Annotated in this window: 43 protein-coding genes and 7 pseudogenes (2 of these 50 running past the window's edge); 12 read left to right on the forward strand and 38 right to left on the reverse strand. The window is 62.8% G+C overall.

Going from position 1 to position 57,671, the window contains the following annotated elements; all coding sequences use genetic code 11:
- The 15 genes and pseudogenes from ACP691_RS10665 to ACP691_RS10735 form a co-directional block, all read right to left on the reverse strand.
- Positions 1–84, reverse strand: partial view of a hypothetical protein gene (locus ACP691_RS10665; protein WP_426149424.1) — the start only. The gene continues 1,323 nt to the left of window position 1, outside the view; 84 of the gene's 1,407 nt are visible here — the first part of the coding sequence; it begins with the start codon at positions 82–84; its stop codon lies beyond the left edge, outside the window.
- Between the two features lie 185 nt (positions 85–269).
- Positions 270–1,187: pseudogene (locus ACP691_RS10670) on the reverse strand (DUF4113 domain-containing protein); the annotation flags it as partial.
- Between the two features lie 58 nt (positions 1,188–1,245).
- A pseudogene (locus tag ACP691_RS10675) lies at positions 1,246–1,404 on the reverse strand (hypothetical protein); the annotation flags it as partial.
- 41 nt (positions 1,405–1,445) lie between these two features.
- The gene (locus tag ACP691_RS10680; RefSeq protein ID WP_426149426.1) at positions 1,446–3,881 is read right to left on the reverse strand and encodes a TonB-dependent siderophore receptor; all 2,436 of its coding nucleotides are present in this window, start codon (positions 3,879–3,881) and stop codon (positions 1,446–1,448) included.
- Positions 3,882–3,982: 101 nt separating this feature from the next.
- Positions 3,983–4,942, reverse strand: coding sequence for a FecR domain-containing protein (locus ACP691_RS10685; protein WP_426149427.1), 960 nt, complete (start codon positions 4,940–4,942; stop codon positions 3,983–3,985).
- The gene (locus ACP691_RS10690) at positions 4,939–5,457 is read right to left on the reverse strand and encodes an RNA polymerase sigma factor (RefSeq protein WP_426149428.1); all 519 of its coding nucleotides are present in this window, start codon (positions 5,455–5,457) and stop codon (positions 4,939–4,941) included. Before ACP691_RS10690 ends, ACP691_RS10685 begins: the two co-directional genes overlap by 4 nt.
- Positions 5,458–5,568: 111 nt before the next feature.
- The gene (locus ACP691_RS10695; RefSeq protein ID WP_426149430.1) at positions 5,569–7,617 is read right to left on the reverse strand and encodes a PAS domain-containing protein; all 2,049 of its coding nucleotides are present in this window, start codon (positions 7,615–7,617) and stop codon (positions 5,569–5,571) included.
- Between the two features lie 171 nt (positions 7,618–7,788).
- Positions 7,789–9,318, reverse strand: a complete 1,530-nt coding sequence (locus ACP691_RS10700; protein WP_426149431.1) for a sensor domain-containing diguanylate cyclase — start codon at positions 9,316–9,318, stop codon at positions 7,789–7,791.
- Positions 9,319–9,454: 136 nt separating this feature from the next.
- Positions 9,455–10,276: an alpha/beta hydrolase gene (locus tag ACP691_RS10705; RefSeq protein WP_426149432.1), complete on the reverse strand. Its 822-nt coding sequence runs from the start codon at positions 10,274–10,276 to the stop codon at positions 9,455–9,457.
- A 170-nt stretch (positions 10,277–10,446) separates the two neighbouring features.
- The gene (locus tag ACP691_RS10710; RefSeq protein WP_426149433.1) at positions 10,447–11,898 is read right to left on the reverse strand and encodes a YncE family protein; all 1,452 of its coding nucleotides are present in this window, start codon (positions 11,896–11,898) and stop codon (positions 10,447–10,449) included.
- A gap of 27 nt (positions 11,899–11,925) precedes the next feature.
- Positions 11,926–12,372: a DUF305 domain-containing protein gene (locus ACP691_RS10715; RefSeq protein WP_426149434.1), complete on the reverse strand. Its 447-nt coding sequence runs from the start codon at positions 12,370–12,372 to the stop codon at positions 11,926–11,928.
- A gap of 215 nt (positions 12,373–12,587) precedes the next feature.
- On the reverse strand, positions 12,588–13,601 hold the full coding sequence (locus tag ACP691_RS10720; RefSeq protein ID WP_426149435.1) for an alpha/beta hydrolase: 1,014 nt from the start codon (positions 13,599–13,601) through the stop codon (positions 12,588–12,590).
- A gap of 55 nt (positions 13,602–13,656) precedes the next feature.
- Positions 13,657–14,403, reverse strand: coding sequence for an SDR family oxidoreductase (locus ACP691_RS10725; protein WP_426149436.1), 747 nt, complete (start codon positions 14,401–14,403; stop codon positions 13,657–13,659).
- 58 nt (positions 14,404–14,461) lie between these two features.
- Entirely contained in the window at positions 14,462–14,983 is a 522-nt protein-coding gene (locus tag ACP691_RS10730; protein ID WP_426149437.1) for a DJ-1/PfpI family protein, read from the reverse strand.
- 680 nt (positions 14,984–15,663) lie between these two features.
- Entirely contained in the window at positions 15,664–16,623 is a 960-nt protein-coding gene (locus tag ACP691_RS10735; protein WP_426149438.1) for a LysR family transcriptional regulator, read from the reverse strand.
- A gap of 97 nt (positions 16,624–16,720) precedes the next feature.
- Between ACP691_RS10735 and ACP691_RS10740 the strand changes: the two genes are divergently transcribed.
- From ACP691_RS10740 to ACP691_RS10755, 4 genes are all read left to right on the forward strand, one after another.
- Positions 16,721–17,473: an SDR family oxidoreductase gene (locus ACP691_RS10740; RefSeq protein ID WP_426149439.1), complete on the forward strand. Its 753-nt coding sequence runs from the start codon at positions 16,721–16,723 to the stop codon at positions 17,471–17,473.
- A gap of 40 nt (positions 17,474–17,513) precedes the next feature.
- Positions 17,514–18,593, forward strand: a complete 1,080-nt coding sequence (locus ACP691_RS10745) for an alkene reductase (protein ID WP_426149440.1) — start codon at positions 17,514–17,516, stop codon at positions 18,591–18,593.
- A gap of 263 nt (positions 18,594–18,856) precedes the next feature.
- Positions 18,857–19,831 (forward strand): LysR family transcriptional regulator, encoded by a 975-nt coding sequence (locus tag ACP691_RS10750; protein WP_426149441.1) that lies wholly within the window; start codon positions 18,857–18,859, stop codon positions 19,829–19,831.
- A complete protein-coding gene (locus tag ACP691_RS10755) occupies positions 19,824–20,615 on the forward strand; it encodes a carbon-nitrogen hydrolase family protein (RefSeq protein ID WP_426149442.1) in 792 nt (263 codons plus the stop codon). Before ACP691_RS10750 ends, ACP691_RS10755 begins: the two co-directional genes overlap by 8 nt.
- A 53-nt stretch (positions 20,616–20,668) precedes the next feature.
- On the opposite strand, the gene ACP691_RS10760 is transcribed toward ACP691_RS10755, so the two are convergent.
- Positions 20,669–21,094 carry a hypothetical protein gene (locus ACP691_RS10760; protein ID WP_426149443.1) on the reverse strand — a complete coding sequence of 142 codons (426 nt, stop codon included), beginning with the start codon at positions 21,092–21,094 and terminating at the stop codon, positions 20,669–20,671.
- A gap of 364 nt (positions 21,095–21,458) precedes the next feature.
- Here ACP691_RS10760 and ACP691_RS10765 point away from each other — a divergent pair.
- From ACP691_RS10765 to ACP691_RS10780, 4 pseudogenes are all read left to right on the forward strand, one after another.
- Positions 21,459–22,445 (forward strand): annotated as a pseudogene (locus ACP691_RS10765) (methyl-accepting chemotaxis protein); the annotation flags it as partial.
- A gap of 306 nt (positions 22,446–22,751) precedes the next feature.
- Positions 22,752–23,300, forward strand: a pseudogene (locus ACP691_RS10770) (methyl-accepting chemotaxis protein); the annotation flags it as partial.
- Between the two features lie 466 nt (positions 23,301–23,766).
- Positions 23,767–24,708: pseudogene (locus ACP691_RS10775) on the forward strand (methyl-accepting chemotaxis protein); the annotation flags it as partial.
- 102 nt (positions 24,709–24,810) lie between these two features.
- Positions 24,811–25,407, forward strand: a pseudogene (locus ACP691_RS10780) (methyl-accepting chemotaxis protein); the annotation flags it as partial.
- A gap of 22 nt (positions 25,408–25,429) precedes the next feature.
- Here the strand turns inward: ACP691_RS10780 and ACP691_RS10785 are convergent.
- From ACP691_RS10785 to ACP691_RS10810, 6 genes and pseudogenes are all read right to left on the reverse strand, one after another.
- Positions 25,430–26,230 (reverse strand): 2OG-Fe(II) oxygenase, encoded by an 801-nt coding sequence (locus ACP691_RS10785; RefSeq protein WP_426149444.1) that lies wholly within the window; start codon positions 26,228–26,230, stop codon positions 25,430–25,432.
- Positions 26,231–26,498: 268 nt separating this feature from the next.
- Positions 26,499–27,410: pseudogene (tynA, locus tag ACP691_RS10790) on the reverse strand (primary-amine oxidase); the annotation flags it as partial.
- 286 nt (positions 27,411–27,696) lie between these two features.
- A complete protein-coding gene (locus tag ACP691_RS10795) occupies positions 27,697–28,044 on the reverse strand; it encodes a type II toxin-antitoxin system ChpB family toxin (protein ID WP_426149445.1) in 348 nt (115 codons plus the stop codon).
- Entirely contained in the window at positions 28,041–28,301 is a 261-nt protein-coding gene (locus ACP691_RS10800; RefSeq protein WP_426149446.1) for an AbrB/MazE/SpoVT family DNA-binding domain-containing protein, read from the reverse strand. Before ACP691_RS10800 ends, ACP691_RS10795 begins: the two co-directional genes overlap by 4 nt.
- Before the next feature lie 240 nt (positions 28,302–28,541).
- Entirely contained in the window at positions 28,542–28,826 is a 285-nt protein-coding gene (locus ACP691_RS10805) for a helix-turn-helix domain-containing protein (protein WP_040260884.1), read from the reverse strand.
- Positions 28,826–30,163, reverse strand: coding sequence for a type II toxin-antitoxin system HipA family toxin (locus tag ACP691_RS10810; protein WP_426149447.1), 1,338 nt, complete (start codon positions 30,161–30,163; stop codon positions 28,826–28,828). The genes ACP691_RS10805 and ACP691_RS10810 overlap by 1 nt, the downstream gene beginning before the upstream one ends.
- A 226-nt stretch (positions 30,164–30,389) precedes the next feature.
- On the opposite strand from ACP691_RS10810, the gene ACP691_RS10815 reads away from it, so the two are divergent.
- Positions 30,390–31,898 carry a xylulokinase gene (locus tag ACP691_RS10815; protein WP_426149448.1) on the forward strand — a complete coding sequence of 503 codons (1,509 nt, stop codon included), beginning with the start codon at positions 30,390–30,392 and terminating at the stop codon, positions 31,896–31,898.
- Positions 31,899–31,992: 94 nt separating this feature from the next.
- Here ACP691_RS10815 and ACP691_RS10820 read toward each other — a convergent pair whose 3' ends face one another.
- From ACP691_RS10820 to ACP691_RS10840, 5 genes are all read right to left on the reverse strand, one after another.
- Entirely contained in the window at positions 31,993–32,976 is a 984-nt protein-coding gene (locus ACP691_RS10820; RefSeq protein ID WP_426149449.1) for a sugar-binding transcriptional regulator, read from the reverse strand.
- Positions 32,977–33,008: 32 nt separating this feature from the next.
- Positions 33,009–33,872, reverse strand: a complete 864-nt coding sequence (locus ACP691_RS10825; protein WP_426149450.1) for a carbohydrate ABC transporter permease — start codon at positions 33,870–33,872, stop codon at positions 33,009–33,011.
- Position 33,873: 1 nt separating this feature from the next.
- A complete protein-coding gene (locus tag ACP691_RS10830) occupies positions 33,874–34,782 on the reverse strand; it encodes a carbohydrate ABC transporter permease (RefSeq protein WP_426149451.1) in 909 nt (302 codons plus the stop codon).
- A gap of 68 nt (positions 34,783–34,850) precedes the next feature.
- Entirely contained in the window at positions 34,851–36,185 is a 1,335-nt protein-coding gene (locus ACP691_RS10835; protein ID WP_426149453.1) for an ABC transporter substrate-binding protein, read from the reverse strand.
- 55 nt (positions 36,186–36,240) lie between these two features.
- Positions 36,241–37,272, reverse strand: coding sequence for a zinc-dependent alcohol dehydrogenase (locus ACP691_RS10840; RefSeq protein ID WP_426149455.1), 1,032 nt, complete (start codon positions 37,270–37,272; stop codon positions 36,241–36,243).
- A gap of 145 nt (positions 37,273–37,417) precedes the next feature.
- Between ACP691_RS10840 and ACP691_RS10845 the strand changes: the two genes are divergently transcribed.
- Complete coding sequence (locus ACP691_RS10845; RefSeq protein WP_426149456.1) at positions 37,418–38,557, forward strand: ABC transporter ATP-binding protein; 1,140 nt, start codon at positions 37,418–37,420, stop codon at positions 38,555–38,557.
- A 183-nt stretch (positions 38,558–38,740) separates the two neighbouring features.
- Here ACP691_RS10845 and ACP691_RS10850 read toward each other — a convergent pair whose 3' ends face one another.
- The 6 genes from ACP691_RS10850 to rutA all read right to left on the reverse strand — a co-directional run bounded on the left by ACP691_RS10850 (position 38,741) and on the right by rutA (position 44,146).
- Positions 38,741–39,988 (reverse strand): ribonucleotide-diphosphate reductase subunit beta, encoded by a 1,248-nt coding sequence (locus ACP691_RS10850; protein WP_040260883.1) that lies wholly within the window; start codon positions 39,986–39,988, stop codon positions 38,741–38,743.
- Between the two features lie 522 nt (positions 39,989–40,510).
- Positions 40,511–41,029: a flavin reductase gene (locus tag ACP691_RS10855; RefSeq protein ID WP_426149458.1), complete on the reverse strand. Its 519-nt coding sequence runs from the start codon at positions 41,027–41,029 to the stop codon at positions 40,511–40,513.
- Positions 41,030–41,042: 13 nt separating this feature from the next.
- On the reverse strand, positions 41,043–41,849 hold the full coding sequence (rutD, locus tag ACP691_RS10860; RefSeq protein ID WP_426149459.1) for a pyrimidine utilization protein D: 807 nt from the start codon (positions 41,847–41,849) through the stop codon (positions 41,043–41,045).
- Positions 41,846–42,238 carry a pyrimidine utilization protein C gene (gene rutC, locus ACP691_RS10865; RefSeq protein ID WP_426149460.1) on the reverse strand — a complete coding sequence of 131 codons (393 nt, stop codon included), beginning with the start codon at positions 42,236–42,238 and terminating at the stop codon, positions 41,846–41,848. Before rutC ends, rutD begins: the two co-directional genes overlap by 4 nt.
- Before the next feature lie 12 nt (positions 42,239–42,250).
- Positions 42,251–43,000: a pyrimidine utilization protein B gene (gene rutB / locus ACP691_RS10870; protein WP_426149461.1), complete on the reverse strand. Its 750-nt coding sequence runs from the start codon at positions 42,998–43,000 to the stop codon at positions 42,251–42,253.
- Between the two features lie 3 nt (positions 43,001–43,003).
- Positions 43,004–44,146, reverse strand: a complete 1,143-nt coding sequence (gene rutA / locus ACP691_RS10875) for a pyrimidine utilization protein A (RefSeq protein WP_426149462.1) — start codon at positions 44,144–44,146, stop codon at positions 43,004–43,006.
- A gap of 263 nt (positions 44,147–44,409) precedes the next feature.
- On the opposite strand from rutA, the gene rutR reads away from it, so the two are divergent.
- Complete coding sequence (gene rutR / locus ACP691_RS10880; protein WP_426149463.1) at positions 44,410–45,099, forward strand: HTH-type transcriptional regulator RutR; 690 nt, start codon at positions 44,410–44,412, stop codon at positions 45,097–45,099.
- A 17-nt stretch (positions 45,100–45,116) separates the two neighbouring features.
- Here rutR and ACP691_RS10885 read toward each other — a convergent pair whose 3' ends face one another.
- The 4 genes from ACP691_RS10885 to ACP691_RS10900 all read right to left on the reverse strand — a co-directional run bounded on the left by ACP691_RS10885 (position 45,117) and on the right by ACP691_RS10900 (position 51,696).
- Positions 45,117–46,436 (reverse strand): solute carrier family 23 protein, encoded by a 1,320-nt coding sequence (locus ACP691_RS10885; RefSeq protein WP_426149464.1) that lies wholly within the window; start codon positions 46,434–46,436, stop codon positions 45,117–45,119.
- A 302-nt stretch (positions 46,437–46,738) separates the two neighbouring features.
- Positions 46,739–49,642, reverse strand: a complete 2,904-nt coding sequence (locus ACP691_RS10890; RefSeq protein WP_426149465.1) for a ribonucleoside-diphosphate reductase subunit alpha — start codon at positions 49,640–49,642, stop codon at positions 46,739–46,741.
- A 462-nt stretch (positions 49,643–50,104) separates the two neighbouring features.
- Positions 50,105–50,824 carry a 4'-phosphopantetheinyl transferase family protein gene (locus ACP691_RS10895; RefSeq protein WP_426149466.1) on the reverse strand — a complete coding sequence of 240 codons (720 nt, stop codon included), beginning with the start codon at positions 50,822–50,824 and terminating at the stop codon, positions 50,105–50,107.
- A gap of 83 nt (positions 50,825–50,907) precedes the next feature.
- Positions 50,908–51,696 carry an outer membrane protein OmpK gene (locus tag ACP691_RS10900; protein ID WP_426149467.1) on the reverse strand — a complete coding sequence of 263 codons (789 nt, stop codon included), beginning with the start codon at positions 51,694–51,696 and terminating at the stop codon, positions 50,908–50,910.
- A gap of 355 nt (positions 51,697–52,051) precedes the next feature.
- Here ACP691_RS10900 and ACP691_RS10905 point away from each other — a divergent pair, with 355 nt between their 5' ends.
- Complete coding sequence (locus ACP691_RS10905; RefSeq protein WP_426149469.1) at positions 52,052–57,094, forward strand: dermonecrotic toxin domain-containing protein; 5,043 nt, start codon at positions 52,052–52,054, stop codon at positions 57,092–57,094.
- Between the two features lies 1 nt (position 57,095).
- Here the strand turns inward: ACP691_RS10905 and ACP691_RS10910 are convergent, their stop codons facing one another.
- A protein-coding gene (locus tag ACP691_RS10910) for a LysE family translocator (protein WP_426149470.1) crosses the window boundary here: on the reverse strand, positions 57,096–57,671 show its 3' portion. Its footprint extends 51 nt past the window's final position; only the last 576 of its 627 coding nucleotides appear in the window; its start codon lies beyond the right edge, outside the window; its stop codon occupies positions 57,096–57,098.

A 57,671-nucleotide genomic window follows, 5' to 3' on the forward strand; every position in this document is an offset into this window, starting at 1 on the left:
ATCTGTATCAACCGAATCCTTTGATTTTGTAAGAATTTGACCTTCAATTCTTTGAACCGCAGTCAAAGTAGCATTGTCAATCAATGCGTATGTCAATTTAATCCCTCAATCCTATATTCTGAGAATTTTAAAGATGATTACTATTCTGAAACATATACATATCATTTGACATGCTTAGCATGAAAAATGGAAGCCATTGAGTGTGATGCTTTTTCAAAGCCGGAGCTAGTATGATAGCCCATTTGTCTCTTCACTCATCTGTCCTCACGTTAGTGCGCCCTTACCGTCCATAATTGGTCAATTTTCGTCGTGTAGCTCTGGCTCATGAACTCACGACGCATGCCCCAGTCTAGCTCTTTCGGTACTGTAGCAGCCCGCAACGTGCTCCGCCCCCAGCGGGCATTGATGTTGTCCAGGGTTTCCATCAGCTGCTGGCATTTTTTCGGCTGTGTCACAGCAAACAGGTCGTCTGTGTATTCACCAGGTTGCCGCAGGTCCAGCAACATCACTTCAGCCTTGCTGTAGCGGTAGCCTGGCCGGTAGATCCGCTCCACAGCCTGGGTGGCCGCGTTGATCATCAGCAACGTGTCGTGGGTAGGGTAGGGCAGTTCGACCATAACGCCGTTCGCATACTTGGCCTCGTCCGGGCTGAAGATGCCCGTGCGCACGCTGACGCGCATTTTCTTACACATCGAACCCTGGGCGCGCAGCTTCTCCGTTGCTCGGGCGGTATAGGTGGCCACCGCTTCCTTGATCGGCGCTAGCTCGGTCAGCCGCTTGCCGAACATCCGGCTGCAACAGATTTCCTGCTTGGGTAGGTCCGGGTCCTCGAGCTCCAGGCACGACACGCCGGCGAGCTCTCGGGCGGTGCGCTCCAGGACCACACTGAATTTAGCGCGCAGGGTCGCCGGATTGGCGTTGGCCAGGTCCATGGCCGACTGAATACCCATGGCCTGCAAATGCGCGGTCAGGCGCCGGCCAACTCCTCAGACCTCGGACACGGCAGTGTTGCGCAGTACCCAGTCACGCTTGAACGGGTCGCAAATGTCTACGACGCCTCCGGTGTGCTGCTGCAAGCGCTTGGCGGTGTGGTTGGCCAGCTTGGCCAGGGTCTTGGTCCGGGCGATCCCGACACCGACTGGGATGCCGGTGCATTTCATCACCCGTTGCCGGATCGAACGGCCAAAGGCTCCTCCCGGACCTGGCCCAGGCGTCCTCATAATCCCCGTCCAGTCGTTCAAGCGAGGCCGACTTGGCGCGCTGCGCGAGTGGGTTGTTGATCGCCCGCCGCAAGCGCAGGACGTATCGTTTCCCCGGAAGTGGTGTAGCTGTTAGGAACGGGAGCGAAGCTCCCGATTGCGGCGTAGCGCTCATGTGCCGCCAGAACTGTATGTCTGGCGGCATTGGCGTTTCATCTGGCCGCTATTGAGGCGGTGCCGAAGCCCTCACCACTTGTAATTGACACTCGCCAGCACGTTACGGCGGTCGCCGTAGTAGCAGTAGAACCCGTCGCAGGTGGAGAGGTATTCCTTGTCGAACAGGTTATTGGCGTTGACCGAGACGCTGGCGCCCTTGAGGCTGGCGTTGAGCTTGCCCAGGTCATAGTGCACGGCGGCATCGTAAAGGGTGTAGTCGCTGGTATGGCCGTCGGATCCATCCCGGACATAAGCCAGGCTGCCAATGGCCACGTTGTCCGTGGCGCCTACGTAGCGCACGCCGAAGCCCAGGCCGAAGCCATCCAACAAGCCCTGGTGCCAGGTGTAGTCAGCCCAGGCCGACGCCTGGTTTTCCGGAGTCAGCGGCAATGGGCGGTTCTTGTCCAAGGTGTTGGTGGTCTTGGTCATCTTGCTGTTGGCGTAGGTGTAGGAGGCCGTCAGCTTGAGGTTTTCATTCACATTGCCAGTGGCTTCCAGCTCGAAGCCACGCACCTTGACTTCGCCCACGGGTGCGCTGATGCCGTTGTTGCTGGTGACCACGATGTTTTCCCGGGTCAGGTCGTAGGCCGCCGCGGTGAACAGCATGTCGCTGCCAGGCGGCTGGTACTTCACCCCGACTTCGTATTGCTTGCCGGTGCTGGGCTTGTAGGCCGCGCCAGCCGCGCCGCCGGCTTCAGGCTGGAAAGACTCGGCATAGGAGAGGTAAGGCGTGATGCCGTTGTCGAACACATAGCTTAAGGCTGCGTTGCCGGTGAAGGCATTGTCTCGACGGGTGTCCTTGGCATTGCCAGCGTTATAGAACACCGAATCGACCCGGGAGAAATCCTCACGTCCACCCAGGGTCAGGCGCCAGTTGTCCAGGGCGATCTGGTCCTGCAGGTACACGCCCACGTCATCGGTTTTCTGGTTGTAATCGTTGTAGGCGGTGTAAACCACATTGCTGAAGTCCTGCCCGTAGACCGGGCGGATGATATTGCTGGTAGGAGCATTGCCATACAGCCACTGGTAGTTATGGTTGATGTGCTGATAGTCCAGCCCCAGCAGCAAGGTATGGTCCAGGTTCGCCGTGCTGAAGTTGCCTTGCAGGTGGTTGTCCACCGCGAACTGGCTGATGTCCTCGTTGACCACGTTGGCGCCTCGGGCCACGGTGCCGTCGTCCTGCACCGCGCCGTAATAACCGCCGGCGGTAATGCTCTGGAACGACAGGTCGCTCTTGGTGTAGCGCAGGTTCTGGCGGAACTGCCAGGTATCATTGAAGCGGTGTTCGAAGGCATAGCCCAGGGCGTAATAGGTCTTGTCGTAGAACTCCCAGTCCGGGTCCCCGAGGTTTTCATGGTACTTGACCGTGCCCGCCGCGCTGGCCAGCTTGGTGCCCTGCAGCGGGAGGAACTGGCTGGTGATGCCGGTATCATCCCTGGTGAACTGGCTAAGGAAGGTCAGCCGGGTGTCCGGGTCGATGTTCCAGGTCAGGCTGGGCGCCAAGTTGTAGCGCTTGTCTTCGATGTGGTCTACCGAGGTATTGGCATCACGCACCACGCCGCTGATCCGGTAGAGGAAGGTCCCTTGCTCGTCGAGCGGGCCGGTACTGTCGAAGCTGACCTGCTTGCGTTCGTAGCTGCCCACCTGCACCTGCACTTCATGGCTGGGGCCTTCCTCAGGTCGCCGGCTGACCATGTCCAGCAATCCGCCGGGTGGGGTCTGCCCATACACGGAGGAGGCGGGGCCGCGCAGCAATGCGACGCGCTCCAGGTCCCAGGTCTCGGCCTTGGGCATCACATAGGCCCCCTTGGGGAGGGGCAGGCCATCGAGGAACTGGGTCGGTTCGAAGCCACGGACTTTCAGCCAGTCAGCCCGAGAGTCGCTGCCATAGCTGCTGGCGATCACCCCAGGCATGTAGCGTACGGCATCGTCCAGGTTCTGCACGGCGCGGTCTGCCATCTGCGCGCGGGTGGCCACGGAGATCGAGCGCGGTACTTCTGCCAGGGCGGTGTCGGTCTTGGTCCCGGCCGCCGTGCGGTTGGCCCGGTAGCCGGACACCGCGCCCCAGGCGCTTTCACTGTCTGCCCTGGAGTTGACCTCGATGGCCGGCAGCGCCAGGGTACCTTCGGGGACCTGAGCCAAGGTATAGGTGCCACTGCCGCTCTGCTGGAGTTGCAGCCCGGTGCCGCTAAGCGCGGCGTCGAGGGCGCCGGTGCCGCTGTATTGGCCGTTCACGGGGGCGGACGTCTTGCCTGCCACCAGTGATGGGCTTACCGCCAGAGTAAGGCCCGCCTGGCTGGCGATCTGGTTGAGCGCGGCGGCCAGGGGAGAGGCAGGCACCTGATAAGTGTGCAAGGCGCTGGCCTGGTCGGCGGCAACCGCCGGGTTGACGGTTGGCGCGAGGGCCATGGCGATGGCGACAGCCACGAGGCTGGGGCGAAGCAGGGCATTGAAGGGGCGGAACATGCGGGCTCTCCGGGAGGAAACGAGGCGTGGTTGCCTGAAAGCCGCATGAGCGCGAAAAAGTGATAGGGCTTGTGAAATATTTTTTTACGCTTGACCGGGCATTAGCCCTCCCGAGGGCCGATCCGCGTCCACCAGGGGCTGTGCTGCGTGAGGGTGATCGGCAGGATAGGCAGCATCGCGCGCAATGCCCGGTCCGTGTCGGTGAGCGGGAAGCTGCCGGTGATGCGCAGGTCGGCGACCTCTGGGGTCACGCTCAGGTAGCCGGGGCGGTAGCGATCAAGTTCGTTGACCAGATCGGCGAGCCGGGTGTTGTCAGCCACCAGCATGCCGTGGGTCCAGGCGTCGGCGCTGGAAGGAAGGGCGCTGACGCTGGTGATACCTTCGCTGTTCATCAGCAGTTGTTGGCCGTGTGACACGACGCGCTCATCCGTGGCTTGCCGGGGCTTGGCCGCCACCGACGCCTGTAGCACGCCCAGCAAGGTTCCCTGGGTAAGGCTTCGCACCATGAAGCGGGTACCCAGCGGGCGTAGCGTACCGTCGCGGGTTTGCACGATGAAGGGACGCGACTCGCCGGGTCGGTGCCCGGTGTCCACGAGGATTTCCCCCTCGCGCAACAGGATCAACCGCTGCCGGGTGTCGAAGCGGATGTCGATGGCGCTGTGGGTATTGAGGTTGATGCGGGTACCGTCCGCCAGTTGAACCAGGCGCTGCTCACCGGTCTGGGTGCGTTCGTCGGCCAGCCAATAGTCCACCGGCAACACTTGCCGGCCAACCACGGCCAGGCCGATGGCCATGGCCACGCCCGCCAGGCCCCGGCCCAAGGTGCGCAGCTGGCGGCGCAGCCCGTCTCGCGGCGTGCGCAGCGCCGCGCGCGCCGGTACGGATGTGGCACTGATCCGCAAGTCGATGAGGTTGAGGCGATGCCAGGCCCGCGCATGTTCTTCATCGGCAGCCAGCCAGCGTTCGAATTCACGCCGCGCCTGCTCGTTGCCCTTGTCTTCGAGGGTAAGCTGCCAGGCAATGGCATCGTCCAGCGCCCGGGAGGAAACCGAAGGGTTCAAGCAGGCTCACCATAGAGGGCCACGTAGCATTGACGCATGCCTTGGGCCAGGTACTGGCGCACCCGCGGCACCGAGACACCCAGGCGCTCGGCGATTTCGGCGTGGCCCAGGCCATCGAGGCGGCTGTGCAGGAAGGCGGCGCGCGCCTTGGCGGAAAGCTTGCCTAGCAGGCGGTCGATCAATTGCAGCTCCTGGAGTATCAACTGCCGCTGTTCCGGCGATGGCTGTTCGCTTTCAGGCATGTCCTTCAATGCGTCCAGGTAGGCCCGTTCCAGGGCCGCCCGGCGGAAATGATCGAACAACAAGCCCTTGGCCACCGTCAGCAGAAATGCCCGAGGCTCGCGCGGTGGGGCCAGGCGTTCACGGCCGAGCAACCGTACGAAGGTATCCTGGCTGAGGTCTTCGGCCCGGTGGTGGCAGGCAATATTACGCCGCAACCAGGTCAATAGCCATGCGCGATGATCACGGTACAGCGCTCCAACGAGCTCGCCGTTTGGGCTGTGGACAGAAGGCAAGGGAATACCCCGAGAGGGCGAATAACGAGAATTATTCGCGATTGTGGCAGAGTCATATCACTGCCGCAATCACCCGGACAGGCTTACCCGATGCGCTGCTCTTTTCTGTGCTCAAGCCTCGAGGAAGTCACGTAGGCACTGCCTCATGGCGTCCAGCGCGAAGGGCTTGGTGAGGATCCGGGCGTTGTGCCCGAGCCGCTCGGGCAAGGTACTGGCCTGGTCCGTATAGCCGGTGATGAACAGTACCTTCAGGCCCTTGCGTTGGTCCTGGCACCGCGAAACCATGTCCAGCCCGTTGCAGCCTCCAGGCAAGCCGATGTCGGTGATCAGCAGGTCGATAGGCACGTCCGACTCCAGGATGCGGGTACCGGCCACGCTATCGCTGGCCTCGATGACGGCGTAGCCCAGGTCCTGGACCACTTCGGTCAGAAGCATTCGGGCCGCGGCGTCGTCTTCCACGATCAGCACGGTCATGTCCTTGCGGCTTGTCAGCAGCGGGCACAGTGTCGCGCTCACGGCCTCGGCGGAGGGCAGTTGGCCTTCGTAGCGCGGCAGATAAAGGGAGACTCGGGTTCCGCGTCCCACTTCGGAGGCGATCTGGACCTGACCTCCGGACTGCCGGGCGAAGCCGTACACCATGGACAGTCCCAGGCCCGTGCCTTCCCCCAAGGGCTTGGTGGTAAAGAAAGGTTCGAATACCTTCTGCAGCAGTTCAGCGCTCATGCCCAGCCCGGTGTCTTTCACGCTGATACGCAGATACTCGGCCGCGGGCAGGTCCAATTGCCTGGCCTGGCCCTCGTCGACCGTCTCGTTGGCCGCTTCCAGCGTAATCCGCCCGCCATTGGGCATTGCGTCCCGGGCATTGATGCACAGGTTCAGCAGCGCGTTCTCGAGCTGGCCGGGGTCGATCAAGGCAGGCCATAGCCCTGAAGCATTGCGGGTTTGCAGCTCTACACTCGGGCCGACGGCGCGGCGCACCAACTCCTCCATCTCGATGATGAGGGCATTGACGTCCGTAGGCTTGGGGGCCAATACCTGCCGCCGGGAAAAGGCCAGCAGCCGATGGGTGAGGGAGGTACCGCGCTGCACCGCGCCCAGGGCCACGGTAAGGTAGCGCTCCAGTTCGTCGAAGCGGCCTTGCTCCATCCGCGCGCGCATCATTTCCAGGCAGCCGGAGATGCCTCCCAACAGGTTGTTGAAATCGTGGGCGATGCCGCCCGTGAGCTGGCCTACTGCTTCCATTTTCTGGGATTGCCGCAAGGCTTCCTGGGCCTGCTCCCGCTCCTGGATCACCTCACGTACCCGCTGTTCCAGGTTGGTATTGAGTTCCAGCACCGCCGCTTCAGCATTCTTGCGGTCCGTCACGTCGATTGAGGAGCCGATCAGGCCGATCACCTGGCCGGCATCGTCGAACAGCGGGGCCTTGGTCGACAACCAGACGCTGACCGTGCCATCAGGCAGGCTGACCTGTTCCTCGATGGTTTCGCCTACCCCGGCGTTCATGATGCGCTGGTCCGTCTCGGTGATGATCCGTGCCTGCTCCGCGTTCTGCAGAAACTCCTTGTCGGTTTTGCCCAGGTATTCTTCCGGCGGTTTGCCGATCAGCGCCGTGGTGCCACGATTGGCCACCAGCATGCGACCTTGACGGTCCTTGGCGTAGACCACGCCGGGAACGGCCTCGGTGAACATACGCAACAGCGCGTTGGCCCGGTCGCGTTCCGTTTCAGCGGCTCGCCTGGCGTCAATGTCCAGCAGGATGCCCGGAAAGCGGACCGGGGTACCGTTGTCGTCCGTCTCCACCCGGCCGGACGCCTCGATCCAGCGGTATTGACCATCGGTGCCGCGGATGCGGTATTCGCATCGGTACAGCCCACGGCTATCCAGGGCCTGCTCGATGGTCTGGAACACTCGAGGCAAGTCTTCGGGATGAATGGAGCGGGTCGTCTGGTCCAATGCCAGCCCGGCCTGGCACAGTTCGGCCGGTATGCCGAAGGAGCGGGAAAAGCGTTCGTCGGCGGTGACCCGGTCGGCCTGGATATCCCAGATCCAGGTGCCGATGATGGCCCCGGCGTCCAAGGCCAGGCGTAGCCTGTCGAAGGCCTCGTTGGTCAATGCGGTCGCCTTGTCTTCAGCGGGCCCCAGGGGCGGGAAACTGCTCATTTACCGTTATCCAGGCGTAAGAAAAGTCCAGCGGAGCTTGCACGGAAACTGGCACAGTGCCGCTGGCCAGGTTCCGACGAGCCGGTGCGCTGGAAGGTACAGGCTGCGGCGGGGTGCGTATAGATACCGTTTAGCAGCTTTCCACGGGTTTTGGGAAGCGGCGGCTTGCCTTCAGCCCACCACCGTCAACGGCGGGTAAGCCTGGTTGCGCCCGGCGCGCTTGGCCTGATACAGCGCCTCGTCGGCGCTGCGCAGGAGCAGGGAGCCGGCGTTGTCCGTAATCGGCATCACCGCCGCCACACCGATGCTCAGAGTAACGCGACCCACGTCCGAGCCGGCATGGGCAATGGCCAAGCCGGCCACCGCTGTCCGGATAGTGGCCGCCATCTGGCAGGCGCCGTCGAGATCGGTGTCTGGCAACAAGGCCACGAATTCCTCGCCGCCGTAGCGGAAGGCAGCGTCCGCCGGCCGTTTCAGGCAGGAGGCAATGGCCTGGGCGACGTCCCTGAGGCAGAGGTCACCGGCCTGATGTCCGTAATGGTCGTTATATTTCTTGAAGTGATCGATGTCCATCATCAGCACTGCCACGGCGGTGCGCTGGCGCCGCGCCCTGGCGGTTTCCCGGTATAGGAGCGCATCCAGCTGGCGTCGGTTGGGCAGGCCGGTCAGAGCATCTTCCATGGCCAACCGCTCGAGCACGGCCTGGGTTTCCCTCAGTTCCTGCTCGATGCTGATGCCGAAGCGCAGCTGTCGCAGCAAGGCACAGCTCAGGAAAAGAATCACCGATACAATGGCCAGTACAAAAAGGGCGGAGCGGAACACCTCTTCCCGCCAGGGTTTGAGAATGGACTCCACCGATAGCCCCGCCTGGACCACCAGCGAGTAACGTTCCAGTTGCCGGTAGCTGTTGATGCGCTCCACGCCATCGACGATGGAAGTGACGCGAGCGGTACCGATAGGCGCGTACGGCAGGTATTTGGTGTAGATCTCGCCCTTGGCCAGGCTGGAGCCGATGACTTGCTCATTGAAGGGCCGGCGGGCCAGCACGGTACCGTCGCGCAGGGCGACGACGAAAATGCCGTTGTGGTCCAGGTGGAAACCGGCATAGAAATCGTTGAAATACTCGACGAAGATCGTAACCAGGAACACCCCCGCGAAGCTGCCGTCAGGATTGTTCAGCCGGCGGGAAAGGGGTATCACCCAATCGCCGGTGCTGCGGCTGCGTACGGCTGGCCCCAGGTGCATGCCAGTGTCGTCAGGATGCTGGCGATGCCAGGCAAAATACTCTCGGTCAGCATTGTTCAAGTTGGCCGGGTAGTTGTCCTTGTCGGTAAGCAGCCAGTCGCCATTCTGGTCGTAGACGAACACCCCGTGGATCTGCCGCATCACCGCGCGCTGGTTTTTGAATATCTTGCGCAGGCGTTCTTTGTTGGCTCCGGCGATACCGTCGTGCTGCACCCGCTCGACCATCCCGGCGGAAAAGGCGTCCAGTTCCTTGATAGCATCATCGGCGTGCTGCGCAGCGGCTCGTGCCAGGTTGGCCGAGTTGATCTCGCCGCGATGCAGGTGTTCGAAATAGCCCTGGGTATTCTCTACCACGGCCATGCCCACGATGGCAGCGATCACCAGCACCACCAATAGCGAAGCGAGGCGGTGGATGAACTGATACTGGATCCTGGGCTTGTTGGTCGGGTTGGCCATGGCAGGCTTCAAATGGAAAAAAGTATTCCAGGCCATCGACCGCGGCGGGGGATTCTTGAGGCGTCATGGAAGGTGAAAAGCGGGTGCACGGCGTATTTTGCCTGCGTCTGGCTTAATGTCGGGCGTACCAGACCGTTCAATCGGAACCTTGCAGGAAGCTTAGTGCCGACGCTATCGCCAAGTCACTCCTTAATATCCTTCGATGGCCGACTTCATGAATCTCGCAAAGCCTCCCCGCCTCCCAGCGCGCCAAGAGCGCATGAGCATCGGCGATCGGGATTTCCTTGTCTTCTGGATCATGCAGAAGCAGGGCGGGGTGGTCGAATCCCACGCTGAGCGCGTCCAGCTCCATGCTGTCCAGAGGGGCCTGGGCCTTGGCTTCGAAAGCGGCCTTCAGGCCAGCCAGGTCTTCAACGGACAAGCCGGCGAGCGCGGCGGCGCTCTCGATCACTCCGACCAGCGACGCGGGCCCGGCGATGTGGACACTAGTGGTGGCCCGTAATCCATGGGCAAAGGCATAGAGGCTTGCGGCAGACCCCATGGAATGGCCGATCACGCTGTGCAGCGGGCCCAGCTGACGGCCTATCTCAAGCACGGCCCGCCCGGCCTGGACCACGGTGGTCGAATGGCCGCCTGAACGGCCATGGGCGGGAAGGTCCATGGCGGTGACCCGGTAGCCAGCCTGCAGCAAGGCATCGATCCAGCGATGCCAATGCCCGCTTTGGCTTTCCCAGCCATGGACGAGCAGTACCTGAGGGCCGCTAGCGTCCCATTGGTAAGTCATCAAATGGCTGCCTTCGAAAGCGCGCGCCAGAGGCCGCGCGCGCTCCAGCACTGGAGCGGCCGGCTCCTCTGTAGGCGCAGACCTGGGCAAGGTCAAGGCGCGAAACACCGAGTGCCACGGCTCATCGGCGGGCCAACTGGCCTTTTCCGGGCTCTGGAAGCAAGTTTCAGCCATTAATGAACCCCTACACATGGAATGAAGCCAGGGCGCCTGAAACCGCACTGAAACTGGCCTGGGTCGAATCATTGTATTACGGATGTAATTCAAAGCAAGCGCCCAGCGCATCCCTTTGCCGTGTCCGGCTTGAGCGGTAGCCAAGCGCCCATTTCTTGCCACAAAGGAGCTCAATCGGCCTGCGCCTGCTGTAGGGTGCCCAAGGCATCCGGCGTTCCGCCGAGAATCACCAGGTAGCGCCGCAAGGCTGGGGCCTCGTTCTGGACGATCTGGCGTAGCGGCCCGACGGCATTGACAATGGCCGACCCCGCCGGATTGGTCACGAATCCGGCGAGAGGCAGCACCGCACCGCTGCCGTCGGGCTGATCAGCCAGCGCCAGGGTATACGGCTGTTTAGGCGCCAGGCCGGTCACCGCGGCTTGAAGCACCTGGGTCAAGCCCTGGCTGAACAGAGTGACACTGGTCGCTGGCTGCGATGCGCCAGCAGCCTTTAGGGCCAGGTGGCTAGCTTGCCCGGCAATCCCAAGGGGTTTCAGGTTGGCGGTGCCGTCGCCCTCGGCCACCGCCTGCGGTACATAGGCCACCGCCTGGGGCGCCTGGCCGATCGGAACAGTGGCGATCACGGCATTGGTCAGCGTGTCGATCACGGCGAAGGCATCGGCGTTCTCCAGGCCCACATATACTCGGCTGCCGTCACCGGAAGGCCATATGCCATGAGGCAGCTTGCCTACCGCGATGGTGGCGACCTGCTCGAAGGTGTCAGTGCGGTAGACCTTCACTTCATTGGTGCCGCCTACGGTAATGTATGCGAACAGGCCATGTGCGTTATGCACCAGGTTCACATGGTTGGCGATAGGCCCGACGTCCAGGGTTTTCAGCAGCTTGAACGGTGGAGTTGCCTCGAACACCTGCGCCTTGCCCACGTCCTTGAGGGTGAACCAGACCTGTTTGCCGTCCGGGGACGCCGCGATGTTGGGGCAGAAAGGGCTGGCCTGCGGCACATGCCCGACAACCTTGTGGGTGGCTACCGAGACCACCACGGTCTCGGGGTTGAAGGAAGAGCAGATGTAGCCGTACTGGCCATCGGGCGAGAAGATCTGCATGCCTGGGCCGCCTGGGGTCTTGATCCGCAGCTTCTCGGCAAAGGTAGCGGCATCGATCACCGACACATAATCCTCACCTCGCACGGTGACCCACACTTCCTTGCCGTCGGGTGTGTAGAAGGCTTCATGGGGTGCGCGGCCAACGTAGGTCTTGTGCCTGATGGTATTGCTCTGGGTGTCGATGAAGGACACCGAGTTGGTACCGATGGAGACCACGGCCAGGGTCTTGTGGTCCGGGGAGAAACCCATGCCGTGTACCAGCACTTCGCCCTTGTACAGTGGGCTGAGGTTACCCGGCTGCGGGTCGCCCAGGGGAATGATACCCAGCAGGCGGTTGTCGACCGGATCCGTTACCGACACCGTGTTGGAGAACTGTTCAGCAGCGTAGACCCGGTCTTGATGGGTAATGGGAATATCGGGCGCTGAAAGCTTGCCCGGGATTTGCCCGGCCCAGCCGGCTACGGATGCGCCCAGGGTAGCCAAGGCCAGCGCTACCCTTGCCACGTAAGTGCTCTTCATGGGATTTCCTCGATACATAGGGAAGTGTCAGTCGCGCGATTCCTGGATCTGCGTCGGTACCTCGGTGGACGGCGGCAGCGGTTGGCCCAAGGCAAGACGCATGGCGGCGATCTCCTGTTGCTGGTCCACGATGATTTCCTGGGCGATGCGCTTGAGCTGTTCGTCGTGACCGTACTTGAGCATGGCCACCGCCATGTCGATCGCGCCCTGATGATGCGCGGTCATGGCCTGGACAAAGTCCTGGTCAACCTTGCCCGTGGAAGGCGCTTCCATGCCTTGCATCATCCTGTCCATGGCCGCGGCGTTGTCATGGGTGTAAGCCGCGAGGGAGGCGGACGAGGCGGCCTCCGCCGCTGGCGCCGGGCGGTGCCGGGCGGCCATGCCGGTATCGGCCAGGACGGGGCCCAACCAGGCCATGGTGATCGCCAAGACCAGTGTTCGCACCTTGGGTGAAGCGTAACCTTTGCTCGCCATTGTGAAAGATCCTAAAGCGTGGGCACCTGAGGCAGACGCGTTGCAGCGGCGCTTATTCCCGGTCAGCCAGGAAGTGGCGCGGGGCTAGGGTCTGCGACTAGTGGCGAGGCCCAGGACCGCTCGCGTCCTCGAGCGCCTGGCCTGGCCTTTCGCAAGTTCGCCAGAACAGGCGCCTGGCGGTCAGTGATGCGGCCTCTCGAAGAGCCCGCATCCCGTCAGTTGAGGTGCGCTCGGAGTTCCGCTCCCGCTTGACGCATGGCAGCCTGGACCTCGGGCACCCGCGCCAGCGGGTTGAGCAGGCCGTAGTCATGGATCATGCCGTTGTAGCGCACGGCGGTGACCGGTACCCCCGCCGCGTCGAGTTTCCGAGCGTAGGCTTCTCCTTCGTCACGCAGTACATCCAGGCCCGCGGTTTGTACGAGCGCAGGGGGCAGGCCCTTGAGCTGCTCGGTGCCGGCTCTGAGGGGGGAGGCGTATACCTGCGCCCGCTCGGCCGGATTGGTGGTGTAGTTGTCCCAGAACCAGGTCATCATGTTTCGGGTAAGGAAGTGGCCTTCGGCGTATTGCTTGTAGGAATCGGTATCGAAACTGGCGTCGGTGACGGGCCACAGCAGGAGTTGGAAGCGGAGCCTGGGTGCTGCCTTTTCCTTTGCCATCAGGCTGACTACAGCGGCCATGTTGCCGCCAACGCTGTTCCCCGCCACAGCGAGCCTTTGACCATCGACATTGATCTCCTGGCCATGTTCGGCCACCCATTGAGTGGCCGCGTACGCCTGGTTGATGGCCGTGGGGTAATGCGCTTCAGGCGAGGGGGTGTAGTCCACGTACACGGCTACGGCGCCAGAGGCTACCACCAGGTCACGGATCAGACGCGCATGGGTGGGGTAATCGCCCAGCACCCAACCGCCGCCGTGGAAAAACATGAAGGCCGGCAGTTCTCCCTTGGCCTTTTCCGGTCGCACCACCGTCAGCTTGAGAGGGTTGCCCTCGACAGAGATGGTCCTGTGGCTCACTTCGATACCTGACATATCGACCTGGACCGACGTCTGGGCTGCCGCCAATACCGCACGCGCCTCGCGTGGGCTCAGTTGCTCCAAGGGCTTGCCGCCCCCAGCGGCGAGGGCATCGAGGAACGCCTGGGTCTGATGTTCAGGCATGGGGCTGCTTGCCATGGCAGAGCCTACGGAGAGCGCGATCATCGTTGGCACCGCCTTGATTACTGTGGTCATCTTCATTCCTTGCAGGTGATGTAGAGGTGTCATGAACGCTGGACGTACCCGGCGCTCACACCAGTCGCGAGCCGCCGTCCACATTGAGGGTGGCGCCATTCATGAAGCCATTGCTCATCAGGAACACCACTCCCGCGCCCACTTCTTCGGGGCGGGCGAGGCGATGCAGCGGTAGCTTCTGTTCGAGGGCGGCGACATAGCCGTCCCGGTCTTTGCCCAAGGTCTTGACCAGAATCGGGGTATTGGTCGGGCCGGGGGAAAGCGCATTGACCCTGATGGGCGCCAATTCCAAGGCCAGGCCCCGAGCCAGGGCCTCCATGGCCGCCGAGGCCGCCGCCAGTACCGAGGTTCCAAACGCGTTGGGCCTGTCAGCCAGGGCACCGGAGATCAAAGTCACCGAGCCCTCGGTGGACAGGCGGTTGCCAAGCGCCCTGAGGGCATGGATAGCGCCCCAGACGCGTTCATCGAACGCACGTTGCAGATGGGCAAGGTCCGCTTCGAGGGTTTTACCAGCGACGAAGGTGCCTGCCAAAAGCACCAGGTGATCGACCCGCTCCAACTCTTCCAAAGCAGCGTGCACCGACTCGCTTTTGGTGATGTCAGCCGCGCGCCAACCTGCAAAGCCCTGCTCGGCGGCAACCTGTTCAGCCCGGGCCGCTTCATAACCGACGACAATGACCTGGCCGCCGGCCTGTTTTGCCTGGATCGCCGCGGCCAGGCCAATGCCGGAAGTTCCACCAACGATAACTATTGTCTTGCCTTCCAATGTATGCTCGATATTAGATATTGATGTAATGTTCATGGTTTTCCTCATTATTGTGGCGGGATGAACGAGCGTGCTCTGTATGGAATTCATGTGACTAATGTTCAGGCGGGTCGCGCAGCCATTCGTTAACGGCTATCGCGAAAGTGTCCACGTCGGCGCCGGACCCGGTAATGATCCACTTCAGGGCTACAACGTCTTCGGGAACGAAGATCACACCAAAGCCCTTGAGACGCGGATGCAAATAGTCGGCATCTTTGGTTGCCGCCTTCTTGCCCAGCAATAACCCGGCGCGCGCAAGTGCCAGGTTCCCCAGGCCTATGCCTGATATAAGTTTGCGGGCCGCATCGAATGTTTGAAGGGTGGCGATGACATCAGCGTTTTCACCTAAAAGGTCTATGCTTCCGTTACCGTCCATGACCGCGACCGCGTCGAAGCAATGGCTGTCCAGGGCGCTCAATTGCTCGATACTGCTCGTTTCACCGCTCGCGGTAGCCTCCAGGCAAGGGCCTACGGAATAGACGCTTAGTTTCAGTTCTTCCCGCCATATCCGCATGCAGGACGATAGCGTGGCGGCGTTCAATCGCCGTGGCGGTATGATGATCGCCAGATTCTTCATAAATATGTCCTGGCCGCGTCGCCTGTTTCGGGCAGCGCTGATGAAAGAAGTAAATCCCGCCATTCATTGCCTGCAGGGTTTGAAACAGCATTGACGAGTACTTGCAGCAGATACAGCCCGCACGGGAATTAGCACCTGAACAGCAGCGATTTAAATGGCCCGAAGCCGCGCAGGCAGCGGCCTGAAGGTATTTACGCTCCATTTGTTCAGCTCTTGCGCTCTGCGGGTGCTTTTCTTCATCCAAGGATGGAAATAGGATCTGCGCTGGATGAGCATCGATGTGTAGGCCTGCCAGGCTAGTCGATGCTCAAGCCCACAACGCGTTGCGAAGAAAAGCCAAAGGCGTTACGTGAGGTAATATATGAACAGGGCAGTGAACAGCATCGGGCAGCACGCCAGTTATAGTCAGATAGACGTTCGCTTTCGTACCGAGCCGCCGTTAGTGTGCGAGGAAGTGAAGGGTATTCTTGAGCAGCTGGCATCGATGCCAGGATGTTCGGACTATGCGCTTACATCTATCGCTCATGGCGCTTTCCATTGGTCCGCGCTCGGCCTCTGGACCGACGAAGAAGCGCGCGCGCGCCATTATGCTAGCGAGGCGCTACAGAGCCTTTTCGCCTGTCTTGTTCAGCGCCATGCGAGTTTTATCCTGTGTTCTGAAGGAGCCTGTCCAGCCACGCCTACAGCGACGTGGGCGCCGCGGCGGTCGCCACGATTTCATCCCAGGGCGTGACCGCGGGAAACACCTCCTGCAGGAATTCCAGAAACGCCTTCACATTCGGGCTGCCTCGCCGGCTTTCGGGCCAAAGGGCGGTGATGACGAACCGGTCCACGGCATATTCGGGGAATACCGGCACCAATTCCCCTCGCTCTACATAGGGCGCGGCCACATAGGTGGGCGAAATGCCGATACCGCCGCCAGCGGCCAATACGGCCGCGACCGCGTCACTGACGTCTATGGTCATGCTGGCATTGGGCGTGATCTCCACCAGGCGATGACCCACCTGGAAGGGCCAGCGCAGCGCTTGTCCCGTGCTCTGGTAGCGGAAATTGATGCAGTCGTGCTTGGCGAGGTCCTCAAGGGTTTCCGGCCTGCCCCTGCGGGCCAGGTAGTCGGGTGAGGCGAACGTACAGATTCGGTGGGGCGCCAGGGGCCTGGAAACCAGGCGGGAATCGGCGAGGTTGCCAACGCGAACGGCTACGTCTATCCCTTGCTCGATGATGTCCGAAAATTGGTCTCCCAGGCGCAGATCCACCGTCAGCTTGGGGTAGCGTTGCCGGAAAACAGGCAAGGCCTTCGCCAGGATATTCACCCCGATGGGCAAGGGGGCCGTCACTTTCAGAATACCTGAAGGCTCCCCGCGCGAGGCCACGGCGGCTTGCTCGATTTCCTCCACCTCCCGGATCACCCGCAACGCCCGTTCGTAGATTTCCCGGCCTTCGGGCGTGAGCGTCAGAGAACGCGTGGTTCGGCTGAACAGACGCAAGCCGAAGTGTTCTTCCAGGCGCTGCACGCTTTTACTGACCGCTGAAGGCGATACAGACAGGTCCCGGGCGGCGGCGGTATAGCTGCCGAGGGAGGCGGTACGCGCGAAAGCAATGAGGCCCGTGAGCCGTTCCAGTCCAATTTGTTCTTTCATGGCACAAGAGTAACCACCCAGGGCCCTATTATCAACCTGCGGTTGTAGTCGTAGTCTGTTCCCAACCCAGCCGCTTCGGCCAATCAAGGAAACGACCATGAGCCAGCTTTCGCAAACTTCGCAGCAGCCCCTGTCCTCGCTACAAGGCACCACCACCGTCGTGATCGGCGGTACCTCGGGAATCGGCCTGTCCGCGGCCATACAGGCCAAGGCCGCGGGCTCTCGGGTGATCGTCGTCGGCTCGAACGCGGACCGGGCACGGCAGGCAGCGGCAACCCATGGTCTCGATGGCTGGCGCGCGGCGGATGTCACCAAGCCCGCCGAGCTCCATGGCGCCCTGGAAGACATCCCTCAGGTGGATCACCTGGTACTGCTGGCCGGCACCTTCGTCGCGGGAAAAACCCTCGAAGCTGACCTTGGCTACCTCGCCCGGGCCTTCGATGAGCGCATCTGGGCGTCCATCCATGCGCTCAGGGCCCTGGGGAACAGGCTGTCCAGGGCCGGCTCGGTGACCTTCATCTCGGGTTCGCTGGCAGACCGGCCCAATGCATACGGCACGGCGGTACTGGCCGCCGCCTCGGCGGCGATGGAAGCCCTCGCTCGCGGCCTGGCCCTGGAGCTGGCGCCCGTTCGGGTCAACACCTTGTCCCCGGGGCCGGTCGATACGCCCATCCTGGCCAAGGCGTTGGGTGACGCCAAAGACAGCTTCGTCGCCTCCCTCGAGGCCTCGCTTCCCCTGCATCGACTCGGCACGGCCGAGCAGGCCGGCGCCGCGGTGGTGTTCCTGATGAGCAACGGTTTCATGAATGGCGCCACCCTCAACCTAGACGGCGGCGCCCGCCTTGTATAACCCCCTCTCGGTTCGGACTCATTTCAAAGGAGCGCAAGACATGGCAACGCTGTTCGACTCACTGCAACTCGGCAACCTGACGCTGCCCAACCGTATCCTGATGGCGCCGATGACCCGCGCCAGGGGCACCCGCGAGCACGTGCCAACGCCCATGATGGCGCAGTACTACGCCCAGCGGGCCTCGGCCGGCCTGATCATCAGCGAGGCCATTGGCATCACCCAGCAGGGGCTAGGATGGGCCTATGCGACCGGATTGTGGTCCGCGCAACAGATCCGCGGATGGAAGCAGGTCACCGATGCGGTGCATGCCGCGGGCGGGCGCATCATTGCTCAGCTATGGCACATGGGGCGTGTGGTGCATCCAAGCTTTCTCGATGGCGCCCAGCCTATCGGGCCTTCGGTCACCACCGCCCCCGGCCTGGCGCATACCTATGCCGGCAAGCAACCCTATTCCCAGGCGCGCGCCCTGCCTATCGAGGAAATCCCGGCGTTGCTGGCGGATTTCGGGCAGGCGGCCCGCAACGCTCTGGAAGCCGGCTTCGATGGCGTGCAGGTTCATGCCGCCAATGGCTATCTGATTGACCAGTTTCTTCGCGACAGCGGCAATTTCCGCACCGACGCCTACGGGGGTTCCATCGAAAACCGGGTGCGGCTGTTGCGCGAAGTCACCGAAACCGTGGCCTCGGTGGTCGGCAAGGAGCGGGTAGGGGTCAGGCTGACGCCAAGCAGCCATGACCAAGGCGTGCGTGACAGTGATCCGATACCCCTGTTCACCCACGCCGCCGAGGCATTGTCGCGGATCGGCATCGCTCATCTGGAGCTGCGCGAGCCACCGGCCGATGGCACCTTTGGCGTCTCGGAGTATCCCCCTAGCGCTGCGCTTATTCGCGAAGCGTTCAAGGGCGTGCTGATTCTCAACTCCGACTATGATCTTGCCCGAGCCGAGGCGGCCCTGGCCAGCGGGCTGGCCGATGCCATTGCCTTTGGCCGGCCCTTTATCGCCAACCCTCAATTGCCCGCGGCGCTGCAACGGGGCTTGCCGCTACGGCCCGAAGACAGAGCCACCTGGTTTACCCAGGGCGCGGAGGGCTACATCGATTACCCTGGGCTGTCTGCCTGAAGCTTGTACCCCAACTGCCCTGGCTCGTAGCCTGCCAAATAGGGGCTCGCTGGCTAAGCTCGATTCATGCCATGCTGGCAGCAGTGTTTTTCCATTGGGCTATGTTTCGGCGGTCGGGGTTACACCCTAAGGTGGCGCTGCACGATCGCCGAAGGCCTCGACACCGGGCCGTTTCAGGGGCAGGAATAAAAAGCGTCCTCTGCCGTTTTACATGGGCTGCTGCGTACAACCTTCGTGGATACCATGCAAAGGGTGCTTGGTGGATGATCAGAATCAACGACCTGGATATTTTTGTGCGCGTCGCCACTGTCGACAGCTTTTCTACCGTGGCACGCGAGTTGGATCTGTTCCCGGCCCAGATCAGCGCCGCGATCAAGCGGTTGGAATGCGAGCTGGATACTCGTTTGTTCGCCCGCTCCACCAGGAGTCTGAGGCTGACCGCCGAAGGCGAGCACTACCTGCCTTACGCCCGGGACGTGCTGAACACCCTCAATGAGGGCAAGGCAGGCTTGCAGGCCAGCGACCCGACCCTGCGCGGGGTGCTGCAGGTCGCAAGCGCGTCCGACTTCGGCCGCAACGTTTTGCTTCCCTGGCTGATCGATTTCCGGCGCACGAACCCCGGCGTTACGCTCAGGGTCTCGCTTTCCGATCATGTTTCCGACATCTTCAAGGCGCCGGTGGACGTGGCGGTGCGCTATGGCACCGTCCAGAACGCCGACTTCGTTTCCTTGCCGCTGGTGCCGCACAACCGGCGTGTGCTGGCGGCTTCGCCTGCCTATCTGGAGCAGCGTGGGCGGCCCACGTGCGTCAAGGAGCTCTCCTTCCATGCCTGCCTGCGCTTCCACCTCAACGGAAAACTTTATGATCGGTGGCTGTTTCCCACTGACAAGGAGCCGGACTCTGTGATCGTGGACGGGCCAGTGCTCAGCGATGACGCCGACGTGATCCGGCGCTGTGCGATCGCGGGCGAGGGCATACTGTACAAATCCTGGCTCGATGTGTGCCAGGACGTACGCGCGGGCCACTTGGAGGTGATATTGCCGGAGGTGGCCGGCGAGCCGTACCCACTGAACTTCGTATGCCCCCATCGCAAGCAGTTCACCCCGGCGATACGCTCGCTGTACAGCTATCTGAAGGTTCGCTGCGAGACCTTGCTGGCTGCGGACGCGGCTCAGGTACAGGCCTGCGCGGCTCATCGCGCCAGCCGCGCAACCGAAACTGGAGAGCGTGATGTCTGAACTCAAAGTGGCTGTGGCGCAATGGCCCGATGGATTGTGCCCCGGCGACAGCGTCTGGAAAAGCATCGTCGCCGAAGTGGCTGCCCTAGCTCCGGACGTGCTGGTCACCAACGAAATGCCCTTTGGGCACTGGCTGGCTGAAGCCGAGCGCTATGACCCTGAGCTTGCCCAGGCCTGCGTGTCTTTGCATGAGGAAGGCCTGGCGGCCTTGGCCGGGCTGGGTGTGCCCGTGGTGTTCTCATCCAGGCCGGTATCGGGCAGGCTCACTTTGGCAAACGAGGCGTTCGCTCTGGTCAAGGGGCGCTATCAAAGCCTCCATCAGAAGCATTATTTTCCCCAAGAGCCGGGCTTTTACGAGCAAGCCTGGTTCGAAGCGCAAGTGCCCGGGTTCGAGGTGGCCGAGGTCGCGGGCATGAAGGTTGGGGTGCTGTTGTGCACGGAGCTGATGTTCAACCGGCACGCGCTCGACTATGGGCGTGCGGGCGCTCAGTTGATCATCTCGCCCAGGGCGTCGGGCATGGACCATCGGAACTGGGAAGTAGCCTGCGCCATGGCGGCCATCGTATCCGGCGCTTACCTGGTCACCGCGAACCGCACGGGCATGGCTCCGCGTGGGCAGGCATTCGGCGGCCGGGGCATGGTGTTTTCACCCCAAGGCCATGAGCTGGCTCCAGCGACTGCGCGCGATGGCCTGATTCTTGGCTATACCTTGGACCTGGCCGCCAGCGAAGCGGCCAAGGCAGCTTACCCCTGTTACGTCGAGATTCCGGCAGGCTTGAAATAGCAAGGAAGTTAAAGGTAGGGCTGTGACGCCTTACCGGTTTCACTTCCAAGCGTTCAGGACCGGCAATAGCCTTCCCCGGGCTGAACGATCAGGCAGGTTTTCTTGTCGGCCAACCATTTCAAGCCTGTGGCTTGGCCATCCCCTGCGCGCAAGGCATGCGGCCCATCCTCGCGGTTGAACACGATGCCTTCAGGGCTTGCCTGCCCTTTGAATGTGCCAGCCTGGGCGGTGTCCAGACCGTATTGCATGTGAAGGATATAGTGGCCGGGCCCCGAGGCTGGATCGGCGCTGATGGTCAGATTCAACCCCTCGACACCGGTCCATTTCCCGAGCCACTGGTCCGTAACCCTGGAATCGACGGGTTGGAAGGCAGTCTCGACTTTCGGTACCGGCGTATGAGGCGCCTTGGGGGCCTGTTCCTTGTCGCAACCAGCGAGCAGGGTGGCTGCGGTGGCGAGTACAGCGAGCGCTTTATTCATGGTTCATCAGAGTGGCAGTGCTGGTTTAGGTTCATTTACGCCAGGAGCCGCATTCAAGCAAGAGGAACCGAAGCGTCCCTGATGCTGGCTATTTACTACCGACAGCTTGCCAATCCACTCTGTTTTCGAAGTCAAACCCCGCTCGGCAGGTGACGGCAGCGCTGTAACGGAAGGTTTGACGCGCCCTTCGTCGCTGTAGTCAGGAAAACATTGGAGTTAGCGGCGGCCAGGCCGATAGAGCGTGCATTCCATTACTGTCTCACGCGCCACCCGAGGTAAGCTGATGAATCCTTCCCCTTCATTACGCCTGCGCGACTTGTCCATCGCCAAGAAACTTGGCCTGGGCTTTGCCTTTGTCCTAGGCATGGTCGTCCTGGTGTCCATCCTGGGCTACCTTACGGCCAATACCTTTATCGGCCGAGTGAACAAGACAGCCTACAGCGGTAGCCTGCAGGCCGCGCTTATCGAACTTCGCCTCGGTGAAAGCGAATACATGCGCAGCCCCAGCTCGCAGGAAAGCGCCGAGCAGAACACCCGCCTGGCCAACCTGGACCGGGACCTGGAGAAGGGCCTGGCTCTGTTGTCCAAGCCTCGGAACGTGGTCAAGCTCAAGGAAATTCAGCAAGAGCTGCGCGTGCACAAAGCAGGCTTCGATACCCTGGTCAAGGCGAATGAAACCAGCGCTACCACTCAGGGCCAGTTGAGCGCCGTATCGGACAGGGTCAGCAAGACCTTCGAAAAAATGTTCGAGACCGCCTTCAGCGACGGTGACCTGTCGGCTGCGCAGCTTAAGGCCGTAGCTGAACTGCGTGCCCAGATGGTCGCGGCGCGCCTGGCCAACCGGCGTTACCTGGGGCAGCCCGACGAAGAAAAGGGCGCCGCGGCCTTGAAGGCCATCGACAGCCTGACTCAGATGCTGCAAGCAAGCCAACCCCATGAAGATGCCGAAATCGCGGCCCAGATGACCGGCGCCGCCCAAGATGTGGTCCAGTACCGCAACTTCTTCCAGGGCATCATCGAGCAAACCCGCGCCGCCCAGGACGCTGAGGCCAAGCTGGCCCAGCACAGCCAGAAGCTGGCGCAGCTGGTGAACGACCTGATCGAAGCGCAGGCTGTCACCGCCCTGGAGGAACGCAGCAGTGTGATGGTCCAACTGTTGATAGCCGTGGCGTTCGCCCTCCTGATCGGCATCGCGGCCGCCGTCGTCATCACCCGCCAGGTTACGGTACCGCTGCGTGAAACCAGCGCCATCGTCAAGCGTGTAGCCAGTGGTGACCTGCAGGTGGAGGTCAAGGTCGATCGCCAGGATGAAATGGGCGAACTACAGGCCACCATGCAGCACATGGTCGGCAACCTGCGACAGCTGGTAGGCGGTGTGTCCAATGGCATCACCCAGATCGCCACGGCGGCTGAAGAACTTTCCGCCGTAAGCGAGCAGACCAGCGCGGGCGTGAACGCGCAGCGCGCCGAGATCGACCAGGTTGCTACCGCCCTCAACGAGATGGCGGCCACCGTGCAGGACGTGGCCCGCAATACCGCCACGGCCTCCGGTTCGGCGAGCCTGGCCGAGAGCAAGGCCCAGCATGGCAGCGAAACCGTCAAGCGCGCCGCCGCCGAAATCACCCTGGCGGCCAGCGAAGTGGATGCACTGGGTGAAGCCATGGAGCGCCTTGGCCAGTCCAGTACTCAGATTGGCAGCGTCATTGACGTGATCAAGGCGATCGCCGAGCAAACCAACCTGCTGGCCCTCAACGCAGCGATTGAAGCGGCGCGCGCCGGGGAACAAGGCCGCGGCTTCGCGGTGGTCGCCGACGAGGTGCGCTCGTTGGCTCAGCGCACTCAGGAATCGACCAAGGAAATCAGCGCGCTGATCACGGCATTGCAGGAAGGCACCCGCACCGCCAGCGACATGATGACGTCCAGCCGGGAACGCACCCTGGGTACGGTACGCCTGGCGCAGGAAGCGGAAACGGCCCTGGACGCCATCTACCAGGCCGTTGCCGACATTCAGCAGCTCAACCAGCAGATCGCTACCGCGGTGGAAGAGCAAAGCGCGGTGACCGACGAGGTGAACCGCAGCATCGTCAACGTGCGGGACGTGGCTGAGCAGTCCGCCTCAGCCTCCGAAGAGGCGTCCGCCTCCACGGCGGAGCTGGCCCGCCTGGGTAACGACCTGCAACGTACCATCGCCTCGTTCAGAGTATGAGGCAGCCGGGCGTGGGAGATCTCCTCTTCTACGCCACGCTTCCCTGGGCAGCACTGCCAAGCGGCAGCGCTGCCATAAGGTAGCGGCCTTCGGTTCGATCAGGGCGCCCTCAGCGGACCTTGCAACTGAAGCTGATCATCGCCAGCGGCTAGCCTGCTGTCCGGCCTCAGTCCTTTCCGGTGCCACGGAGTGCGGTTCGGTTGCTGCCCTTCGAGGGACCTGGATTGGCCGGCGCTTCGTCGATGGCGCCGTCCTTTTTGCCGGCTTGAACCATACTGGACGAATGGGCCGTAGAACCCTGGACAGGGTGTTCGAATTCGACGATAGCCATCGATCTTGCAGTCCAGTGGCCCTGAGCGCTGGTAGCCCGCTCGAATCCCGCGGTGCTGCGGACAGCTTCACGCCTGGACTGACCCGTGCCGCCACTGGGTAAGCAGGCCAACCTGAGCATGCGGACCTTACCGATATGAGTATTCTGCGCGATACCCGGCTATCCCAACGGTTGCTGATGGCGTTTCTGGCCTGCGCTCTGATAACCCTGGCCGTGGGCCTCACTGGATGGTCAGGCATGGGTACCCTGGGTCGCAACCTGGACGCCATCGTCTCCAACAACGTTGTGTCCATCTATAAGGCCAGCAACGCGCGCGCCAATAGCGTGGCGCATTACCGCGACCTGCACCGCGCCCTCCTGTTCAAGTACATGGCGACAAGCGCCAACGGGTATAGCGAGGCGGTGGCCTCCATGAAAGACAACCAGGCGGAGGTAGAGCAGTTATTCAAAGAATATCTGCAAACGCCGCAAGCCGATGATGAGCGCCTGGCCAGCGAACAGTTCGAGAAGGCTTGGCCTGTCTATATACGACTGGCGAATGAGGTAATCGCTAAGGTCGAAGCCGGCGACCTGAGCGGCGCCACCCGGTTGTTCGAACAGGAAGTAGCCCAAGCGTACAAAGCCGTCAACGATGCGCTCAAGATCATAGTGGCGTCCAATAACCGGCAAAGTGGTGAAGCGGCTCAAGGCGCGGGCGCGGATTCGTTCAACGCCAACCTGACCCTTATCTGCGGAGTGGTTATCGCATTCCTTGCCGCCATCGGACTGGGCCTGATCATTACCCGCTCGATCACCCGGCCGCTCGCCAGGGCGGTGGAGAGTGCCAACCGGGTGGCTGCCGGTGACCTTTCCCGGCCAATGGAAAGCGGTGGGAAGGATGAAATCGGTTCGTTGCTCAAGGCCATGGATGTCATGCAGGGTAACCTCAAGACCACGGTGCGGAACATTGCCCAGGCGGCTGACCAGCTGGCGTCTGCTTCCGAAGAGCTCAACGCAGTGACCGAGGAAAGCTCGCGGGCACTGGTGAGACAGAATGACGAGATCCAACAGGCTGCCACAGCGGTCAATGAGATGACCTCGGCCGTGGAGGAAGTGGCGCGTAATGCCGCCAGCACCTCGCAAGCCTCCGAGCAAACCAGCCGTAGCGCCGCCCAGGGCCGTGATCAGGTACGCAATGCGGTGGCCTCCGTAAGCGCCATGGCCGACGAGATCACCCAGTCCACCGACAAGGTGGAAGTGCTCGCGTCCAGGGTCGAGGACATCACCAAAACCCTTGAAGTGATCCGCGCGATTGCGGAGCAGACCAACCTGTTGGCCCTCAATGCCGCCATCGAGGCCGCGCGGGCCGGCGAGCAGGGGCGGGGCTTTGCCGTGGTGGCCGACGAAGTCAGAGCCCTTGCCCACCGCACCCAGGCCTCCACCGCCGAGATCGAAAACATGATGAACCTGATGCGCGCCGGCGCCGAGGAAGCCGTCACCGCGATGACCAGGAGTAGGAACCTGGCCTCCACGACTCGGGTGCAGGCCGTCCAGGCGGAGGAAGCCCTGGATGAAATCACCGAGGGGGTATCGGTCATCAATGAAAAGAACCTGGTGATCGCCTCGGCCGCCGAGGAACAGGCTCAGGTGACCCGTGAAGTGGACCGTAATCTGTCCACCATCCAGGAGCTTTCCTCACAGACCGCAACCGGCGCCCATCAGACCAGCGCCTCCAGTGCGGAGCTATCGAAGCTGGCGGCGTCTTTCAATGTTCTCGTGGCCAGGTTCAAGGTATGAACGGATCGGCGAGCGAGCGGCTTCAGTTTTTCTTGCGCAACAGCTTGTTCAGGTGGTAATTCAGGCTCAGCAAGTCCTTGGGCCGCGGCTTGTAGTGCGTCTTGTTTCGTTGCGAAGGGTCTGCCACGGTCATGCCCGAGGTGTAGTAATAGAGCGCGATAGACCTGCGGGTCACATGCTCGGGCGTGGTCAGGGGCTCCGGGTGCCCATGGTTGCTGTCTTTGTCGGTATTGAAGATGACGCAGCGGTTGTAGATCGGCAGGATCTTCTTCAGGCAGGTTTTCATGTCGGGGCTCCACAATTCCAGGTTGCCGCCGTATTCCTCCCGCCAGTCTTGATTGAGGTAGATGATGATGTTGATCCTGCGCTCGATCTTCAGCTTCTTGTTCAGCCTGAAATCCGAGTGCACGCCGAGGAAGCCCCCGCTTTTGGTTTCATGCAGCCCACCGCCAGTGAAATAGGGGTCCGGGATCAACCCCTGGATGCCGGTGAGGCTTTCCAGGAAAAGCAGCATGGGGGCCGAATTGAACGCATTGAACACCGCTTTCAAATGGGCATCGCATTCCAGCGGGCTGATCTGCCGCTTGCTTTGCCCTTTGTAGCCGCGCTCATAGAGCATCTCGTTGTGGGTGGGCTCTACCGGGAAGTGCGCACAGAGGCTGGCGATCAGATCCTCGTGCAGGAAGTTGTCCAGCACGATATGTGGAAAGGGCGTTGCCTCGTTGTAGCGCGAGTTCAATGATTGGCCCCAGGCGGTGGCGGCGTTGTGATCGAAATCAAGCGCTGGGAGCGTAAGCGGTAAGGCTTGTTCGGTAGGCTGCATCGGGGCTCCGGTAGGGCGGACTGAACGCCAACGGAGGAGGGCCGCCGTTGGGCCGTGGGGTGAGCAGGCGATTCTAGCGGTTGGCGTGAGCTGGGCTCAAGGCATGGCTTTGGCGGCCCCGGCCAGTTCGAGGCGGCCAGGCGTCGAAGGCTGGTGCCCAGCCCTCCTCGGTGCCCTGGCGATGATATGCCTTCGCAGCGCTCCGGCTTCTGATCCCTGGCTGTCGCCGTTGTGGCGCCTACCACAACGGCTCCCGGAACCGGTCGTCTCAGGGTTTGGCGTTCAAGCCCAGGGTTGAGGTTTCATTGAAGAAGTTCCAGGGCTTGAGGAGCACGTGCACCCATTCCGTCGGCATGACGGGCCACTCCTCGGCACGCGCGACATGGGTAGTGCCAGTGGTCAGCCATACGACGTCATCAGTGTTTTCGATCGACTGATTGTCAGCCGTGTACAGACCCAGCCCTGCGTCCTTGGCCGAGCGGTTCGGGTATTGGCCTTCAGGGTAGCGCTCCTTGGGACTGTAGCGGGTCACCGAGATCTGTTTGTCCATGAAGTTGAGGCGGTGATACAGCCACTCATCGCTACCGAAGTTCGCTCCCTTGGCCACTGGATGGGTGCCCCCGGCATAGGGAATCAGTTGGTAGGAAACCGGATAGCCCATCTTGTTTTCCTTGCCTGGGTTGCTGAGCAACCGAATGGTCGAGGGGTCGAATTTCTGCGCGGCCTGGCGTTCGGTGCTCACGACCTGCTGATCGATCTGCATGGTGCTGGTACGGGGGCCTTCACGGTCGTTCTTGGCCACTATCGAGTTGAGTTCAACCAGCGAGTTGTTTTCACCGTCCACGTCCAGGCGGAAGTTGTAGATGTGTTGGTGGGTGGTGCCGACGATGTTGTGGTCGATCAGCGTGCCATAGCGGGTATCCTCCTTGGCGGTAGCATCGTGAATGGTCGTGGACTTAACGCCCTTGACCGCTTCGATTCCGGTGGCGCCGGCATCGATGCCGATCACACCGTTTTCCTGGAAGACCCAGTCGAAGATGTAGTCATAGTTGCCTACCGTGCTGATCCAGCGCACCACCAGTTCCCGGCGCTCGGTGCTGATGTTGGGGCGGCCCATTTCCTGATGCTTGTATTCAGGCCCAGCGTAGCGCTCGAAGATGGCCATGGCGCGAGGAATTGTCGGTGTCCGGTTTTGTAGGCGGCCAGTCCACTTTGCTTCGACAGCGCGATAGTCCGTACATACCAGCGCCCCGTCACGCACCTTCTCTTCGCCGCATCCAAAGCACGTACCAAAGGTGCCGGACTCGCTGATGGGGACAACACGCACACCTTCAATGAACATTGGCTGTCGTCTTTCATCACTTTGACTCCCTCTGTTGTTGCCTGTGGAGCTGATGGTGGACAGGGTGACCGTCGCCCTGGTTAACAGCAGCCCCAAAGCCCAAGAGCGCGGTAGCCGCTTTTCGTCACTCAATCAGCACTTGAATACGGGCTAGCACATCGTCCATCACAACCTCGGGGACCGACTCCACGCGCTTGGCGCCTCGGGCCTCAAGGTCAACAGTGCGGATTTGATTGCACAGCACGACGCCTTGCGTCTCGGTGCCTGAACCGTTCAACGGCACAGCAAATCCTGCATAGCGGGCAAAATCGCCGCCTTGGGTGATAGGCGCAGTCAGGACCAAGCCTGAAACGTTGAAGGCCACAGGGGAAATAATCAGGGCGGGGCGAAAATCACCCTGCTGCTCACGGCCAGCGGTAGGGTTCAAGTTCAGGCGTACAATATCGCCCCGGTTGAATTTGGCCCGCCTCACACTTCACGTCCGACTGCTGGCATTGAGTTCCACGTGGCCAATTCGGCAGGCTCCGGCGCGTTCAAATCGCACTGTGCCATCAAGTCAGCCAAATGGTAGCGCGGCTTAGCCTTCACAGGCTTGAGCGTCATGGCTTCGGCAGCCGAATCTACATTGAGCAGCAGCACGTCACCGCTGACCAGACTCATCTGCTTGAGCACGGTAGACGGCAGGCGGATGGCCGCGCTGTTGCCCCATTGCTGAATTTTGACTTCCATAAACACCTCCAAAGCGTTTACACATTGTAGATACATGGTGCGGAGAGAACAAGCGTTTGTATAAACATAGTATCTACTCTCCACCTCAAAAGCCTGCCGTATAGTGCCTTGATCTACATAAGTACGGCTTCGATTAATCTAACTCGGCATGGCCCAAGAATTTCCGAAACCCTCCTTGACGGGCCGGGGCGACTGAGCTCTCCGGATAGCGCATGAAGGCGACCTCCCTTCTTCCGATAACTAAACTCGGGCACCGCGGTGTTTCTTTGGGGCGGGTACGATACCGACCTGCATGCCAAACGGTTTGAATACGCTATTCAACGTCTGAAGCGTAGGGTTGGCCTGGTCGTGTTCAAGCTTGCGCAGTGCCCTGGTCGAAAGCTTGCACAGGCTGGCGAACCTCTCCTGGTCCAGGCCCGTGAACTCCTTGCGGAGTTTCTGGATGGCCTTTCCAATCGTCAGTTCGCCTGTCGCCAATTTTTCCTGCACTTCGGTGAGGAGCTTCGCGCGCTCTGCCATTTCCATCAGTTCAGGCCCCGGGCACTGAGCCATTGCGGAAGGTTTCGCAAGGCTATCATTGGATGATTCAGCGTGACCTCGGGCACACCGAAGCCGCTCAACAGATCAGGTAGCGCCAGGAATCGCTGAGCGTTTGCCTTGAGCCGTTCGAACTGATCGCCGGGATTCGTCCAGTCGGCCAGGGCCCGGCAGGCCTGCAGCCAGTCCACCTGGCCCAGGTGTTCGATAGGCGCAGCCCACTTCGTGGAGCGGGTAACGCCCTCGCTGTCCATGACCATGGGCGCCAGGTCATAGATAGGGGCGAGCTTGACCCCGGCGGGTGTACGCAGGATCGACATGTTTCGACAATGATTATCCGAATTACCCAGAATCTGGTTCAAAAGATCTCTCATCAGGTATTCGGCGATCAGATCATCCACCTGATCTGCCTGGCCGACGCTCTGCCACAATTCAACCAGGCACCTGATCACCTCGGTGTGTTCCATGTAGGCGCCGGGCTCGATAATACCGGCCAGGGAGTAGATGGACTCCACCGCAGTGCGCTCGATACCGGCGTCTGTCACCGCACGGTCGAATCGCTGCATCCACAAGCTGGGTTTCGCCCCGGCTTCGAGTGCCAGACCCTCGACAGGAACAGTGTCGAGCCCGATGGCATGAGCAGCACGGTAGTAGCAGAACTCGCTGGTGAGTACGTCAAGATCACGCTGGAGGCCCTGATTGCGCGCGAACTTTACGAACCAGTGTCGGGCGACGTTGTGATCTGGTAGTACCGCATCAGGGAATATACGGCCAGCCTGATCTTCGACCAGCAACAGCTTGGGCGCTTCGCCACCTGCGCCTGTAGCCCCGCCAATGGCAGCACCTTGTTCGTAGGCATACTCCAGAAAGCCAGCCTCTCGGGCAATGACCTCATCCCGTGTGAAACCTACGACCGGCACGCCTTCGAGGTAGCCCAGGGCCTCCTTGACGCGCAGGTTTCCCACGGGTGCCAGGCCGCACCGGCCCAGCAGGAAAAGGTCCCGGTCCAGGCCCTGGGTATTCTCATGCAGCAGACGTCGCGCCAGAAATTTTCCCGCGGCGCCCGAGGGGACGATGTCCAGCAAAAAGGCAGGCGCGCTTTGTTCGAACCAGAGATCGAAGCCAAGTGGCAGGCGTGCGCTGACCGCGCAATCCAGTGGGCTATACAGATGATTGGCGTGGCTGATCACATACCCAGGTAGATAGGAATAGTTAGTCGGGCCAGCGAAGCCCACCTTGGGCAAGGTAAAGTCCAGTGCCATGGCGTCTTCCCAGGCGCCGGCCCGGTACGCCTGGATGGTCAGTCGATGTGGCGGGTAATGCATGCGGGAAACCCCAGTGGAAGTGTCCAAGAGGCATTTTAATGCCGAAAACTTGGGAAGATCCATGAATTATAGGCACTTTAATGCCGTTAAGCCCCCCGTTGGCGGGATAGATCGGCAGTAAAATGCCGAATAGACCGGAGCCAGCCTTGCTCGACCTGTGCCCCCATCAACCCCGCGTCTTTGGGCTAGGCTCAATGCAACAATCAGCGCAACGGCGGGCGGGTCCATGGGCGAAGTGGTCATCGGCATCGATTTGAGTACCACAACCTGCAAGGCCATTGCCTGGGACGGCGCGGGCAATCTCGTAGCCCAGGCCCGGGCGCCGCTGTCGCTCCAGCAACCCCTGCCGCGGGCCTATGAACAGAACCCGCACCAATGGTGGGAGGCGGCTCAGGCAGCGCTTCAAAACCTCATGGGGCAACTGGGCGAGAAGCGAGTGGCAGCGCTGGCGGTGGTCAATCAGCGTGAGACCCTGGCGGTGACCGATGCCGACGACCGCCTGCTGCGCCCGGCGCTGTTATGGCTCGACGAACGTCGCCAGGATGAGGTGGCGAGCGTCGCCGAGCGGGTAGGGCGCGCCCGGCTGCATGCCCTGACGGGCAAGCCCTATGACTGGTCTCCGGCCATCTATAGCCTGGCGTGGATGGCCAGGGCTGAACCGGAACTGTTCGCCAGGATTGCCCATGTCTATGACCCCCACGCCTGGCTAGTGCGCCAGCTCACTGGTGAATTCGCCACCAGTTGGGCCAGTGCCGACCCCTTCGGCGCATTCGACATCAGCGCGCACCGCTGGGCGCCGGAGGTGCTCGATGCGCTACCGGTTAAAGTAGCGACGCAAGCCTTCGCCCAGGCCATCGCGCCGGGGGAGGTCCTCGGTGCGGTGAGCACTGCCGCGGCGGCGGCCACTGGCCTGCCGGCCGGTACGCCGGTGGTGGCCGGCGGTGGCGATGGCCAGGCGGGTGGGCTAGGGGTTGGCATGGTGCGGCCGGGCATGGCCTACCTCAACCTCGGTACCGCCGTGGTGTCCGGACTGTACAGCGAAACACCGGCGGTAGACCCGGCCTTTCGAACGATGTGCGCCATCGATCTTCAGGGCTATGTACTGGAAACCTCTTTGCGCGCCGGCACCCTGTTAGTGAACACCTTGGTGCGGCAACTCTTCGGGCTCGACCCGGCCAATTGCCTGCCGATGTTGGAAGCGGAGGCCGCGAAGGTTGCTCCGGGCAGTGGCGGCTTGCTGTTGCTGCCGTACTGGAACGCTGTAATGAATCCCTGGTGGGATGCTCACGCGCGAGGCTGCCTGCTTGGCCTTGGACCGGAACACGGGCGCGGCGAGATCTACCGCGCGCTGCTCGAAGGCATCGCGCTGGAGCAGGCGGTGGCGACCCGGGCGGTATTGCGAGCCACCGGCGGTGCGGTTGAGCGGTTCGTGGCCATCGGCGGCGGCGCGGCCAGCCGGCTGTGGTGCCAGATCGTCGCTGACCTCTGCGACCGCCCCGTGGTGCGTGCCGCCACTCAGGAAGCCTCCAGCCTTGGCGCCGGCATCGCCGCCGCCGTGGGCGCGGGGTGGTATGAAAGCTTCGCCACCGCCGCGGCGGCGATGACCCGAGGCGGCGATATCGTGCTGCCCAACGCGGCCGAGCGGGCATTCCATGGCGAACTGCTGGCGGTGTATAGCGACCTGTACCCCACGCTACGGCCGTTGTATCCCCGCTTGGCGGCGCTGCGCAGGTAAACCGCCAGCGCCCGTTACACGACGCTCACGTTCGGCCAGTCCAGGTAGGCGGGCGTAGCCGAAGGCGCAGCTCGCGAAGCGGGGGCTGCGTCCTTCACGTTGGCTCGGGCATTTGTAACAACGCCTGCGCCGCCGCTTCGTCGATCACCAGTTCATGCACCAGGCCACGCCTGAGCACGGCACGGATGATGTCAGCCTTGTAAGGCCCGCCGGAGACCAGTACCACGTGTTTGACGCGCCGCAGATCTTCCAGGTCGATGGACACCGCGCGGCGGTTGAGGGGGTGATCCACTTCCTGGCCGTCCGCGTCCAGCCAGCGGCCAAGCAAGTCGCCCACCGCCCCGGCGGCCCTGAGGCTGTGGCCGTCCTCCGGGCTCACCAGCCCCAGCTCGAGCATCAGCGAACGCTCGCTGAGGTCGCCCACCGTGAGCAGCGCCAGGTCGGCCTGTTTCGCTTTGCCCAGCACGGCCTGCACTGACGCCTCGGCGAGAATCATGTCGCGATAATGCTCCGAAGGTGCGAACACCGGCGCCGCCAGGTAGTAATACTCGCCCGCGAACAGCCCGGCCAGGCTGGAGGCGATTTCCACCGTGTTGTTCGCCGAACCGTAGTGAAGACCGCCCAGCAGCGACAACACGGTGACCCCTGGCAGGGCGCGCCCTTGCAATTCACGCACAGCCTCGCGCAGGGTGCGGCCCCAACCTACGGCAATGATGCTGCCTTCGCCTATATGGTCCTGGACCCGCGGCGCCACGCCCACGCCCAGCACACGGAAAATCATGCGCGGGTCATCCGGCGTCGGCACCACCACGGCCCGTTGCAGGCCATAGCGAGCCTGCAACTGGTGCTCCAGCGCCACGCAACTGGCCAGCGGTGAATTGATGCGAATCTGCACCACGCCGTTTTCACGGCTGGCGGCCAGGGCCTTGTTGACCCTGGCTCGGGTGATGCCGAAACGGTCGGCGATCTGCTGCTGGGTCATGTCGGTGACGTAGTAGTACCAGGCGATGCGGATGTTCAGCTGGTCTTCGGCATTGACCGTGTCGGCGTCGGCGAAATCAGGAGGACGAATGTGCACGGTGTGTTCCCTTGGCCCTTGATGCGTGCGCGCTATTTCACCGCGCCCATGGTCAGCCCTTGTACCAGATGCCGTGAAACCATCAATGCGAAAATCACCACCGGGAATACGATCAGCGTGCCGGTGGCGGTGATCTCGCCCCACGGCAGGTCGTAGCCGCTCATGAAGCTGGTGGCGCTCACGGGCGCGGTGCGAGCGTTGGTACGGGTGAGGACCAAGGCATACAGCAACTCGTTCCAGGAAAAAATGAACGAGAAGATCGCCGACACCGCCACGCCGGGCATGGCCAGGGGCAGCGCGATGCGCCAGAAGATCGCCCAGCGCGACGCGCCAGACAGCCGCGCCGCTTCGTCCAGGTCCTTGGGCACGCCACGGAATTGATCGGTGCAGATCCACACCACGATCGGCAGGTTGAACGTCAGGTACACCAGAATCAACACCAGGTGGGTGTCGATCAGATTGAGGGTACGCGCCATCAAGTACACCGGCAGGGCCACGACGATCGGGCTGAGCATGCGGTTGGTGATGAACCAGAACCACAAATCCCGCTTGCCGCGAAACTCGAAGCGCGCCAGCGCATACGCCGCCGGAGTGCCCAGCCCCACCGCCAGCGCCGTGGTGCTCAGGGCCACGATCAAGGAGTTGCCCAGGCTGCTCAACACGTCACGCTGAAACAGCACCTGAACGTAGTTATCCAGCCGCGGCGTGAATAGCCAGACCGGTGGCGAGGCCAGGGCTTGGGCCTGGGTTTTCATACTGGTGGCGACCATCCAGTAGAAGGGGAACACCGCGAACAGCACGATGGCCAGCAGCCCCACCAGGTGCCACGCGTGGAGGCGCACGCGGGGATGGGCTAGTACAGGGGCCGCGCCAGCGGGGGTAGTCAAAGCGCTCATGTCAAACCTCCCGGTAAACGAAGCGGATATACAGCCGCGCCAGCACGATGGTGACGATCAACAGCAGAATCGCCTGGGCCGACGCCACCCCCTGATCGAACACGCGAAAGCCCACCCGCTGGATGTACACGCTGACCAGCTCGGTGGCCGCGCCCGGCCCGCCCCGGGTCATGGTGAACACGGTGTCGAACATCTTCAGCACGTCTGCGGTGCGCAGGATCAGGATCACGGTCACGCTCGGCAGCAGAAACGGCAACTGCACATGGCGCAGCACCTGCCAGCGGCTGCGAGTTTCCAGCCTTGCGGCTTCTTCCACTTCGGTGGGCACCATGGTCAGGCCCGCCAGCAGCACCAGCGCGCAGAAGGGCGTCCACTGCCAGATGTCCATCAAGGCCACGGCAAGGAAGGCATGCAGGGGGTCGCCCAGCCATTCCACCGGGCCGGCGCCCGCCATGCCCAGCAAGGCATTGGCGACGCCGAAATCGCGATTGAAGATCAGCCGGCCGATCAACCCCGCCACCGCTGGCGCGGTTGCCAGGGGAATCACCAGGCTCATTCGGGCGAGCAGCTTGAAGCCGCTCAAACCAGGCTTGTGCAGCAAGAGCGCGATGAGCAGCCCCAGCGCCAGTTGGATGGGCACCACGGTCAGCAGGAAGCTGAACGTGCGGCCCAATGCTGACCAGAAGGAGGGGTCTTGCAGCACGCTCAGGTAATTGTCCAGGCCAATGAAGGGGGTGGGGTCTTTTGGCCGCGCCAGGTTGTATTGGCGAAACGAGTTCACCAGCGCGAATACCGTCGGGAAAATCCCGATCAGTGCCAGCGCCACGGTGGCCGGCGCCAGAAACCCCAGCGCCGCGCGGGTGTTGTTCCATAGGGCAGGGCCCAGTTCGCGTACAGCTTTGCCCGGCATGCCGGTGTCCTCCGCAAGGGTGAGCTACCGAGGCGCCACGGCCCGAAAGCCAATGGCGCCGGGTCAGGTCATTTACGCAGGGGCTTGTCGCCCTTGTAGTAACCGGCCTTGCCCAGGATGTCCTCCACGCGGGCGCCGATGGTCTTGGCGCTGTCGCTCACGCTGGCCTTGCCCAGCATCATGGCGGTGCCGTACTCGCCGATTACCTCGGACACCTGCGGCCACTCCGGGAAGCGTGGGCGATAGTCAGGCACGCCGCCTTCCCATGAGGTCACCATGGGCTGAACGAAGGGGTAGCGTTTCTGAACGTCGGCGTCCTGATACACACTGCTGCGTCCACTCACGCCGCCGGCCTCCAGGTAAGGCTTGGCCATGGCTTCGGAGGTGGTCCATTGAATGAACAGCCAGGCGGCGGCCTTTTTCTCGTCCGAGCTGTTAGCGTTCACGCCCAAGGAGAAGCCCCCGAGCGCAGGCTTCAGCCCGGCAGGGCCCTTGGGTTCGGTAGCCACCGCCAGGCAGTCGGTGATCTTCGATTTGTTCGGGTCGGCCAAGGTGCTGTAGAACGCGGACCACTCGGTGATCATCGCCACCTTGCCCTGGGCCAGGGCGTTCACCGCCTCGTTGTGGTCATAGTCGACGATGCCCGGCGGCATGAACTTCATCAGGTCCTGGCGAAATTGCAGGCCGGCCTGGGATTCCTTGGAGTTGAGGTTGGATTTGAAGTTGGCGTCCAGCAGCGAGCCGCCGAATGGCCAGAGCATGCGCATGAAACTGTCCGCCGACTGGGTTTCCCCTCGCCGTGATTGCAGCGCGTAGGCGTATTGCCCCTTGCCGGCATCGGTGAGCTTGGGCGCGTAGGTGTGCAGCAGCTCGTCCCAGGTGGCCGGTGGCTTGTCGAAGCCGGCGTCCTTGAGCAGGCATTTGTTGTAGAACAGCAGTCCGGAGTAGTTATCGAACGGCAGGCCATAGAGCTCGTCTCCCCAACCGCCGAAGGATTTGAGCAGGATCGGGAAGAAGCCTTCCAGCTTGAGTTCCGGGTCGGCCAGGGCCTTGTCGTCGGTGAAGGTCGTGATCGGCTCCAGCCAGCCATTGCCGGCGAATTCGCCGATCCACACCACGTCGGTGAGCACCACGTCCAGTTCATCGCCGGAGGTGAAGCTTAGGACCTCCCGCTCGCGGCTGTTCTCATAGGGTACGGTTTCGTAGCTGACCTTGATGCCGGTGGCCTTTTCGAAGGCCGGCAACAGCTTGATGGCGGCTGCGTAACCGGGGCGGTCAAGGAAAATCGCCTTGATGGTGGTGCCCTTGTAGGGCTTGGCGGCCTCTTCTAAAGTCCAGGCATGGGCGCCGACGCTGCCCAGGGCAAGGCTCAGGGCCAACGCCCGGCAAACAGGCTTGTTCATGTACGCAACCTCTCTTTTATTGTTGTGGGTGAACGTAGCGTGATGATGGGTTGCCCTAGGCGGGATTGGGCAGGATGACGGTCTTGAGCGCGCCATCGATGAATTCGGCCGGGTACTGGAAAGCATCGGCCGCATGGCCCAGCTCGAAGCGATGGGTGACCAGGCAGTCCACGTCCACCCGACCCTCGGCCACCAGCTTGATCGCGCGGTCGTACACATGCCCCATGCGCCGGGACATGCGCACGTCCAGCCCCTTGCGCCGAAGCACCGACGCGCTCAGGGGTGTGTACTGGTCACCGTCGGGAATGCCGACCAACACCACTCGGCCACCGATGCGCGCGGCGTCGGCGGCGATCTGGAAGCCTTCGGGTGAGTTGGTCGCCTCCAGTACCAGGTCCACGCCGCGGCCGTCGGTCCACTCGGCGATGGCGCTATGGTGCGCCGCCACCTTTGTCGCCCCGAGCTGAGCCGCCTTGGCGGTGCGGTAGCCGATAGGGTCAATGGCATAGATGGCGTCCTTGCAGCTCAAGCGGGCAAGCTGCAGCAGGCACAGCCCGATGGGCCCGCAACCGATGACCGCGACCGTTTCCAGCACGCGCTTGGTCTTGGCCAGGTCCATGGCGTGGATGGCCACGCCCAGGGGTTCGAGCATGGCCGCCTGCACGCTGGTGAAGTTGGGCGGCACCGGGTAGATCTGGCTCGGCGAGACGACGATGTACTCAGTCATGGCGCCGTGCAGGTTCGGGGGTGAACCGAGGAACTGTACGTGGGGGCAAAGGTTCACGTGGCCGCGGTGGCACCATTCGCAACGGCCACAAGGCTTGGCCGGGTCCACGGCCACCAATTGCCCCGCCGCGAGGTTGTGCTCGGGATGATCGCCCACGACATGGCCGGCGAACTCATGGCCGCAGATGAATGGCTGGGTGATGCGCGCATGACCGATGGCCGCTTCCTTGTAGTAATGCAGGTCGCTGCCGCAGATGCCCACTGCGCTGACCCTGATGAGCACTTCGCCGGGGCCGGGTACAGGTTGAGGCCGTTCGGCGATGCGGACGTCTCGCACCCCGTGGATGTAGGCTGCGCGCATGCTTGCTCCTTGACATTTGTATTTTTGGAATTACAAATGATCGTAGAGCGAATCGCTTGCCTGTCAAGCCGCTGATCGCGGCTTCGTTACACACCGCCGACGAGGCGGGCATTGCCCATCCAGAACAACAACAGGGGTAACGATCTTGACCGAGCTCAGCCTGCGCGGCGTTGAAAAGGCCTACGGCGACATCAAGGTGTTGCATGACATCGAACTCAGCATCGCCAGCGGCGAGTTCGTGGTGTTCGTGGGGCCTTCCGGCTGCGGCAAGTCCACCTTGCTGCGCAGTATCGCCGGCCTGGAAAACATCACCGCGGGCCGCATTCACATTGGCAGTCGAGACGTGACCGACCTGGAGCCGGCTGACCGGGGCGTGGCGATGGTGTTTCAATCCTATGCGCTGTACCCGCACATGACCGTCTACGACAACATTGCCTTCGGCCTGAAGATGCAGAACGTGGACAAGGCGCGGATCGACGAGAAGGTGCGCAACGCGGCCCGCATCCTGCAACTGGAGCCACTGCTGCAGCGCAAGCCCAAGGCCTTGTCCGGCGGGCAGCGCCAGCGCGTGGCCATTGGCCGGGCCATCGTCCATGAGCCCCAGGTGTTCCTCCTCGACGAGCCGCTGTCAAACCTAGATGCTTCGCTGCGGGTGCAGATGCGCCTCGAAATCGCCAAGCTGCATGCCCAGCTGCAAGCCACCATGATCTACGTGACCCACGACCAGGTCGAGGCCATGACCCTGGCTGACAAGATCGTGGTACTGAACAAGGGCGCCATCGAGCAAGTAGGTTCGCCCCTGGAGTTGTACCACCACCCGCGCAATCGTTTCGTGGCGGGTTTCATCGGTTCGCCGCAGATGCGTTTTCTTCAGGTGCCGGTGCTGGCCGTCGGTGCCGAAGGCGTGCATGTGAGCCTGCCCGGCGGGGAACGGCTGCTGGTGCCGGTGCGCGCTGACGGTGTGCAGCCTGGCGCCAGCCTTACCCTGGGCCTGCGCCCGGAACATTTGTATGCCACGGGCCTGGGCGATGCGCGTATCGCCGCCCAGGCGCTGGTGGTCGAACATCTGGGCGGCGAAACCTTCACCCATGCGGTGGCCGCCGACGGCCAGGAATTCACCGTAAAGGGGGAGGGACACCTGGCCGTCACGGCCGGCCAGGCCCTGGCCGTTGGCGTGACCGGCAGCCGCTGTCACCTGTTCAGCGAAGACGGCGCCGCGTTGCCGCATTTGCAGCATTACAGCCAGGGGGCAGTGGCAGCCGGGCCGGCGGTGGCCGTCGGCTAAGGAATGGACGGGGCGCGAGCACGGTAGGGCTGGCGCTTGCCGGTATCGATCCTGTTCACACTGGTCGTGTCTTGAGCGTTTGGTCGGTCAGGCCGCCATACGCTCAAATGAACTTCGTGCAGGGCGGGTTTGCAGCAGGCCTGAAGAGCATCGGTGGCCGCCGGCAACCCGCCGGTCACTCACTCAATCCCAGCTCAACGCCCCACCGGTCTGATACTCGATCACACGGGTTTCGAAGAAGTTCTTCTCTTTCTTCAAGTCCATGATCTCGCTCATCCATGGGAAGGGGTTGCTGGTGCCTGGGTATTCTTCCTTGAGGCCGATCTGGGACAGGCGACGGTTGGCGATGAACTTGAGGTAGTCCTCCATCATGGCCGCGTTCATGCCCAGCACGCCGCGCGGCATGGTGTCGCGCGCGTATTCGATTTCCAGCTGGGTGCCCTGGAGAATCATCTGGGTGGCTTCTTCCTTGAGTTCGGCATCCCACAGGTGCGGGTTTTCGATCTTGATCTGGTTGATCACGTCGATGCCGAAGTTCAGGTGCATGGACTCGTCGCGCAGGATGTACTGGAACTGCTCGGCCACGCCGGTCATCTTGTTGCGGCGCCCCATGGAGAGGATCTGGGTGAAGCCGCAGTAGAAGAAGATGCCTTCGAGCACGCAGTAGTAGGCGATCAGGTTGCGCAGCAGTTCCTTGTCCGTTTCCGGGGTGCCGGTGTTGAACTGCGGGTCGGAGATGGCGCGGGTGTACTTCAGGCCCCAGGCGGCTTTCTTCGCCACCGATGGGATCTCGTGGTACATGTTGAAGATCTCGCCTTCGTCCATGCCCAGGGATTCGATGCAGTACTGGTAGGCGTGGGTGTGGATCGCTTCCTCGAAGGCCTGGCGCAGGATGTACTGGCGGCACTCCGGGTTGGTGATCAGGCGGTACACGGCCAGGGCCAGGTTGTTCGCCACCAGCGAGTCGGCGGTGGAGAAGAAGCCCAGGTTGCGCATCACGATGCGGCGCTCGTCGTCGGTCAGGCCTTCAGGGCTTTTCCAGAGGGCGATGTCCGCGGTCATGTTGACCTCTTGCGGCATCCAGTGGTTGGCGCAGCCGTCCAGGTATTTCTGCCAGGCCCAGTCGTACTTGAACGGTACCAGCTGGTTGAGGTCGGCGCGGCAGTTGATCATGCGCTTCTCATCGACTTTCACCCGGGCGGCGGAGCCTTCCAGCTCGGCCAGGCCCTCGGCGATGTCCAGGCTGTTGAGCGCGGCCTTGGCCCGGGCCACCGCCGCGCTGTCGTTGGCGCTCACTTCGCGGGCTTCATGGGCGGCGGCGTCACCGGCGCTGTCGAGTTTGTCCAGCGCGCTGGCGGTAGCGGTGGCAGTGCCGGCAGCCTGTGGCGCGTTGGCGTCGTCGTCTTTGTCGAATTCGTCCCAGCTCAGCATGGGGAAGGCTCCTGTTCAAGGCCGCGCGAAGCGGCGGTTGAAGTTGATAAAGCGGCAAGCCAGGCGTTGGGCCTGGCTCGCGGAATGGGTATGTCTGCCACGGTGGGCTATAGAACGCCTTCAGCCGGTGTGGTTAACCGCTGTCTCGGTGCGCATGGTCAGCTCGTTGGGAGCCGGGAGTATACGGAAATGCATTCCCGAATGCGCGGCCCGAAAGCAGATTCGTGCGCTCGTCCAGCCCGACGGAGGCGAACTATACACCCAATATCTAGTGCCAGGTATTGAGGTATAGCACAGTATGATGTGTTTTTTGGCGGGCTGACGGGTGGCCCTCACTGCGATGAGGTTGTCGGCATAGGCCCAAGGGGGCCTTGGGCGCGAGCCGCTCGTCGAATCTCCCCTTGAGCCAGGGCTGAGCCCAAGTCCTGCGTGACCAGCCCTAGCTGGGAGCTGTTCGACAGCTGGCGCTGCCTCCCACAGGGTGAACTGAACCCCTGACGTTCAATGCCAGCTTCTGCAGGCCTAGAGCGTGACGGCCAGCTCATGATACGCCCGGTTGAAATAGATCAGGCTGCCCGCCGTGGCGCTGAGATGAATGGCCTGCACCTCGCAGAACATCACATCATGGGTGCCTATTTCGGTGCGTTGCCGCAGCCGGCATTCGAAGGAAACACTGGCCCCTTCCAGCACCGGGCAGCCTGAGCTGCCCGCCGTCCAGTTCACCGCGGCGAACCGCTCGGCCATTGGAATCTTGCCACCGAAACAGTTGGAGACGTGCTGGTGCCCGGCCCCCAGCACGTTGACGCAAAGTACGGCGTTGTCCCGGAAAGCCCCGTACACGGACGCGCCCCGGTTAAGACATACCAGCAGGGTAGGGGGTTCGTCGGTCACGCTGCATACCGCTGAGGCCGTGAAGCCTGCCAGGCCGCCGGGCCCGTCGGTGGTGACCACGTTCACCGCAGCCCCGAGCAGGGCCATGGCATTGCGAAACTCAGCCTTGTCGACCGTACAGGTCACAGGCTCGCTGATGGATGCACACATTGGCTTTTTCCTTTCAAGACTGGCTTTGGCGGGTCAGGAACCCCAGCAGCGCCTCGTTGAAGGCTTCAGGCGCAGTGACGTTATGGGCATGGCCGCCGTGGGGCTGGACGTGTAGGAGGCTGCCCGCAATGGCCTGGGCCAGCCGTTCGGAACAGGTCGCCGGCACCAGTACGTCGTCGAGCGCGCTGGATACCCATACCGGCAAGTTTATTTCGGCCAGGCGCTCGCTGACATCGAAGCGACGCAGTGCGCCGATGCGCGCCTTCATGATGTCGGCGCCGGGGAAGTGTTCCAGTGCATGCTCGACTTCCTTCTGAACGCGCTGGGCCTGGGCGGCTGCCCAGCTGGCCGGGTAGAGGAAGATTGGCTGCGCCTCCACGTAGGCGCGTGGACCGGCGTGGTCCAGCAAGGCCAGGCGCGCGTCGAAACAGCGGGCCGAGTGCGGGTTGGGCGCCGCCCAGGCATTGACCAGCGAAAGGCTGATCAAGCGCCCCGGCTGATCCAGCGCCAGTTGCAGCCCCACCAGCCCGCCGAGGGCATGGCCGACGAAGTGGCATCGGCTGACGTCCTCTGTCCGCAAAATCTCGAGCACATCCTCGACCATGTGCTCGATGCGATAATCGGCGGGCAACGGCTGGCGGCTGCGGCCGGTGCCCCGCTGGTCATAGGTGATTACCCGGTAGCCCGCTTCCAGCAGCGCGGGCAGCTGGGCGCCCCAGTAGCCGGCCGAGCCACCCAGGCCTGAGCAGAGCAACACCACTTCGGCGCCCGGCTGGCTCTCGGGCTTGACCTGAACCTGGGTGTGCAGCGCGGCCGTCATGGCTGTTTGCCCGTATGGGCGATACTGGCGATTTCCACCAGGGCCTCGGGTTTCACCAGCCCCACCTGCACGCAGTAGCGTGCCGGTTTTTCCCCCGGGAAATATTCGGCATAGACAGCGTTGATAGCCGCGTAGTCTTCCCAGCGCGTAAGGAACACGTGATTGAAGGTAACATCCTCCAGGGTGCCCCCGGCAGCTTCGATCACACCCTTGATGGTTTCCAGTACATGACGGGTTTGCGCCCCCGCGTCACCCACATGCACCACGTTATTGTCACTGTCGAAGGGCAGCGTGCCGGCGACATAGACAATGCCGTCAGCCTGGGTGCCGGGTACGAATGGGCCGATAGGCGTGGCGGTACCTGGCGGGATGATGACTTGTTTTGGCATGGGGACCCCTTCTTAACGTTGAGTGCTCAGGAGGTTGACGAAGGCTTCGACATTGGAGACCCAGCCGAAGAAGGTTTCGATGTTGTAGACCGCCGCGGCCTGTATCGCTGGGCCGCCCAGCTCGTGGGTGGCGTCTTCGAGCAGCACGCCGAAATACTCCAAATGGAAGGCATCGCGCAGGGTGGACTCGACACACACATTGGTGGCGATGCCGGTGAATACCAGGTTGCGAATGCCGCGGGCACGCAGGGTGCTGTCCAGGGTGCTGTTGAAAAAGCCGCTATAGCGGGTTTTCGGTACCAAGATGTCCCCGGGCTGGGGCGCCAGTGCCTCGACCAGCGCATAATCCCAGCCGCCCTTGGCCAGGAAGCGCCCTTGCAGTTCAGGAAACTTGCGCATGGTCTTGAGCGCGTTGGATTTATGCCAGTTGGGCGAACCCGGCCCGCCGGCTTCCACGTACTGGCTATCCCAGCCGTTCTGCAGGTACACCACCGTCACGCCGGCGGCACGGGCCGCCTCGATGGCGCTGGCGATACGGGCGATCACGCCCTGGGCCCCGGAAATATCGAAGCCGGCCGAATCCACGTAGCCGCCCACCGAGGCGTAGGCATTCTGCATGTCCACCACCACGAGCGCCGTGTTCGAAGGGTGCAGGTACAGCGGCTCGGGTCGCGCCGGCAATGCCCAGGCAGCCTGGCCGTTCACCGCGGGGAGGCCGGCCGGCGTGGTGGCGCTGAGGGTAACCTTCTGTCCAACTTCCATACGTCAGGCCTCCAGCGCTTCAGGGGTGTCGCTGGCCACCGCGCCGCGGCGCGGACCTGCCTGGGAGGGAACGGGGGAGGCTACCTCGATGCGGCTGTTCATCAGCGGCTGGATTCGCGTGCCGAAGGCTTCCACGCCTTCCACGAAATGATCGAAGGTCAGCAGCACGCCTTCGGTGCCTTCCACCTCGGCCACTTCATCGAGCATGCGAGCGATGGAAGCGTACGAGCCCACCAGCGTGCCCATGTTGATATTCACCGCCGAGGTGGGGTCGGCCATCTGTCGCACGTTGGTGTCTGCCCCTGAGGTCTTGTCCGCCCCGCCTTGTACGCCCAGCCAGGCCACCGCTTCCTCGTCGACCCCCGCCTTGTAGTGTTCCCACTTGGCCCAGGCGGCTTCGTCCGTTTCATCGGCGATGACCATCATCAGCACGTAGGTACTGACGTTGCGCCCGGTGACTCGCGTTGCTTCGATCAGCTTTTGCGAAGCCGGGGCGAACGCCTTGGGGGTGTTCACGCCCTTGCCGAAGCAGAAGTTGTAGTCGGCATACTGGGCCGAGAACGTCATGCCGGCGTCGCTCTGGCCGGCGCAGATGACTTTCATGTCGGCGCTGGGCATTGGGCTCATGCGACAGTCGTCCATGGTGAAATGCTCGCCCTTGAAATCCGACTGGCCTCGTTCCCAGAGGTCGCGCAGCACCTGGATGTATTCGGACAGGTAGGCGTAGCGGGTACTGAAGAATTCATCACCGGGCCACAGGCCCATCTGGGAATACTCGGGACGCTGCCAGCCCGTCACCAGGTTCACCCCGAAGCGGCCATTGGAAATGGAGTCGATGGTGGAGGCCATGCGCGCCACTATGGCAGGCGGCAAGGCCAGGGATGGCGCGGTGGCGAAGAGCTTGATCTTGCTGGTCACCGCGGCCAGACCCGCCATAAGGGTGAAGGATTCCAGGTTATGGTCCCAGAACTCGGTTTTGCCACCGAAGCCCCTCAGCTTGATCATCGACAGTAGAAAGTCCAGCCCATAGGTTTCGGCCCGTTGGGCGATCTGCTTGTTCAGCTCGAAGCTCGGCTTGTACTGGGGAGCGTTTTCCGAAATCAACCAGCCGTTGTTACCGATGGGGATAAAGATACCGACTTTCATGGGCGCCTCCGGTTGAATCGTCGGCCTGGGTGGCGACGTCGGAAAAGCTTGAGCACGAGCTGTGCCAGCTTTCTTTTCTCCTGTCTTATCAATGGTCTACGTCCATGCCCGCATTTCCAGTAGACCAAATGGTCCGAAAAAGACCGTTTGGATGGATCGCCGGCGCACAGCGATGAAGCGGCACGGGCCGTTTCAGTGCACGGCTGCTACGACATCCGTAGTGGCTGTTACAATGCAGGCCCCATTCCAGCTCGGAAAGCTCCGTGAACGATAAGACGTCAGAGGTTAGTTCTTCCACAGGGCGACGCCCTGGACGCACGATCAGCGAGAAGGCCCGAAACCGGCGTTCGTTGATGGTGGAGAACAAGCGTGCCTCGATCATCCAGGCCGCGCTCGGGCTGTTTTCCCAATACGGGCTGCACGGCACCAGCCTCGACCAGGTAGCCAGTAGCGCAGACGTTTCCAAGACCAACCTGCTGTATTACTTCGGCAGCAAGGAAGACCTCTACGTGAGCGTGCTCGAGCAGGTACTCGATACCTGGCTGGCGCCGCTTCGGGGGTTCAGCGCGGATCAGGACCCTTTGCAGGCCATTGGCCAATACCTGCGGGCGAAGCTGGAATTGTCTCGGGACCACAGCGCCGAGTCGAAGCTGTTCTGCATGGAAATCATGCAGGGCGCACCCTTGATCGGCGGCCAGCTCAGTCAGGCCTTGCGCGAGCTGGTGGCGAGCAAGGTCGAGGTGATAGGGCAGTGGGTAGAGGCCGGCAGGTTGGCGCCGGTCGACCCCTACCATCTGATCTTCAGCTTGTGGAGCACTACTCAGCATTACGCCGATTTTGGTGCCCAGGTACGCGCCATCGCCGGCAAGGACCTGTCCGATCCGGCCTTCTTCGAGGCCACCCTGGCCAGCCTTCAGGCGTTGTTGCTCGATGGCCTCAGGCCCAGGCCCTGACCAGGGCGGCAGCGACGCTACCTCGGGGCTGCTTCCACGCTTAGCGCTGCGGGCTGGCCCACCCTGCGCCGGTTGAGTAGCTGATTAAGCAGGATGGCGCCGAAGGTGGCGGTCCCCAGCCCGCCCAGTGCAAAGCCGCCAAGATGCAGGGTGAAGTCACCCGTACCCAGCACGAGGGGAATGGCAGCGACCAACAGGTTGCGGCTATCGGAGAAATCCACCCGGTTCTCTACCCAGATGCGCGCGCCGGCGATGGCGATCAGGCCGAACACCACGATGGATACACCGCCCATCACCGGTACCGGAATGCAATGCACGATAGCGCCGAATTTCGGTGAAAGCTCAAGCAGTATCGCCGCCACCCCCGCCACTATGAAGAGCGCAGTCGAATACACCTTGGTGGCCGCCATTACGCCGATGTTTTCCGCGTAGGTCGTCATCCCGGTGCCGCCCACACTGCCGCTGAGCACTGTGGCAATGCCATCGCCGATGAAGGCGCGACCGATGGACTGGTCAAGGTTCTGTCCGGTGATCGAGGCGATCGCCTTGATGTGCCCAAGGTTCTCGGCGATCAGGATCACCACCACCGGAACGATCAGCAACGCCGCCGACACCGTGAACACCGGCGCCTGGAAGGCCGGCATGCCGAACCAGGGCGCGGCCGCGATGGGGCTTGGATCGATGGCCTTGCCCAACCCAAGCAGGTTGGCCAGCACGAAATAGATGACAGTCGCGGCAATCAGCCCCACCAGAAGCAACATGCGCCGCAACAGCCCGCCGGTGTAGACCGCGATACACGCAATGCAAACGAAGGTGACCAGTTGCATCCAGGTATCGAAACCGGAGGATGCCATGGTCTTGATAGGGACGCTGGCCAGGTTGAGGCCGATCACCGCTACCACGGTACCGGTGACTACCGGCGGCGTGATGCGCTCTATCCAGCCCACTCCCGCGGCCTGCACCACGATGCCGATGGCGACGTATACCAGCCCGCACAGCACCACTCCGCCCAGGGCCAAGGGGATGTTCAGGTTGGGGCCGCTTCCCGCATAGGCGGTGGCGGCGCTGACCGCGCCTATGAAGGCGAAGCTGGAACCGAGAAAACTGGGGATCTTCCCGCGCGTGACCAGGAAGAAGATCAGCGTCCCCAGGCCGCTCATCATGATCGCCACATTCGGATCGAAACCCATGAGCAAGGGCGCCAGCAAGGTTGCGCCGAACATGGCGAACACATGCTGTATGCCCAGGGCAAGTGTCTGCGGCCAGGGCAGGCGTTCATGAGGGGCGATGATATCGCCCAGATCGGCTTTTACAGACCAGGAAAACGGGTTGTTCATAGAGTCCGCCCTTCGTTGGTGGGAGTGTCCCGGTAGCTCGCCCCTGCATTCGCTTGATCATGAGGCGGTAGCGGGTCAGCGGAGCAGAATGCATGCCAGCGGGAAAATCCTGAGCGCCGAGAAGGCTTTAGGAAAAGCGAGAGGTGAATCCGGACCTTTTGGTCCACTTCGGAGCACTCGCTCAGTGCAAGGCTGGTCGGTACTGGTGCAGGCTGGCGGCGCGGAGACGAAAAAGCCCCCGCCTTTCAGGGCGGGGGCTTTTGTGGCCTGCGGCCTGGCGGCTACAGGCAGGGGCGGGGGCCTTACTGGCAGGCTTCGCAATCCGGCTCGTCAATCGCGCAAGCCTTAGGCACCGGGGCCGGGCCGGCCGCTGCCGACTCGGCAGCCTGGGGCGCGGCGTGCAGGGCACCGTCGCCACCGCTGGACACCGCATTGAGCTTGCCAGTGTTGATGGTGGACTTCTCGGTGCTGGTGGCGGCCAGGGCGCGGAGATAGTAGGTGGTCTTCAGGCCACGGAACCACGCCATGCGGTAGGTCACGTCCAGCTTCTTGCCCGAGGCGCCGGCGATGTACAGGTTCAGGGACTGTGCCTGGTCGATCCACTTCTGGCGACGGCTGGCCGCTTCCACGATCCACTTGGTGTCCACTTCGAAGGCCGTGGCGTAGAGATCCTTGAGCTCCTGAGGGATGCGCTCGATCTGCTGCACCGAACCGTCATAGTACTTGAGGTCGTTGATCATGACCGCGTCCCACAGGCCGCGTGCCTTGAGGTCGCGCACCAGGTAGGGGTTGATCACGGTGAACTCGCCCGACAGGTTCGATTTCACGTACAGGTTCTGGTAGGTCGGCTCGATGGACTGCGACACGCCGGTGATGTTTGCGATGGTCGCGGTCGGTGCGATGGCCATGATGTTCGAGTTGCGAATGCCTTTCTGAACCCGCGCGCGCACTGGCGCCCAGTCCAGGGTCTCGCTACGGTCGACTTCGATGTACTTGGCGCCACGCTGCTCGATCAGGGTTTCCAGCGAGTCCAGCGGTAGCACGCCCTTGGACCAGAGCGAGCCCTGGAAGGTCTCGTAGGCGCCACGCTCGTCGGCCAGGTCGCACGACGCCTGGATGGCGTAGTAGCTCACCGCTTCCATGGACAGGTCGGCGAACTTGACCGCCTCGTCCGAACCATAAGGGATGTGCTGCAGGTAAAGCGCATCCTGGAAGCCCATGATGCCCAGGCCCACCGGGCGGTGCTTGAGGTTGGAGTTGCGCGCCTGAGGCACCGAGTAGTAGTTGATGTCGATCACGTTGTCGAGCATGCGCACGGCGGTCTTGATGGTGCGCGACAGCTTCTCGGTGTCCAGCTTGCCATCGACGATGTGATTCGGCAGGTTGATCGAGCCCAGGTTGCAGACGGCGATCTCATCCTTGTTGGTGTTCAGGGTGATCTCGGTGCACAGGTTCGAGCTATGGACCACGCCCACGTGCTGCTGCGGGCTGCGCAGGTTGCATGGGTCCTTGAAGGTCAGCCAGGGGTGGCCGGTCTCGAACAGCATCGAGAGCATCTTGCGCCACAGGTCCTTGGCTTGCAGGGTCTTGTAGACCTTGATCTTGCCGTATTCGATCAGGGCTTCGTAGTACTCGTAGCGTTCCTCGAAGGCCTTGCCGGTGAGGTCGTGCAGGTCCGGGGTTTCGGACGGGGAGAACAGGGTCCACTTGCCGTCTTCGAATACCCGCTTCATGAACAGGTCCGGAATCCAGTTGGCGGTGTTCATGTCGTGGGTGCGGCGACGGTCGTCACCGGTGTTCTTGCGCAGCTCGAGGAATTCCTCGATGTCCAGGTGCCAGGTTTCCAGGTAGGCGCAGACCGCGCCCTTGCGCTTGCCGCCCTGGTTGACCGCCACGGCGGTGTCGTTGACCACCTTCAGGAAGGGAACGACCCCCTGGGACTTGCCATTGGTGCCCTTGATGTACGAGCCCAGCGCCCGAACCGGCGTCCAGTCGTTGCCCAGGCCGCCCGCGAACTTGGACAGCATGGCGTTATCGTGGATGGCGCCGTAGATGCCGGAAAGGTCGTCCGGCACGGTGGTCAGGTAGCACGAGCTCAACTGCGGGCGCAGGGTGCCGGCGTTGAACAGGGTGGGGGTGGAGGCCATGTAGTCGAACGACGACAGCAGGCGGTAGAACTCGATGGCGCGCTCGTCACGGTTCTTCTCTTCGATGGCCAGGCCCATGGCCACGCGCATGAAGAACACCTGGGGCAGCTCGAAGCGCACGCCATCCTTGTGGATGAAGTAGCGGTCGTACAGGGTTTGCAGGCCCAGGTAGGTGAACTGCTGGTCGCGCTCGTGATCGATGGCCGCGCCCAGCTTGGCCAAGTCGAAGCGGGCCAGTTCCGGATTGAGCAGTTCGAATTCCACGCCCTTGGCCACGTAGGCCGGCAGGGCCTTGGCGTACAGCTCGGCCATCTCGTGGTGGGTGGCGCTTTCGGCGACGCCCAGGAACCCCAGGCCTTCGGCGCGCAGGGTGTCCATCAGCAGGCGGGCGGTGACGAAGGAATAATTCGGCTCACGCTCCACCAGGGTACGGGCGGTCATCACCAGGGCGGTGTTCACGTCCTTCAGGGCCACGCCGTCGTACAGGTTCTTCAGGGTTTCGCGCTGGATCAGCCCACCGTCCACTTCCGCCAGCCCTTCGCAGGCTTCGGAAATGATGGTGTTCAGGCGACCCATGTCCAGTGGTTCGAGGGTACCGTCGGCGCGGGCCACGCGGATGCTCGGATGGGGCTGCGCGGGCTGGCTGGCGTCGTTACGGCTGGCGCGCTCCTTGGCCCGCTGGTCACGGTAGATCACGTAGTCGCGGGCAACCTTGTGCTCGCCGGCGCGCATCAGGGCCAGTTCGACCTGGTCCTGGATCTCCTCGATATGGATGGTGCCACCCGACGGCATGCGCCGACGGAAGGTGGCCGACACTTGCTCGGTCAGGCGCGCGACTGTGTCGTGGATGCGCGAGGACGCGGCGGCGCTGCCGCCTTCCACTGCGAGGAACGCCTTGGTGATGGCCACGGTGATCTTGTCGTCGGTATAGGGAACGACAGTACCGTTACGCTTGATCACGCGCAGTTGGCCGGGTGCGGTGGCGCTCAGCTCCTGGTTGGAGCCCGCGCCCTGAGGCGCCTGGCCTGTCGGGTTCTCGCGAGTGGTGTCGGTGTGCATGGGAGTCTCCACGATCTCTATGTTTAGTTGGGCGCGGCAGGGGTGACTGCCGTTCCATGTGAAGCACGACAACCGACGAGGCGACCAGGCCCCATGAGGCACTGGCCAGCTCCGCCGGTATACAGCGACTTCTTGATCAAATAAGGGGGCGCTTTTGACGCCTCCCTGGCAAAACGAAGCTTGCAGGCCCAGACAGCCTGGCAAGCATGCCAGCAGGCCTGTACCGCAACCGAAAAATCAGCCTTCAGGGGCTTGAATTCTTTTATAGCGTAGTGTTGACGCAGGACACCAAAACCCAATATGTAGTGGTCTGGCGTGAAGGGGATACAAGATAATGCGCTTGGGTAGCCTTTGCAACATCAGGAAATGTGGATAACTTGTGGGAAAAATGTGGGATAGCTGCTGCGCGCCCTTTGCCCCAAGGGCTGTAGGAAAACGCGACGAAAAACGCCATTCGTCACGTCATGCCGGGACGCAAACGAGGCTGAGCAATCGCCCGTCGCGCAGGTTGAATTGGCCCGCCAGTTGCACGCCGGCGCGCCAGTCCGGGCTTAGGTCGGTGAGCAGGCTCAGGCGCGCCTGCCCGTCCTCGGACCAGTCCAGAAGTGACGCCGCCTCGAAATAGAACCGTTGGCCGACGAGCGGGTAAAGCGCCTTGAACAGGCTTTCCTTGAGAGAGAAGGTCAGGGTCACGACCAGCGCGGCCTGTTGCGGATCTTCAGGCAGGCGCTCCAGCTCCGCCGCCGTAAGGATTTCGGCCGCCAGGCGCCGCGCGCGTTCCGGGGCCAGCAGGCTTTCCACGTCCAGGCCAAGCCCGCGGCAGCGATCGGTCGGGGCCGCGATGGCCGCCGCCCAACCGTCGCCATGAGTGATGGCACCACAGAATCCCGTAGGCCAGCCTGGGGCACGGTCTTCCCCGATGGGCAGGTCACAGCCTGGCAGGCCGAGCCGACCCAGTGCCGCTCGCGCGCACAGGCGCCCGGCCAGGAACTCGGCCTGGCGCTTGGCGACCGAGCGTTCGATGGACGGCGGGCGAACGATGCCGGCGCGCTGGAAGTCATCAGCCGCCAGATGCGACGGCTGGAAACCGCAGCTGGCGAACACCGCGCCCGCCGGCACGGGCAATGGGCAATCCCAGATCACAGGCGAACAGCAGGCGGGCAGGGGAGCGGTCATGTTCATAAGCCAGATTGTGCCCCCTATCGTTTGAAGGTGCCAGCGGCGGGCCCGATGGCCAAGAACGCCGGCGACCATGGGCTTCGCTCTTAGAAGAACACCTTTACAAGCAGGCTGGCGGTGTTCTGGTCGGTATCGAAGTAAGCGGTGTCCTTGATGCCGTACTTGTCCTTCCAGTAATCGTATTCGATACCTACATACAGCTGTCGCTCGGTCAGGCTCAGGGCCTTGCCCAGGTCGTACTTGATCTGCGGGTTGAAGTGCAGGTTGGCATGGTAGTCGCCGCGGTTGTTGCTGTCGTTACCGACCACCCAGTCAATGAAGCCGTCGATCAATACATCGGATTTGCCTACCGGAATCGTATAGGACCATACCGGCGTGATCTGCCACACGTTATCGCCGGCGCGCGGGCCGTCAGTGACCCGTTTGTAGAAGTTGAGCTGGAAATAGTCGAAGCCGGGCACGTCAAGATCGAAGCCTGGACCGAACAGGTAGGACTCGTTATCGCCCTCGCCGAACTCGTAGGTCAGGGCCAGCAGCACGTCCTTGACCGGGCCGAAGGCCACCGGCTGGCCGAGGATCTTGCCAGCGGAGAGCCGTGGGCTGAACTCACCATACAGAGTGCTATTGCCAGCGCTGGAGGAAGCCTTGCCGTTGTAGAAGATCTTGTCGACGAACAGGAAGTTATCGCCGTATTTCCAGGAGTCAGCGTGTTCGAAGGTAAAGGTTTGCTGGATCTGCGGGTCGACCGTGAAGTCCCGCCCGTTGAGGTAGGTCAGGCTGTTGCTCTGCCACTGCAGCCACTCGCCCGCGGCCTGGGCGTCACTGGCAGCCAAGGCGGTGCCAGCCAGCACTAGGCTGGAAAGAGTACGATTCATTGAAAGCTCCTTGGTGATAACGGCGGCGCTGCATTGGCGCCGCCTCGATAAGAGTCGTCTAGCCGGCCTGTTTCGTCGCCATACACCCCTTGCAAGCGTCTTGCCAGGCCATGGCCTTCTGCCGAAGCGGACTCGGCAGGGCGGTCAGGCTTGCGGGGGCATTGCTCAAGGAGCGGCGCAAGAGGGCGCGCCGGCTAAAGGGCGCGCAGCATAATGAGGCATATTCTGAAAGGCAATCACCGGCGATGACCCGTGGTCCTGCCCCCGGCTCGGCTGCGGCGCCGGCGTAAGTATCTACTGCGTCACCACAGGTCCGTCTGCTCAGACTGCTGCTTTTCGCTCAGGAGATGCAGTCGTGAATCCCCTTGACAGCTTACTGGAGACCCCGGCCCAACCCTTGTTCCCATCAGTGGCAAGCCAGCAACGGGACCGAGCCCGAGGCATCCTGGCCGCTGGGCAGTTACTGGCTGACGCGCCGGTCGACTGGCTACATCGCGTCGCCGATGCCTTGGCCGCCAAGGCCGCCGGCCAGGCTGACTGGTCCTCCAGCCTGCCGCAAGACCTGCGGCCCATGGCCTCGAGCATGGCCGAAGAACCAGCGGCCGAGGCCTGGCAGGTGGCGGTGGACGAAGCCCTCAGGCAACAGGCAGACGCCTTTGCCTATCTGCTGGAGCTTGGGAGCCAGCCGGCCGATTATCCGCGCCATCTCAACAAAAGCCGCCAAGCGGCGCACCGGGCCCGCCTGTTGGCCCGCTTCGGCGAGGAAGCCCCCGCCCTTGCGGACCTGTCGGCCTATCAGGCTGCGTTTCAAGCCCGCCATCAGGCCCAGGCGAAGTCCGCGGCGATCATGGGAACGGCCGCGGCGTTTTCCGCGCCGAACGACTTGAGCGCCGACCTGAGCCAATTGCTGGAGCAGGCCATTGTCGCCGAGTTGCGTCTGCGGGCCGAGGAAGGAGCACTGGAACCCGGTATTGCGGCGATGCTCGATGTGCCTGACGGCCCCGGCGGTTGGCAGTGGCTGGCGGTCACCTGGAACGGCGCCACCCTGGCGGGAGCCTGGGTACTGACGCTGCCGCAGGCCTGGGGCTCGCGCGTCACTGGCCTGCCTTTGCTGCTATGGGTGCAAGGGGAAAGCGGGGGGCTCGCTCATTTCGAGGACCAGGCCTCTTTGTACCAGGCCATCGCCGCGGACATTCAGGCCCCGTTGCCCACCGCCCTGGCCAGGCAGGCGCAGGACGCGCCAGCGCAAGGAGATGGAGCTGCCCTGGTGCCGCTGGCAGCAGGCGGGGCCACGGCCATCCAGGCATTGCTACAACCCTGGGTGCAACGGTTCGCCGCCTTGGCGGAAGGGAACTGGCCCTGGCCCGAGCTCGATCAGGCGCTTGCCCGGGAGCGGATCCTGGATGAAGCTCGCAGCGCCCTGGCGATTCCGATGGATAGCCAGCGCCGCCTGGCATTGACTGAGGTCGAACGTCAGTGGCAGGCCGACGCGCTGCTGGAGCACTTGCCCACCTGGTTGCTCAGCCGGCCCCTGGACCAGCGGGAGGGCTTCGCCCAGCGACTGTTGGCCTACCATGAGGCCGCCAGCCAGCTGGAAGCCTGGCTCAGCGAGCAGGTGCCCGACTTCGCCGTGTTCGCCGGGCGCTTGCTGGCCGAGCGCATCGAGCAGGACCTGGGCCTTCGAATCGAGCCCGAGACAGTGGTGGCGAGCCGTCCGACCCACATGACCTTTGAATGGTTCGGTAAGGGGACGAGCCTTGAACCACCCCCGGAGGGTCTGTTTCCACGCCCTCCGCTCAGTGAGCATGGCCCCGGCGGCCTTCGCTGGGTCCCCAGCGATACATGGGAACAGGTGACATTGGCCGAACTGGCGATGGAAAACCTCGATGCCGACGAGGCGGCCGAAACTGAACGGCTCAAGGCCGCGCACTGGCAAGTCCCCGGTCTCACGGCCGGTTACCTGATAGAAATCCTGCCCGTACTGGACCCGCTGAAGCAGTACGACGCCCATGTGCGTCGTAGCCTGGACCCGGCTCGGGCGCTGATGCCTGAACGGCTGCGCCGACCGTTCGAGCTGGAACTCCAACTCTTGGCCCAGGTGATGCACTGGTCGCGTCGGCTAAGCACTCGCGGCCAGACAATGCTGCAAGCGGCCGCCACGGAACAGGATGCTGCTCGCCTGGCTGAGCGCGGGCTACGGCTCCACTGGCTGGTGATCCACATGGACCAGGAGCTGGGCCAGACGGTTCAAGGCTGTTGCGCGCTGGTCCAGGGGGAGGGTGGTCATACCTTGCTGCACCTGCCCGGGGCGCCTGACGGATTCGAGCTGATCGAACATCGAAGCCTGAGCCGCGCTTTGGATACGCTCCGACGGGGTATCGCCAGTCAATCAACGCTGGCCGAATACCTAGCGCAGCGCCTGGGCGGCGACCCGAAGGTATCGCTGGCTTACTTCCGGCAGGCCGCGCTACATCACTACGACGATTATCTTCGCGCCCCGGCATCCCTGGACCAGACCCTTGTCTCTCTACAGCTGGACGATCGCTGTTTCTGGCTACGAGCCAGAGCCGTGGCACAAGGGCGAAGCCAGCGCGGCATCCATGTGGCCCGCCACTTGGCGCTTCAGGAGCGTTACCTGGGTTACCTGCGCGCGGCCATGGCCATGATGCCCGGCGTGGGTACCCTGGTTGGCCTGCAGACCCTCTATGAAAGCGCCTCGATGGTGCGCTCCGGATGGCGTCAGCAGGACCCCGACCTGGTCGGCGTGGGCGTGGTTGGGGTTCTGGGCGGGATTCTGGACGTGCTGCTCAGCAGCCTGCCCGTGGCTTCCAGCCTGGCCAGTGTGCGCCAGGCGGTGAGGGCACAGGCTGTTCTGAGACAGGCGCGGCAGCCCTTGGCGGGCTACGAGGCCCGGCTCCGGCTACCCGGCGCCACGGCGCTCGCGGGAGCAGACGCCGGTACCTGGCTGCACGACGGTCAACGCTATATCTGCCAGGATGGACGAGCCTATGCGGTCTACCGTCGCCCCGGTGAAACGACCCTGAGCTTGCGCGCCACGGCAACGCGCCGATATGAGGCGCCTGTTCGGCGTGAGGGCGAGCGCTGGGTCACCCATGCCGATGTGGGGCTGCGTGGTGGCGGGGGCAAGTTGACCCTGGCCGAGAATGTCTTCGCCACCTGGGGGCCTGGTAGCCGTCATGAACCCTTTACCGGCGCCACGCGGACAAGGGCGTTGGCCCAAGGCCGACGGCTATTGAATCAATACAGATTTCCAAGCGCGACCCTGGAGGCAGAATTCGCCTTTGCCTACCTGGCCGACGGAACCCCGCCAGCCTGGGCGCTGCGCTATCGGACAGGTCCAGGCGCCGCGGTTGTGGTCGCGCCAGTGACCGATGCGTGGCAGGCCGTGCGCTGGACCCCGACGGGCAGTGATGACTTCACTCCTAGCGGCCGCGGGGGCCTGGTTCATCTTGCCCCGCGCGGTCAAGGCCAGCCGACGGAAATGGTAAGGTTGCAAGGCCATTATTATCCGCTGCTGAGGGGCGGCGGCCAAGAAGCGGAGCGCTTCATCGCCCCGGCGGGCCCGGCGCCTGCCAGCCTGGCGGAACTCGACGAGCTGATTCTTCAAGGGCTTGGCCCGGTGCGAGTGCGTCTGGGGGCCACGCCTGCTGACGCACCGACCCTCATCGGGCCTTATACACAAACATTCGCCGAACGTCTGGCCGAGCGCTTCCCTCACCTGGCTCCCGCTGCGCGACGGGCCTGGGCGGAGATAGTCTACCGCAGGGCATCGCAATCCCCGCTGGGGCTGACCCAGCAACGTTTGCGTGCTATCGAACGCCTGATCGCGGACGATACCGCGGAACCCCTCCGGGCGCTTTTCCCGAGGATGATCGACAGCCTGGTGACCGAACTGGCGAGACGGGATCTGGCCGACAGCTTCTCCCAGATACACTGGTCCCTTACGACGGCCGAGCGAACGGCTCTGCAACAGGCCCTGGCCGGGCAGGGCGCCGAAGAGCTTCGCATGATGATGAATGGCTTCCTGGTCGGACGAGGCTACAGCGTACTCTTCGATCATGCGATCGCGGGCCGCTACCTAAGCGTGTTCCGCCGCCCGGGCCGCCCGGAAATCTACGTGCTGGTGCAGCTGGACAGGCTTGGCGCGCTCAACCTGTATGGGAATCATGGCGCCAGCCTGCTGACCCGGCCCTGGCTGGATATGGTTATCCCGCGCATTCCCAATGTCGAGGCAGCTGCCATGGTCCGCGCAGCCCGGTACCGCGGCGAACTGGTACCAGTGCTGGGAGGCGCCACGGCGCCGAGCGCGGCATCCGTGGAAATCATCTGGGAGCGGGTATTCCTGCTTTCGGATATACCAGGAGCGCCGCTCGCGGTGCGTAGCTGGCGCAGCGCCTTGCGGCCAATCCAGCCTGGCGATGTGGAAAGCGCCCCTGGTTCAGGAATGTTTCGAAATATTGATACAGGTTTGATCGAAGGCGTGCGCGTCCATGGGCAATGGTTGCCTGTGTTTCCGGTTGCCGATGACACGCGCCTGCTGCTCTCGCGCCCAGCCGACTTGCCCACGCCACTCACGTTCGATGCGTTGAACCGATGCATTCGCGAGCGGTTCGCCGAGCAGCCCTGGCTGGTTGCGCGCGAGGGCGCCGAATGGTCGGTACGCCGTCATCTATTCCTCGCGCCTCTGGATCGGCAGCTTGGTCGGACGCGACCGGGCCTTACCCCTCCAAGCGCTTTCAGCGTTGCCGAGGCGGCCTTCGCTCGCGCGCAGGGCAGTGACCATGCTCGGCTTCTGCATCTGGAGCATGTGCTGTCCAGTTGGGTGCACAATAGCCATGCGCAAGGCGACCTGGCCGACCCTTTGCTGCTGCTTTCAACGCTGAGTCCGGAGCGCTTGGAGGGCGGCCTGGACTGGCGGCTCGCGCTGCCGCCGGATGTTGCAACCCCAGCGCCTGGCGTGCTGTATCTGCGGCCCGTGGAGCAATACACCCAGGGCCTGCTGGAAACCGTGCGGCGGCCCCGTATGCGCCACCATGCCTTCAATCTGGCCGATGATCTTCTGGTCCGCTATGGGCTTATCCAGGAGCATCGAGCGGGCCGTTTTGCCCAATACCGGCAACCCTCGACTGGCCGCATCTACGTGGTCGCCGTCCAGATAGCCGAGGCCGATCAAGTGCTCGTGGCAGCGGATGAGGGCCTGACGACGCTCTCCGCAGCCTGGACCACCCGTTGGCAGGAGCGTCTGGGACGGCGCCAGGCCGAAGCCTTGGCGCAAGCCGCCAGGGAGGGCCGCTTGGTCAGGTTGCTGGCCGCCTTGCGGCTCGACGCTTCGGCGGAGGAAGGCGTGCTGGCGCTGGTTCGGCTAGGCGAATTCTGAGTCAGCGCGAACCCCAGAGCGCCCCCGCGCCGGCAGCGGCGAAAAGCGCGGCGCTGGCGCGATTGAACCAGCGCCGACCTTGGCCGCTTCGCAAGTAGCGGCCAGCCCCTTGGGCAAGCAGGCCATAGCCAAGCTTGCAACCCAGGTCGATCAGCGCCCAGCTCAGGCTCATGACCAGCAATTGCGGGCCCAGGGGGGCCTGGGCCTGGATGAACTGCGGCAGAAAGGCTGCGAAGAACAGCAGGTCCTTTGGGTTGCTGGCGCCCAGGAGAAAGGCCTGGCGAAAGAGCGCTGAAACGCCGCGCTCCGACGCCAGTGTACGGCTCTCCTGCTCAGGCAGCTGCCTGGCATGGCGCCAGCTGTTCCAGGCCAGATAGAACAGATAGAGCGCTCCGGCCAGCTTCAGTGCCTCGAACCCTTGCGCCGAGGCCGTCAGGAGCGCGCCCAGGCCAAGGGCGGAGGCCATCAGCAGGCACAGGGAAGCGCTCATTTCACCCAGGAAAGCCGGCCAGGATCGACGCACGCCCAGCTGCAAGCTATTGCTGACCATGAGCAGCGACAGCGGCCCAGGGATCAC

It is taken from the genome of Pseudomonas sp. DC3200b2 (assembly GCF_049895785.1).
GTDB classification, from domain to species: Bacteria; Pseudomonadota; Gammaproteobacteria; order Pseudomonadales; family Pseudomonadaceae; genus Aquipseudomonas; species Aquipseudomonas massiliensis.

What these genes read in the sequence shown, in the direction of transcription:
- ACP691_RS10730 (WP_426149437.1), bottom strand. Translation starts at nt 14,983, where the DNA reads ATGAAGAATCTGGCGATCATCATACCGCCACGGCGATTGAACGCCGCC.
- ACP691_RS10710 (WP_426149433.1), bottom strand. Translation starts at nt 11,898, where the DNA reads ATGAAGAGCACTTACGTGGCAAGGGTAGCGCTGGCCTTGGCTACCCTG.
- ACP691_RS10840 (WP_426149455.1), bottom strand. Translation starts at nt 37,272, where the DNA reads ATGCGCGCAGCCTACATCCACGGGGTGCGAGACGTCCGCATCGCCGAA.
- ACP691_RS10800 (WP_426149446.1), bottom strand. Translation starts at nt 28,301, where the DNA reads ATGGAAGTCAAAATTCAGCAATGGGGCAACAGCGCGGCCATCCGCCTG.
- ACP691_RS10735 (WP_426149438.1), bottom strand. Translation starts at nt 16,623, where the DNA reads ATGAAAGAACAAATTGGACTGGAACGGCTCACGGGCCTCATTGCTTTC.
- rutA (WP_426149462.1), bottom strand. Translation starts at nt 44,146, where the DNA reads ATGAAAGTCGGTATCTTTATCCCCATCGGTAACAACGGCTGGTTGATT.
- ACP691_RS10850 (WP_040260883.1), bottom strand. Translation starts at nt 39,988, where the DNA reads ATGCTGAGCTGGGACGAATTCGACAAAGACGACGACGCCAACGCGCCA.
- ACP691_RS10805 (WP_040260884.1), bottom strand. Translation starts at nt 28,826, where the DNA reads ATGGAAATGGCAGAGCGCGCGAAGCTCCTCACCGAAGTGCAGGAAAAA.
- ACP691_RS10835 (WP_426149453.1), bottom strand. Translation starts at nt 36,185, where the DNA reads ATGAACAAGCCTGTTTGCCGGGCGTTGGCCCTGAGCCTTGCCCTGGGC.
- ACP691_RS10900 (WP_426149467.1), bottom strand. Translation starts at nt 51,696, where the DNA reads ATGAATCGTACTCTTTCCAGCCTAGTGCTGGCTGGCACCGCCTTGGCT.
- ACP691_RS10700 (WP_426149431.1), bottom strand. Translation starts at nt 9,318, where the DNA reads ATGGCCAACCCGACCAACAAGCCCAGGATCCAGTATCAGTTCATCCAC.
- ACP691_RS10825 (WP_426149450.1), bottom strand. Translation starts at nt 33,872, where the DNA reads ATGAGCGCTTTGACTACCCCCGCTGGCGCGGCCCCTGTACTAGCCCAT.
- ACP691_RS10760 (WP_426149443.1), bottom strand. Translation starts at nt 21,094, where the DNA reads ATGAATAAAGCGCTCGCTGTACTCGCCACCGCAGCCACCCTGCTCGCT.
- ACP691_RS10810 (WP_426149447.1), bottom strand. Translation starts at nt 30,163, where the DNA reads ATGCATTACCCGCCACATCGACTGACCATCCAGGCGTACCGGGCCGGC.
- ACP691_RS10725 (WP_426149436.1), bottom strand. Translation starts at nt 14,403, where the DNA reads ATGAACATTACATCAATATCTAATATCGAGCATACATTGGAAGGCAAG.
- ACP691_RS10785 (WP_426149444.1), bottom strand. Translation starts at nt 26,230, where the DNA reads ATGCAGCCTACCGAACAAGCCTTACCGCTTACGCTCCCAGCGCTTGAT.
- ACP691_RS10745 (WP_426149440.1), top strand. Translation starts at nt 17,514, where the DNA reads ATGGCAACGCTGTTCGACTCACTGCAACTCGGCAACCTGACGCTGCCC.
- ACP691_RS10855 (WP_426149458.1), bottom strand. Translation starts at nt 41,029, where the DNA reads ATGTGTGCATCCATCAGCGAGCCTGTGACCTGTACGGTCGACAAGGCT.
- rutC (WP_426149460.1), bottom strand. Translation starts at nt 42,238, where the DNA reads ATGCCAAAACAAGTCATCATCCCGCCAGGTACCGCCACGCCTATCGGC.
- ACP691_RS10890 (WP_426149465.1), bottom strand. Translation starts at nt 49,642, where the DNA reads ATGCACACCGACACCACTCGCGAGAACCCGACAGGCCAGGCGCCTCAG.
- ACP691_RS10705 (WP_426149432.1), bottom strand. Translation starts at nt 10,276, where the DNA reads ATGGCTGAAACTTGCTTCCAGAGCCCGGAAAAGGCCAGTTGGCCCGCC.
- ACP691_RS10715 (WP_426149434.1), bottom strand. Translation starts at nt 12,372, where the DNA reads ATGGCGAGCAAAGGTTACGCTTCACCCAAGGTGCGAACACTGGTCTTG.
- ACP691_RS10695 (WP_426149430.1), bottom strand. Translation starts at nt 7,617, where the DNA reads ATGAGCAGTTTCCCGCCCCTGGGGCCCGCTGAAGACAAGGCGACCGCA.
- rutB (WP_426149461.1), bottom strand. Translation starts at nt 43,000, where the DNA reads ATGGAAGTTGGACAGAAGGTTACCCTCAGCGCCACCACGCCGGCCGGC.
- ACP691_RS10740 (WP_426149439.1), top strand. Translation starts at nt 16,721, where the DNA reads ATGAGCCAGCTTTCGCAAACTTCGCAGCAGCCCCTGTCCTCGCTACAA.
- ACP691_RS10680 (WP_426149426.1), bottom strand. Translation starts at nt 3,881, where the DNA reads ATGTTCCGCCCCTTCAATGCCCTGCTTCGCCCCAGCCTCGTGGCTGTC.
- ACP691_RS10755 (WP_426149442.1), top strand. Translation starts at nt 19,824, where the DNA reads ATGTCTGAACTCAAAGTGGCTGTGGCGCAATGGCCCGATGGATTGTGC.
- ACP691_RS10720 (WP_426149435.1), bottom strand. Translation starts at nt 13,601, where the DNA reads ATGACCACAGTAATCAAGGCGGTGCCAACGATGATCGCGCTCTCCGTA.
- ACP691_RS10830 (WP_426149451.1), bottom strand. Translation starts at nt 34,782, where the DNA reads ATGCCGGGCAAAGCTGTACGCGAACTGGGCCCTGCCCTATGGAACAAC.
- ACP691_RS10885 (WP_426149464.1), bottom strand. Translation starts at nt 46,436, where the DNA reads ATGAACAACCCGTTTTCCTGGTCTGTAAAAGCCGATCTGGGCGATATC.
- ACP691_RS10750 (WP_426149441.1), top strand. Translation starts at nt 18,857, where the DNA reads ATGATCAGAATCAACGACCTGGATATTTTTGTGCGCGTCGCCACTGTC.
- ACP691_RS10815 (WP_426149448.1), top strand. Translation starts at nt 30,390, where the DNA reads ATGGGCGAAGTGGTCATCGGCATCGATTTGAGTACCACAACCTGCAAG.
- rutD (WP_426149459.1), bottom strand. Translation starts at nt 41,849, where the DNA reads ATGACGGCCGCGCTGCACACCCAGGTTCAGGTCAAGCCCGAGAGCCAG.
- ACP691_RS10895 (WP_426149466.1), bottom strand. Translation starts at nt 50,824, where the DNA reads ATGAACATGACCGCTCCCCTGCCCGCCTGCTGTTCGCCTGTGATCTGG.